This window comes from Melaminivora sp. (assembly GCF_032059615.1).
GTDB lineage: Bacteria > Pseudomonadota > Gammaproteobacteria > Burkholderiales > Burkholderiaceae_C > Melaminivora.
This window is the reverse complement of record NZ_DAMCAM010000011.1, coordinates 1-55,539: the sequence shown is the minus strand read 5'-3', so window position 1 is coordinate 55,539 and position 55,539 is coordinate 1. Positions and strand designations below refer to the sequence as shown.

Genomic DNA, 55,539 nt, shown 5'->3' with positions numbered 1-55,539 from the left:
GCCCGCGCCGCCGCGGCCGCGCGCGGCGCCGGCCAGGCTGGGCAGGCGGGCGACCCGCTGGGCGACCTGGCGCGTGCGCGCGCCCATGCCAGCCCGGCCACGCCCGCGGCCACCCCTGCCGCACCCGCTGCCGCGGGTGGTTCGTTCGACTACTTCGTGCAGGCCGGCGCCTTTCGCACCCAGCAGGACGCCGACGCCCAGCGCGCCAAGCTCGCCATGCTGGGCTGGGAGGCGCGTGTGAGCGAGCGCGAGCAGGGCGGGCGCACGGTGTTTCGCGTGCGCGTGGGCCCGTTCGGCAAGCGCGACGATGCCGATTCGCTCAAGGAGAAGCTCGACGGCGCCGGCGTGGACTCGGCCCTGGTGCGCGTGCCGCGCTGAATGCAGGGCAGAACTTTCGCGCCGCAAGGCGCTCTATCGGCAGACTTTTTAGCCACGGGAGTGACCATTTCATGAATCGACGCGAGTTCTCCGCGACCACCGCCTCGGTGCTTGCCCTCTCCGCCCTGGGCCTGCCCCTGGCCACGCCGGCGCTGGCGCAGTCGCCGCGCCAGTTCAAGGAGGGCAAGGACTACGTGCGCCTGTCCAAGCCCGCGCCCACCGACGCTCCCACCGGCCAGGTCGAGGTGATCGAGTTCTTCTGGTACAGCTGCCCGCACTGCCACACGTTCGAGCCCACGTTCGACGCCTGGATGAAGGCCGCGCCCAAGAACCTGTCCATCCGCCGCGTGCCCGTGGCCTTCAACTCCAGCTTTGTGCCGCAGCAAAAGCTCTACTACGCGCTGGAAGGCATGGGCAAGCTGCCCGAGCTGCACGGCCGGGTGTTTCGCGCCGTGCACACCGAGCGCCTGCCGCTCAACAAGGACGAGCTGATCTTCGACTGGATCGCCAAGCAGGGCGTGGACCTGGCGAAGTTCAAGGAAACCTACAACTCGTTCACGGTCGCCAACCAGATCCGCCGTGCCACCCAGCTGCAGAACGCCTACCAGGTCGAGGGCGTGCCCGCCATGGGCGTGGCCGGGCGCTACTACACCGACGGCACCCTGGCCGGCAACATGGACAACGTGCTGCGCGTGGTCGAGTACCTGGCGGTGCAGGCGCGCGGCGGCTGAGGCTGCCCGCGGTGCTTCCGCAGTGAACCAGGCGCGCCTTGCGGCGCGCTTTTTTTTGCGCGCGCCGCGCGCGGGGGCGTGGCTACAATCGTTGCAAGAATCGTGCCCCATGACCTTCCGACTGCTTTCCCACCCCCTCCTCATCCTGGGCGGCGCGCTGGCGCTGGCGGCGTTGCCCGCGCAGGCCGAGCGTGCCGACCGCGACAAGCCCATGAACATCGAGGCCGATGCCCTGCGCCACGATGAACTGCAGCAGACCAGCGTCTTCACCGGCCGCGTCGTGGTCACCAAGGGCAGCATCGTGCTGCGTGGCGCGCGCCTGGAAGTGCGCCAGGACGCGGAGGGCCACCAGTCGGGCGTGGTGACGGCCGAGTCGGGCAAGCGCGCCTTCTTCCGGCAAAAGCGCGACACGCCGGCCGGCGCGCCCGCCGAGTTCGTCGAAGGCGAGGCCGAGCGCATCGAGTACGACGGCCGCGCCGACCGGGTGCGGCTGGTCACGCGCGCGCAGCTGCGCCGCTACCACGAGGCGACGCTGAGCGACGAGATCACCGGCGCGCTCATCGTCTATGACAACACCACTGATGTCTTCACCGTCGATGGCGCGCCCCGCCAGGGCCAGGGCGGCGGCTCGCAGGGCCGGGTGCGCGCCGTGCTCGCGCCGCGCCAGCCCGAAGGGGCGGCGCCCGCACCCGCGCCGGGCCCGGCCCCGGCGCTGCGCCCCAGCGGCACCCTTGGCGGCAGTGGCAACGGTGGCCAGCAATGAGCAGCATCCCCCACGGCGGCAGCGGCGCCGCTGAAGGCAGCCGCCTGCAGGCGCGGCACCTGCGCAAGTCCTATGGCGGGCGGCAGGTGGTCAAGGACGTTTCGCTGTCGGTGCAGAAGGGCGAGGTCGTGGGCCTGCTGGGCCCCAACGGCGCGGGCAAGACGACGTCGTTCTACATGATCGTGGGCCTGGTGCGCTGCGACGGCGGCTCGATCTCCATCGACGGCCAGGACGTCACACGCATGCCCATCCACCGGCGCTCGCGCCTGGGCCTGTCCTACCTGCCGCAGGAGGCGTCGATCTTTCGCAAGCTCAGCGTGGAGAACAACGTGCGCGCGGTGCTGGAGCTGCAAAAGGACGAGCAGGGCCGCGCGCTGGCCCGCGCGGAGATCGAGCGGCGCCTGACCCTGCTCCTGCAGGAGCTGCGCGTGGAGCACCTGCGCGAGGCGCCGGCGCCGGCGCTGTCCGGCGGCGAGCGCCGGCGCGTGGAGATCGCCCGGGCGCTGGCCACGCAGCCGCGCTTCATCCTGCTGGACGAGCCGTTTGCCGGCATCGACCCGATCGCCGTGATCGAGATCCAGCGCATCATCGGCTTCCTGAAGGAGCGGGGCATCGGCGTCCTGATCACCGACCACAACGTGCGCGAGACGCTGGGCATCTGCGACCACGCCTTCATCATCAGCGACGGCCAGGTGCTGGCCGAGGGCACGCCGTCCGAGATCGTGGACAACGCGGAAGTGCGCCGGGTGTACCTCGGCGAGCACTTCCGCATGTGACGTGATGCGCCCGGCCGGCGCCCGATGCCGCGCGCCATGAGGCCCGCATGAGCCGGCCCACGCTGGCGCTGCGGGTTTCGCAGCACCTGACCCTCACGCCGCAGCTGCAGCAGTCCATCCGGCTGCTGCAGCTGTCCACGCTGGAGCTGGCGCAGGAGGTGGGCCAGATGCTGGCCGACAACCCGTTCCTGGAGCAGGAGGAGGGCGCCGAGGAGGCTATCGAAAAGATAGCTGAAGGCCAAGAGATGGCGCGGGTTTCAGGGCCAAGTGACCCCCAGGAAGCTGCCGCCGACGTTGCGGCGGCCGAGGCCCGCGAGCCGGCCGACGAGCCGGGGCTGCCGGATGCGCCCGAGCAGTTCGAGTGGCAGGGCGAGGACTCGGCGCCGGGCGATGGCGAGAGCGACAGCGAACCCGGGGGCGGACTGTCCGCGTCCGGCCCGGCCGGCAGCGGCGACGGCGAGGCCGATGCCATCGATCTGGCCGGCCACCACGAAACCCTGGCCGAACACCTGGCGCGCCAGGCCCTGGCGCTGCGCCTGGCGCCCGAGGAGCGCGCGGCGCTGGACTTCCTGATCGGCTCGCTCGACGACGACGGCTACCTGGACGACTCCCTCGAAGCGCTGGCGGCCGGCCTGCTGGGCGAGGGCGAGCCCGACCCCGAGTTGGCCGAGGCGCTCGGCCACCGCCTGGCCCTGGCGCTGGCGCTGCTGCAAAGCCTGGAGCCCGCCGGTGTCGGCGCGCGCGGCCTGGCCGAGTGCCTGGCGCTGCAGTTGCGCGCCCTGGCGCAGGCGGGCACCCACGACGCCGCGCTCTTGCAGGCGGCGCAGGCCCTGTGCGCCCAGCCGCTGGAGCTGCTGGCGCGCCGCGACGTGCGCCGCCTGTCGCAGGCCTGCGGCGTGAGCGAGGAGGGCGCGCGCGCCGCCCTGGCATTCATCGCGCGCCTGGAGCCGCGCCCGGGCCGGCGCTTTGCCGATGTGCAGCGCCAGATCATCGTGCCCGACGTCGTCGTGCGCCGCACGGGCCCGGGCGGGCAGGCCGGCTTTGCCGTGCAGCTCAACCCCGACGTGCTGCCGCGCCTGCGCGTGCACGAGCAGTACGCCGGCGCGCTGCGCGCGCACCGCGGCAGCGAGGGGCATGCGGCGCTGCAGCAGCGGCTGCAGGAGGCGCGCTGGTTCATCAAGAACGTGCAGCAGCGCTTTGACACCATCCTGCGCGTGTCCGAGGCCATCGTGCAGCGGCAAAAGAGCTTCTTCGTGCACGGCGAGCTGGCCATGCGCCCGCTAGTGCTGCGCGACATCGCCGATGAGCTGGGCCTGCACGAATCGACCATCTCGCGCGTGACCACGGCCAAGTACATGGCCACGCCCCAGGGCACGTTCGAGCTGAAGTATTTCTTCGGCTCCGGCCTGGGCACCGAGACCGGGGGCAACGCGTCGAGCACCGCGGTGCGCGCCCTCATCCGGCAGTTCATCGCCGCCGAGAGCCCGGCCCGGCCGCTGTCGGACAGCAGGATTGCCGAGCTGCTCAAGGAGCAGGGCATTGAGTGCGCGCGCCGCACGGTGGCCAAATACCGCGAGGCGCTGAAAATCGCGCCGGCCAGCCTGCGCAAGACGCTGTAGGGGCAGGCACCATGACGCCGCTGTTTCACCTTCTTTTCCACGGCCGTCCACGGCCTCTTTCCTGCCAAGCCCATCCATGAACGAACTGGTGCTTTTTCTTCCCTGCGCCGCCGGCGTGGAGGAATTTCTCGCGCATGAGGCGCACACGCTCACCGGCTTGGCCGGGCACGACCTGCTCGTCGGCCGCGGCGGCGTGCTGCTGCCGCGCGCGCCCTGGCGCGACGCGCTGCGCCTGAACCTGCACAGCCGCCTGACGCAGCGCGTGCTGGTGCGCCTGGGCCAGGGCGGCTATCGCGGCGAGGACGACCTGTATGCGCTGGCCGCCGGCATCGCCTGGGAGATCTGGTTCACCCCGCGCCAGAGCTTCAAAATCGAGGTCACGGCCCAGCACAGTCCCCTGAAGAGCCTGAACTTTGCCGCGCTGCGCGTCAAGGACGCGGTGGCCGACCGTTTTCGCGCCAAGGCCGGCGTGCGCCCGGACGTCCAGACGCGCTGGCCCGACGTGCGCATCCACCTGCACCTGACGACCGATGAAGCGCAGCTCTACATCGACACCTCGGGCGAGCCGCTGTTCAAGCGCGGCTGGCGCGACGTGGCGGACGGCGGCGCCAAGGGCGACGCCCCGCTCAAGGAGACGCTGGCCGCCGCCATGATCGCCGCCAGCGGCTGGGACCCGCACGGCGGCGAGCCGCTGCCTCTGTACGACCCCTGCTGCGGCAGCGGCACGGTGGCCATCGAGGCGGCGCAGATCGCCTGCCGCATCGCGCCGGGCCTGCGCCGGCGCTTTGCCTTCGAGAAGCTGCTGCCGTTTCAGGCGCACGTCTGGTCTGCTATCAAAGAAGAAGCACAAAGCCAAGTGGTGGCGCCGGCTGCAGCCGTTTTTGGCAGCGACATCTCGCACCGCATGGTGGACTTTGCCCAGCGCAACGCCGAGCGCGCCGGCGTGGCCCATGCGCTGCAGCTGCGCGGCGGCGACGCCCTGCAGCGCATGCCGCCGAGCACGCAGCCGGGCCTGCTGCTGCTCAACCCGCCCTACGGAGAGCGCATCGCCGCAGCCGGCAGCGCCGGTCGCAACGCCGAGCAGCGCGCGCAGGAACGCCTGGAGGGCGCGGTCCCGCGCGCCGGGCGCGAGAGCGCGCAGGTCGAGGACGGGGGCGATTTCTTCGCGCAGCTGGCCGCGCACTGGAAGAAGCATTACGCCGGCTGGCAGGCCTGGATGCTCACGCCTGACCTGAAGCTGCCCGGCCGTATGCGCCTCAAGGAGTCGCGCCGCGTGCCGCTGTGGAACGGGCCCATCGAGTGCCGGCTGTTCCGCTTCGACCTGGTGGCCGGCAGCGCCCGGGCGCGCCCGGCCGGCGGGGCGGGCGATGCGCCCTGAGCTGCGCCTGCCAGCCGAGGGCGCCATGGCCGAGGCGCCGCGGACGCTGGTGCTGGACACCAACATCGTCCTGGACCTGCTGCTGTTTGCCGAGCCGGACGCGGGCGCCGTGCGCCTGCTGCTGGCCGCGCAGCGCCTGCACTGGATCGCCACGCAGGCCATGCGCGACGAGCTGGCCTGCGTGCTGCGCTATGCCCACTTGCAGCCGCGCATGGCCTTCCACGGCCGCACGGCCGAGGACGTGCTGGCGGCGTTTGACGCCGGCGCGCGCCTGGTGGCCGAGGCGCCGCGTGCGCCCTGCGTCTGCAAGGACGCGGACGACCAGAAGTTCATCGACCTGGCAGCCGCGCACGGCGCGGTGCTGGTGTCCAAGGACAAGGCGGTGCTGCGTCTGCGTCGGCGACTGGAAGCCGCTGGCGCGCTGGTGGTGGCGGCAGTGGCCCTGGACTGAGCCGCCCGGCCCCGGAAAAACCCGCCGCGCCGGGCCGGCGGCGGGTTGGCGCTACAGTGCCGGCCTGCCTTTTCCTGCTTTTCCTGCCCTGTCTGCTTCCCCTCCCATGTCCAATCTCATCGTGCACGGCGGCACGCCGCTTCGCGGGCGCATCACCCCTTCTGCCAACAAGAACGCGGTCCTGCCCGTGCTGTGCGCGACGCTGCTCACGCGCGAGCCGCTGCGCCTGGTGGGGGTGCCGGACATCACCGACGTGCGCAAGATCCTGGACATCTTCCGCACCCTGGGTAGCGACGTGCAGCTGGACGCCGCCAGCGGCGTGTTGACGCTGCACCACCGCGACACGCATTTCGACGCCGCCTGCCACCGGCTGCCCGAGGAGATGCGCTCGTCCATCATGCTGGTGCCGCCGCTGCTGGCGCGCTTTTCCGTGGCGCGGCTGGAGGACAACGTGAAGGGCTGCACGCTGGGCGTGCGCGAGATCGACCCGCACGTCGAGGTCTTTCGCCACTTCGGCGCCGAGGTCGAGCGCACGGCCGGCTCGCTGCTGGTGCGCCGGTGCGAGCCGCTCCGGCCCGTGGAGCACTGGCTGGACTACGCCTCGGTCACCACCACCGAGAACTTCGTGCTTTGCGCGGCCGCGGCCGAGGGCACGTCCACGCTGACCAACGCCGCGTCCGAGCCGCACGTGCAGGAGTTCTGCCACTTCATGCAGATGCTGGGCGTGCGCATCGAGGGCATCGGCACGTCCCGCCTGGTGGTGCACGGCGGCGCGCAGCTCGGCGGCGGCGAGTTCCGCTTCGACGAGGACTTCCACGAGATCACCACCTTCCTGGCGCTGGGCGCCATCACCGGCGGCGACGTGCGCGTGAAGAACAGCGCCCCGGAGAACTTCCCGCTGATCGACCGCACCTTCGCCAAGTTCGGCGTGCGCGTGGAGCACGACAACGGCTGGTCCTGCGCCCGCGTGGACGGCCCGCTGGCGGTGCAGACGCCGTTCACCGCCAACGTGCTGACCAAGGTGGAGGCCGCGCCCTGGCCCTACTTCCCGGTGGATCTGCTGCCCATCTTCATCGCCCTGGGCGTGCGCTCGCACGGCAACGCGCTGTTCTGGAACAAGGTCTATGACGGCGCCCTGGGCTGGACGGGCGAGCTGACCAAGTTCGGCGCCCACGTCTTTTCCTCCGACCCGCACCGCATCGTCACCTTTGGCGGCGGCACGCTCACGCCGGCGGTGGTCGAGAGCCCCTACATCATCCGCGTGGCGATCGCCCTGTTCATGGTGGCGGCCAGCATTCCCGGGCGCTCGGAGATCCGCAACGCCCTGCCGATCCGCCGCGCGCACCCGCGTTTCGTGGAGAACCTGCGCAGCCTGGGCGCGCAGGTGGAGTGGACGAGCGACGTCTGACAGCCCATATTTTTTAAAGAAAACGGCTCCAGCCCGCGTCCCGCCTGGACTTGGCGCTACGATTTTTTCAGTCCCGCACCAGTTCCCACGCCGCGCGCAGGCGCTGGGCATCGCGGCCCCAGCGGCGGTCCTCGGGCAGGTGGCGCAGCCAGTGCAGGCGGCGCGCGGCGCGCCGCAGCTCGTCCTGGAATCTGCCCGCGTACCGCGGCGCGGCCAGCCAGGCGCGCCAGTGCGCGCGCGCCTCATCCAGGGCGCCCGCCTGTTGCAGGGGCAGCGCCGTGGAATGGGCATAGCACAGGGCGTCGCGCAGCTGGCACAGCGCCAGCGGCAGCACGGCAGCGGGGTCGTCCTCGAAGTCGATGCAGGCCACCGCCCCGTCGGGGCAGCGCACCAGGTTGCGCGCGAAGGCCTGGCTCAGGCAGGCGCCGCGGGCATGCACCTCGGCCAGCGCCTCCAGGCCCTGGCGCCACGGCGCCAGCACGGCCACGGCGCCCGCGGGCACGGCGGCTTGCAGCTCTTCGGCCAGGGACGGCGTGGGCGCGCTGCCCGCGCCCAGGTCGGCCATCAGAAAACCCCCGGCCTGCGCGGCCAGCACCTGCGGCACGCGCACGCCGCGCCCGGCCAGCTCGCGCAGCCGGCGCACCTCGATAGCGATGGCGGCCTGGCCGCCCCGGTTGGGCACGGGCGTGAGCACGCGCAGGCCGAGCAACCGGGCGGCCGCACCCAGCGCGCGGTAGCCGGCCATGCCGTGGCGGGCGCCGGCGCGCTTGAGCCACGCCCGCCGCCCGTCGGGCAGCACATGGCGCGCCAGGGCGGCGTGCTGCAGCGGCAGGTGGCGCGCCAGGAACGCGGCGGCCAGGGCATCGTCCGCCGGTTCAGGCGCGGGCGGCGGTGGGTGGGAGCGGGGCATCGTCTCGGGCATGGGGCAGGCGCTACACTGAAACGCCGATTGTCGGCGCGCACCGGCAAAGCCCCACGCCCCGCGCCGCCGGCCTTCCTGTTGCCCGCCCTCTCTTTCCGCCGCCACCGCCATGACTGCCTCCACCTCTGCCCCCGCCTTCGGCCCCGATGAACTGGACGAACTCGACGACCTGCTCGACGACCTGCGCACGCGCGACGACAGCGCGCCGCACTGGGAGTTCTGCGACGGGGTGCTGACGGCCCTGGCCTGCACGCGCCGCTCCGTGCCCGACGCCGAGTGGCTGGGCGTGCTGATCGCCGACAGCGACACCCCTCTGCCACCCGAGGGGCCGCTGCCCCTGGTTTCGCCCTTCCGGGACCTGGCGCAGCAGGAGCGTTTCCTGCAGCTGTGGCACCTGCGCAGCGCGCAGGTGCGCGCCCAGCTGGCCGAAGAGCCCCAGTCGCTGGACGCCGAGGACGCCTTCCATCCCGAGATCATCGACATGCGCGGCGCCATCGCCTGCATGCCCGAGGAGGACCGCGCCGAGATGGAAGGCGAGGACGTGCCTTCGCTGGCGCAGATGTGGGCGGCGGGTTTCCTGTTCGCCGTGGAGGCCTGGTCCGACGACTGGGAGCCGCCGCGCGACAAGGAGACGGCCGAGTGGATCGAGGATTCGCTGGAGGCCGTCGCCGCCCTGGCCGAGGAGGACAAGGGCGAGCCGGTGCTGTGCATGTTCGACGAGGAGGGCCCGCCCAGCACCAGCGAGGAGCGCGTGCAGGCCCTGGGCGAGGCGATCTGGGCGATCTATGACCTGCACCGCATCTGGCGCAGCCTGGGCCCGCGCGTCGAGCAGGTGGTGCGCGGCGACCAGCCCGGCCGCAACGACCCGTGCGCGTGCGGCAGCGGCAAGAAGTTCAAGAAATGCTGCGGGGCGTGAGGGCGGGCGGCTGGCTTTGATGCTCCTTCCCCCTCTGGGGGAAGGTGGGGATGGGGGCCGGCGTGTGCCAGGCGCAGCGGTTGAGGCCGGTCGCGGCTGGCCCCCACCCTCGCCCTCCCCCAGAGGGGGAGGGAGCATGACCTCTCAGACCGGCTGTGCGTCCGCCTCGGCGTGCGCCGAGCCCATGCCCAGGTAGGTGTCGATGATGCGCCGGTCGTGCAGCAGCTCGCGCGCGGCGCCGGTCAGCACCACCTCGCCCATCTCCAGCACGTAGGCGCGGTCGGCCACCTGCAGGGCGGCGCGGGCGTTCTGCTCGACCAGCAGCACCGACACGCCGAGCTTGCGCAGGTTCCAGACCACCTGCAGCACCTCGCGCACGATGCGCGGGGCCAGACCCAGCGAGGGCTCGTCGAGCATCAGCAGGCGCGGGCGCGCCATCAGGGCGCGGCCGATGGCCAGCATCTGGCGCTCGCCGCCCGAGAGCGTCGAGGCCAGCTGCGCGCGCCGCTCCTGCAGGCGCGGAAAGATCTCGAACACCTCCTGCATGCGCTGGCGCTGGTCGCGCTGGCCACGGCGCCAGCGCGAGAAGCCGCCCAGCAGCAGGTTGTCCTCGATGGACATCTCGCCGAACAGCTCGCGCTTCTCCGGCACCAGGGCGACGCCGTGCGCCACCATGTCCTCCACGCGCGGGCGCAGCATGTGCCGGCCCGCCAGGTGCAGCTGGCCGCTGGAGGCGAGCATGCCCATGCTGGCGTTGAGCAGCGTGCTCTTGCCTGCGCCGTTGGGGCCGATGACGGTGACGATCTCGCCCGGCTCCACGGTCAGGTTGATCCGGTGCACGGCCTCCACCGGCCCGTAGGAGACGGAGAAATCGCTCAGTTGCAGCAGGGGGGCTTGGGGGTTGCTGGTCATGCTGCGGCCTCCGCGGCGGCAAAGTCGAAGTCGTCGGCGCCGCCCAGGTAGGCGTCGAGCACGCGCTGGTTGCTCTGGATCTGCGCCGGGCTGCCCTTGGCGATCACGGTGCCGAACTCCAGCACCGTGATGCGGTCGGCCAGGTTCATCACGAACTCCATGTCGTGCTCGACGATCAGGATGCCCAGGCCTTCGCTGCGCAGTTGCGCGAGCAGCTGCGCCAGGGCCTGCTTCTCCAGGTGGCGCAGGCCGGCGGCGGGCTCGTCGAGCAGCAGCACGGCCGGCTGGCCGGCCAGGGCCCGCGCGATCTCCACGATGCGCTGCTGCCCGAGCGCCAGGGAGCCCGCGGCCACGTCGGCGAAGGGCCCCAGGCCGCAGCGCTCGATCTGGCGGCGCGCCTCGGCCAGCACGGCTGCTTCCTCGGCGCGGTCCAGGCGCAGCATGGAGGCCATCCAGCCCTTGTGCGCGCGCAGGTGCGCGCCTAGGGCCACGTTCTCCAGCACCGTGCGCTGGCCCAGGATGCGCACGTGCTGGAAGGTGCGGCCCAGGCCGAGCCGGGCGAAGTCGCGCGAGGGTTTGCCGGCCATGGGCTGCTCCATCAGCGCGATGCTGCCCTCGGTCGGGTCGTCCACGCCCGAGATCATGTTGAAGAAGGTGCTCTTGCCGGCGCCGTTGGGGCCGATGAGGGCATGCACCTCGCCGGCGGCCACGCTCAGGTCCACGTTGTTGTTGGCCACCAGGCCGCCAAAGCGCTTGGTCACGGCGCGCGCGTCGATGAGCGTCGTGCCCGGGGCGGGCAGGCGGCGCTGGTCGAGCTCACCCGCCTGCACCGCGGCGCGTGCCCGCTCGGGCTTGAACAGCGGGGCCGACAGGCGCTGCAGCGTCGGCCACATGCCTTCGGCGAAACGCTGCAGCACCAGCACCATCAGCAGACCGAAGACGATGACCTCGAAGTTGCCCGAGGTGCCCAGGAGCGCCGGCAGCAGGTCCTGCAGCTTTTGCTTGAGCAGCGTGATGAGCGTCGCGCCCAGCACCGCGCCCCACAGGTGGCCCGAGCCGCCAACCACGGCCATGAACAGGAACTCGATGCCGATGTTCAGGTTGAAGGGCGTGGGGTTGACGAAGCGCTGCATGTGCGCGTACAGCCAGCCCGAGATGGCCGCCAGCAGCGCCGCCAGCACGAACAGCTTGACGCGGTAGCGGGCGGTGTCGATGCCCATGGACTCGGCCATGACCTGGCCGGTCTTGAGCGAACGCACGGCGCGGCCCTCGCGCGAATCGAGCAGGTTGTGCAGCAGCCAGATGGCCACCAGCAGCACGGCCCAGATCAGCACGCCCAGCGCGCGCGGCGAGGCGAGGTCCAGCCCGGGCAGCTGCAGCGCCGGGATGCCGCTGATGCCGGTCTGCCCGCCCAGGAACTGCATGTTGCCGAACAGGTAATACAGGCTCAGGCCCCAGGCGATGGTGGCCAGGGGCAGGTAGTGGCCGGACAGGCGCAGCGTCACCGCGCCCAGGCCCCAGGCGATGGCGAAAGTGACGGCCAGCCCCAGCACCAGCCCCACCCAGGGCAGCAGCGCGGCGGGCACCACCGCACCCAGCCAGGCGGCGGCCGCGGGCGAGGTGCAGGCCCAGGCGGTGGCGTAGGCGCCCACGCCGACGAAGGCCGCCTGGCCGAAGGACGTCATGCCGCCCACGCCGGTGAGCAGCACCAGCCCCACGGCGACCAGCGAATACAGCGCGATGTAGCTGGCGACCACGACGGTGAAGTCGGGCATGAGGGGCCAGGCCGCGGCCAGCAACAGCACGAAGGCGGCGGTGGCCTGGGTGCGGGTGAGCCAGCCGCGCGCCGGGGCGGCGGCCTGGGCGGAGGCGGCGGAGGCAGCAGGTTGGGGGGCGGGCGCCATCGCGCTCGCCTGCAGGGGTTTGCCGGACGCGTTCATTCTTCGTCTTCCACGTGGCGGCTGTTGCGCGAGCGCCACCACAGCACAGGAATGATCAGGGTGAAGACCAGCACTTCCTTGTATGCGCTGGCCCAGAAGGAGGAGAAGGACTCGAGCTGGCCCACCAGCACCGCGCCCGCCAGGGCGATCGGGTAGCTGGCCAGGCCGCTGACGATGGCGGCGACGAAGCCCTTGAGGCCGATCAGAAAGCCGGTGTCGTAATAGACCGTGGTGATGGGCCCGATGAGCAGGCCCGAGACGCCGCCGATCAGCGCCGCCAGGGCGAAGCTCACGTCGCCCGACAGGTCGGTGGGCACGCCCATCAGGCGCGCGCCGACCCGGTTGATGGCGACCGCGCGCAGCGCCTTGCCGACCATGGAACGCTCGAAGAAGATGAACAGCACCAGCACCAGCAGCGCGGTCACGCCCAGCACCACCAGGAACTGGCCGGAGATGGTCATGTCGCCGATCTGGAACTGCGCGTCCGAGAACGCCGGCGTGCGCGAGCCCTCGGCGCCAAAGAACAGCAGGCCCGCGCCCACCAGCACCAGGTGCAGTGCCACCGAGACGATGAGCAGCATCAGCGTGGTCGCGCCCGCCAGGGGCCGGTAGACCAGGCGGTACAAGAGCGGCCCCAGCGGCGTGATGAGCAGCAGCGCCGCCAGGCTCTGGGCCCACAGGGACTGGGGCTTCCACAGCAGCACCACGGCCGCGACCAGGCCGGGCAGCGCCACGCACCAGCCGAGGGTGGCGAACCAGTTGACGGCCACGCCGCGCGCCGTGCGCAGCCCCTCGACCACGAGAACCGCCGCCGCCAGGCCGCACAGCAGCCACAGCGTGCCGGGCACGCGGCCCGTCTGCATCATGGCCAGCGACAGCGCGCCGAAGGCCACGAACTCCCCCTGAGGGATGAAAATCACGCGGGTCACGGAGAACACCAGCACCAGTGCCAGTGCCATGAGGCCGTAGATGGCCCCATTGACCAACCCGTCCTGCCCCAGCAGCAGGGCAATCTGCAAATCCATGGTTGTCTTTCTCTTGTGAGCAGGGGGCTGGTCCGACGCCCTCTCCCGCCTGCCGGAGAGGGCGGGGGGAGGGGGTCAAAGCGCGGCCAGTCCGCAGGGCTGGTGGCTCAGGGCTGGTACTTCCAGGTGCCGTTCTCGATTTTGACCATCACGCGCGCGCGCTGGTCCAGGCCCAGGTGGTCGTTGGGCGACATGGTGAAGATGCCGTGTGCGCCGGGCACTTCCTTGAGCTGCTCGAGCGCATCGCGCAGCGCCGAGCGGAACTCGGCCGTGCCGGGCTTGGCCTTCTTGAGCGCCACCGGGACGGCGGCGGCCATCAGCACGCCGGCGTCCCAGCCGTGCGCACCGAACGTGGAGACGCTGCCCTTGCCGTGCGCGTCCTCGTAGGCCTTGACGTAGGCCATGGCTGAGGCCTTGACCGGGTGGCTGGCCGGCAGCTGGTCGGCCACCAGCACGGGACCCGCGGGCAACAGCGTGCCTTCCACGTCCTTGCCGCCCACGCGCAGGAAGTCGGCATTGGCCACGCCGTGCGTCTGGTAGTACTTGCCGGCGTAGCCGCGCTCCTTGAGCGTCTTCTGCGGCAGGGCGGCCGGCGTGCCCGAGCCGGCGACCAGCACCGCGTCGGGCTTGGCGGCCATGATCTTGAGGGTCTGACCGGTCACCGAGGTGTCGGTGCGGTTGTAGCGCTCGTTGGCGACGATCTTGAGCTTCTTCAGCTCGGCCGCCTTGGTGAATTCCTGGTACCAGCCCTCGCCGTAGGCGTCGGAGAAACCGATGAAGCCCACGGTCTTGACGCCGGCCGCGGCCATGTGCTCGACGATGGCCAGCGACATCATGATGTCGTTCTGGGGCGTTTTGAAGACCCACTTGCGCTTGTCGTCCATGGGCTCGACGATGCGTGCCGAGGCAGCCATCGAGATCATGGGCGTCTTGGCCTCGGAGACCACGTCGATCATGGCCAGCGACACGGGCGTGGTGCTCGAACCCAGGATGATGTCGACCTTGTTCTCGCTGATCAGCTTGCGCGTGTTGGACACGCCGTTGGTGGTGTCGGACGCATCGTCGAGCACGATGTAGTTGATCTTCTCGCCACCGATGGTGCGCGGCATCAGGCCGATGGTGTTCTTCTCCGGGATGCCGAGCGATGCCGCGGGGCCCGTGGCCGAGACGGTAACGCCGACGTTGACGTCCGCCAGGGCGGCGCCGCTGGCGGCGAGAAGGCTTGCGGCCACCAGGGCAATGGGGGTCCAGCGTTTTTTCATGGTTTTGTCTCCTTGAAGGATGGGGCGTTGAGAAATCGGGAATGCGTCAGGAATACACCGGGAGCGGGGGCAAATGATGAAGCATCGACCCGCTGCCGCGCACCGGGCAAAGCCCTGACCCGGCGGTAAAAAATACAGAAAAAAGGGCGCTCACCGGTCGTGCTCCGGGGCGGCGGGCAGACGCATGGCGGGCACCCCGCCGAAGAACAGGTCGGCCACCATGGGCGCCAAGTCCTCGTAGGTCAGGCTGCCCTCGGGGCGGAACCAGGTGAACATCCAGTTGATCATGCCGAACAGCAGCATGGCCGTGGGCGTGCCCAGGCCGGCGGCGGCGATGTGCGGCCACTGCTGGCCCACCGCCAGCGAGAAATGCGCCACCACCTGGCGCTCGCTGCCCAGGATGCGCAGGCGGTCGTCCTCCTTGAGGAACTTCACGTCCTCGGTCAGCACGCGGTGAGCGTACTTGGCGCGGGCGTACTCCAGCACGAAGCGCTGGATCAGCGCGCGCAGGCGCTCCTCGGGCGTGAGGCCGAGCGCCTGCACCTCGCCCACCAGCACCTGCAGGCGGCTGACGTGGCCTTCGGCGATGTGCACCAGCAGGTCGTACTTGTCGCGAAAGTAGTGGTAGAGCGCGGGCTTGGACAGGCCGCAGGCCTCGGCCACCTCGTTCATGGAGGCGGCGGTGTAGCCACGCTGCGCAAACAGCTGCGCCGCGTGCTCCAGGATCAGTTCGCGCTGGTCTTCATAGCCGGCCGAGCGTCCACGTGCCATCGGGTGGGGTCCTTTCCTTGTCCTTGTTGCGTTGCCGGGCAGCGCGCCTCAGCGCTCGTCAAACGACAGCAGCACCTGCGGGGTCAGCGGGCGGCACTGGCAGGTCAGCACGAAGCCGGCCTCGACCTCGGCCTTGTCCAGGGCGAAGTTGCGCTCCATGCGCACCTCGCCCTGGACGCACTTGGCGCGGCAGGTGCCGCACACGCCCGAGGTGCAGGAGAACGGCACCTCCAGCCCGGCGGCGCTGGCCGCGTCCAGGATGCTTGGCTGTCCGCGCGTGAAGGTGAAGTCGCGCGACAGGCCGTCGCGCACGATGGTGATGCGCGCCTGCTCGGCGTCGCCCGGCTGCGCCGCCTGGTGTTCGACGGCGCCGGCCTGGCCGGCCGGCGACAGCGCGATGCCGAAGCGCTCGATGTGGATGCGCTCCTCGGGCACGCCCGCGGCCAGCAGCGCCGCCTCGGCCTCGTCGTTCATCTGGAAGGGGCCGCAGATGAAGGCCTCGTCGATGCCCTGGGCCGGCACCAGCGTGGCGAGGAATTCGCCCACCTTGGCCCGGTCCATCAGGCCCATGTTGAGCGGCGCGTCGGTCTGCTCGGCCGAAAACACGTGGTGCAGCGCCAGGCGGTGCAGGTAGCGGTTCTTCAGGTCCTCCAGCTCCTCCTTGAACATGGTGGACTGCAGACTGCGGTTGGCGTACAGCAGAGTGGCGCGGCTGCCCGGCTCGCGGGCGAGCACGGTCTTCAGGATGGACAGGATGGGCGTGATGCCGCTGCCCCCGGCAATGGCCAGGTAGTGGCGGCGCGCGGCCGCATCGAGCGGCACGTGGAAGCGCCCCTGGGGCACCATGACGTCGATCTGCCCGCCCACCTGCAGGGAGCTGTGGATCCAGTTGGAGAACACGCCGCCGGGCACGCGGCGCACGCCCACGCGCAGCTCGCCGTCATCGACACCGGCGCAGATGGAGTAGGAGCGGCGCAGATCCTCGCCGCCCACGCGCGTGCGCAGGGTGAGGTACTGGCCCTGGGTGAAGCCGAAGTCCGGGCGCAGCTCGGCCGGGACGTCGAAGGTGACGATGACGGCTTCGGGCGTGTCGGGCTCGATGGAGCGCACGCGCAGGGAGTGGAAGGTGACGCTCATGGCGGGGGGGAACTGTGGTTGTAAAGCTCCCTCCCCCTCTGGGGGAGGGCGGGGGTGGGGGCCAGCGACGGGGGCAATCCCGGGCACCGTGCCCCGAGCCAGCCGGCCCCCATCCCCACCTTCCCCCGGGGGGGAAGGAGTGCGGAAGGGGCAGGGCGTGCGGGGGCATCAGATCGGCTTGAAATGCTCGAACGGCTCATGGCACGCCAGGCAGCGCCACAGCGCCTTGCAGGGCGTCGAGCCGAAGGCCGCCAGGCGCTCGGTGCGGGTGCTGGCGCAGCGCGGGCAGGCCAGGCCGGGTTCGGGCTTGCGCCGGGGCAGGAAGACCAGGGGCCGGGCAGCATCGGCGGCCACCGGGCCGGGCGGGGCGATGCCGTAGGCGCGCAGCTTCTCGCGGCCGGCGGCGCTGATCCAGTCGGTGGTCCAGGCCGGGGCGCGCTGCAGCGTGACACGCGCCGGGCCCAGGCCGGCGGCCTGCAGGGCGGCAAGCACATCGGCCTCGATGACCTCGGTGGCAGGGCAGCCGGAGTAGGTCGGCGTGAGCACGATCTCCAGGCCGCCCCCGGCGTCCTCGCGCACGTCGCGCACGATGCCTAAGTCGCACAGCGAGATGGCCGGCACCTCGGGGTCGGGCACGCCGTGCAGCACGCTCCAGGCCTGCTGCACGCGCGCGTCGGGGCTGGGCACGAGCGCCAGGCTCACCACACCCCTCCGGGGTAGGAGCGCTGCAGGTACTGCATTTCGGCCAGGATGCGGCCCATGTGTTCGCTGTGCACGCCGCGCCGGCCGGTGCTCAGGAAGGCGCCCTGCGCCGGCACCTGCAGGTCGGCCGCGGCCAGCAGGGCCTGCATCTCGGCCAGCCACTCGTCCCTGAGGTCGGCCCAGCGCGGACCCAGGCCGCTGGCGCGTGCGTGCTCGTCCACGGCATCCGTGTCGAACAGCTCGGCCGTGTAGGGCCACAGCTGGGCCAGCGCCGCCTGCATGCGTGCGCGCGACTCGGCCGTGCCGTCGCCCAGGCGCACCACCCAGTCGCCGGCGTGCTCCTGGTGGTAGCGCGCCTCCTTGACGGCCTTGCCGGCGATGGCCGCCAGCTCGGCGTCGCTGGACTCCTGCAGGCGCTGCCACAGGAGCTTGAGCAGCGTGGCCAGCACGGCGTTGCGCAGGCAGGTGAAGGCGAAGTCGCCGCGCGGCAGCTCGGCCAGGGTGGCGTTCAGGTAGTCGCCCTCGCCGCGCAGGAAGGCCAGCTGGTCCTCGTCATGCCCGCGCCCGTCGACGGCCCCGGCACGCGTGAGCAGCGCGCGCGCCTGGCCGACCAGGTCGAGCGCCATGTTGGACAGGGCGATGTCTTCTTCGAGGATGGGCGCGTGGCCGCACCACTCGCACAGGCGCTGGGCCAGGATCAGGCAGGTGTCTGAGAGGCGCAGCAGGTACTGGAAATGCGGGTCCTGGCCAATGCGGATGCTTTGCACGCGTGGGGCCCTCTCACATGTGGTCCACGGCCTGGGGCAGGACGTAGAAGGTGGGGTGGCGGTAGATCTTGTCCTCGGACGGGCCGAAGTACATGTCCTTGTCGGCCGGGTCGCTGGCGACGATCTGTTCGGAGCGCACGACCCAGATGCTGGTGCCCTCCTGGCGCCGGGTATAGACGTCGCGCGCCATCTGGATGGCCATCTTCGCGTCGGCGGCGTGCAGGCTGCCGCAGTGCTTGTGGTCCAGCCCGGCCTTGCTGCGCACGAAGACTTCCCACAGGGGCCATTCGTTGGCGGTGGGGACGGTGTCGGGGGTGGTGCTCATGGTGTCTTCAGGAATTCAGGATTAACGAATTTGATAGCTACATATCGTTGTGGGACGCCAATATCAGGCCACCGCACGCTCTGGCTGGGCGCTCTTGGCGGCGTGCGCCAGGGCCGCCTCGCGCACCCAGGCGCCGTCGTCCCAGGCCTTGACACGCGCGGCCAGGCGTTCGCGGTTGCACGGGCCCTCGCCGCCGACCACGCGCCAGAACTCGCTCCAGTCGATGGGACCGAAGTCGTGGTGGCCGCGCTCGGCATTCCACTTCAGGTCCGGGTCGGGCAGCTGCACGCCCAGCACCCGGGCCTGCGGCACGGTGGCGTCGATGAATTTCTGGCGCAGGTCGTCGTTGGAGATGCGCTTGATGCCCCAGCGCATGGACTGCTCGGTGTTGGGCGACTGGTCGTCGGGCGGGCCGAACATCATCAGGGACGGCCACCACCAGCGGTTGACCGCGTCCTGCACCATGGCGCGCTGGGCGTCGGTGCCGCCTTGCATCATGGTCAGCAGGGCGTCGTAGCCCTGGCGCTGGTGGAAGCTCTCCTCGCGGCAGATGCGCACCATGGCGCGCGCGTACGGCCCATAGGAGCAGCGGCAGATCGGCACCTGGTTCATGATGGCCGCGCCATCGACCAGCCAGCCGATCACGCCCACGTCGGCCCAGGAAAGCGTCGGATAGTTGAAGATGGAGCTGTATTTCGCGCGGCCCGTGTGCAGGGCGTGCAGCATCTGGTCGCGCGAGGTGCCCAGCGTCTCGGCGGCCGAGTACAGGTACAGGCCGTGGCCGCCCTCGTCCTGGATCTTGGCCAGCAGGATGGCTTTTCTCTTGAGCGTGGGCGCGCGCGTGACCCAGTTGCCTTCGGGCAGCATGCCGACGATCTCGGAATGCGCGTGCTGGCTGATCTGGCGCACCAGGGTGCGGCGGTAGTTCTCGGGCATCCAGTCCTTGGCCTCGATGAACTCGCCCGCGTCGATGCGCTCGTCGAAGCGCTCCTGCAGGCGTGCCTGCTCGGCGCTGCGCACGGCCTGTGGCGCGCCGGCCTCCGGGGCCATCGTGTCCATTGCCTGGGTGTACATGGGGGTGTTCCTCGTTGCTGCGGCTGTCTGTCGCTCGCCCGGCCTTCAGGCCTGGGCGAAGAAGCCTTCGGTGTGGATCTGCCCGGCCGGCGCGCCCAGGGCGCGAGCGGCGGCCACGCAGTCGTCGACGAAGCCGGTGGTGCCGGCGATGAAGACGCTGTGCTGGCTCAGGTCGGGAAAGTGCTGGCCCAGGATCTGCGGAATGCGGCCCTGGGCCACGCCTTCCTGCTGCGCCCGGGTGAGCGTGGGCAGGTAGCGGAAATTGGGGTAGCGCGCCTGCCAGTAATGCATCAGCCCCTGATCGTACAGATCGGCCGCCTCGCGGGCGGAGAACATCAGGGTGACGGGCCGGGCATAGCCGCGGCGCAGCGCGGCCTCGGCCAGCGACAGGATGGGCGCCAGGCCCGAGCCGGCGGCCAGGCACAGCACGGGCGTGTCCACGGCCGGGTCGCCGATGAAGGTGCCGTGCGGGCCGGAAAAGCGCAGCTGCTGGCCCAGCTGCACCTCGTCGTGCAGCCAGCGGCTGGTGCGCCCGGCGGGGGTGTCGGCCTCGCCCGCGTCAACGCGCGTGACCTGCAGGCGCAGCTCGCCGTCGGGGCGCGGCGCGTTGGCCAGCGAATACGAGCGCACGGGCACGCCGCGGCTCTGGTCGCCCAGCAGCACGTACTGCCCGGGCCAGAAGCGCATGGGCTCGCCCAGCGGGCGCAGCACGAACTCGGTGATGCGCGGGGTGCGCGCGATGCGGTCCACCAGCACGGCGTACTGCGACTCGCGCGGCGGGAACAGCTTGGGTTTGGCGTCCGCCGTGCCCCACTCGATCTCGAGCTCGGGCGACAGCGGCTTGGCCATGCACATCAGGCCATACCCCTGGGCCCGCTCGTCCTGCGACAGGGCCATGTCCAGCACGAAGCCCTGGTCGAATTCGCCCGAGCGCACCCGCACCTTGCACTCGCCGCACGCGCCGGCGCGGCAGTTGTTGGGCAGGGCGTAGCCCGAGCGTTCCAGGGCTTCGAGCACGGTCTGGCCGCTGTCGCACGCGACGGTCTGGCCCGAGGGGTAGAGCTTGATGTTTGCAGTCATCGCAGAATCAGAACACGGGGATGATGTCGTCCAGGTCCACGTCGGACACTTCCTCGCCGGTGATGCCGACTTCGGGAATGGCCGGGAACGGGATGCCGTACTTGTCCAGCGCACCCTTGAGGTTCAAGATGGCCGAGCGCCAGTTGTTCTTCTTGGCCTCGTACTCGGGGATGGCAAAGCCGGCCGCGCGCGCCACGGCCTCGCCCGCGCGCTGGTTGTCGATGAAGTCCTCGGGCAGGTCCCAGAAATCCATCGGCGGCTCGAACAGCACGGCCGACAGGAACAGGTAGCCGGCGCGGATCTGCTTGGTGATGATGCTGCGGTCCTCGATGGCGAGCTTGGGGTAGTCGCGCTCCATCAGCGCCAGGCAGATGCCCATGTGGCGGCCCTCGTCCTTGCCGATGTTGCGGAAGGCCTCCTTGAACACCGGCTCGGTGCAGCCTGCGGCCATCTGGTGGAAGATGGTCGCGGCGGCAATCTCGCCCATCAGGAAGGACGAGAACAGCACCGCCAGGCTGTACTTGGGCACCGCCGTCTTGTAGCCGTTCCAGTAGCGCCCGCCGTTGTAGTACAGCCACTGAGCGTTCTTCTGCAGACGCTTGCCCAGCTCGGTCTTGGGCTGGTAGGTCAGCGGATCGGGGTGCTCGAGGAACTTGGTGATGGCCATGCCGCACATCTGCTCATGGTTCTGCTCGTCCTGCGTGACGCTGAAGAAGCAGCGGCGCACGGCGTCTTCCTCGTGTGCCTCGTAGGTCTTGATCATGGCCGCGGCGAACACCGGAGGCGCCGAGGCGTCGAACACCGACAAGAGCGTCCACCAGTAGGCGATCGCCTCGCGCTGCTCCCAGGTGTACTTGCCCACGTTGAAGGTGTCCCAGGGAAGCTTCTTCGGATCCCAGACCTCGCGGCGCGAGGCGTCCCAGATCTCTTCGAGCTTCTTGGTGTGCTGGTGCCAGGACAGCGGATAGACGTTGGGCTGCTCGATCGGTGGCGGGAACTCCATGGACTGGGCCAATTTTTCCTTGTTCATGACGCTTGTCTCCTCTCTCTCTTTGGGTTGCGGTTGAAGGAATTCTTAGTCCGACTGGTCGGTCGAAAAATGGGGATGGAAAACTGCGCAGGCACGGGCCATGCGCAGTTGCGGGTCAGCGTGGGCGGTGGTCGATCACGCGGCGGGCCTTGCCCACCAGCGTGCGCTCGATGGAGTCGGTGGGCAGCACCAGCACGCGGGTGCTGATGCCCACCAGCGTCTTGATGCGGTGCTGCACCCAGCCGGTGATCTCCTGCACCTCGGGGCTGCCCGGCTCGCAGGCGCCGGGCTGCAGTTCGCAGCGCACCTCCACCTTGTCGAGGTTGCCGTCGCGCGAGACCACGATCTGGTACTGGCCCGACAGCTTCTCGTGCGCCAGCACGATCTCCTCGATCTGCGTGGGGAACATGTTGACCCCGCGGATGATGAGCATGTCGTCCGAGCGTCCGACGATCTTGCCCATGCGCCGGAACGACCGCGCCGTGGGCGCCAGCAGGCGCGTCAGGTCGCGCGTGCGGTAGCGGATCACCGGCAGGCCTTCCTTGGTGAGCGTGGTGAAGACCAGCTCGCCCTCGGCGTCATCGGGTAGCACCTCGCCGGTGATCGGGTCGATGATCTCGGGGTAGAAGTGGTCTTCCCAGATGGTCGGGCCGTCCTGGGTCTCCACGCACTCGCTGGCCACGCCTGGGCCCATGACTTCGGACAGGCCGTAGATGTCCACCGCCTTGATGCCGGCGCTGTGCTCGATCTCGCGGCGCATGGCCTCCGTCCAGGGCTCGGCGCCAAAGATGCCCACCTTGAGCGAGCTGTCGCGCGCATCCATGCCCTGGCGCGCGAACTCCTCGACGATGACCTGCATGTACGACGGCGTCACCATGATGATGTCGGGCTTGAAATCGTGGATCAGCTGCACCTGCTTTTCCGTCTGCCCACCCGACATGGGCACGACGGTGCATCCGGCGCGCTCGGCACCGTAGTGCGCACCCAGGCCGCCGGTGAACAGGCCGTAGCCGTAGGCGATGTGCACCATGTCGCCCGGGCGCCCGCCAGCGGCGCGGATTGAGCGCGCCGCCAGATTGGCCCAGGTGTCGATGTCGCGCGCGGTGTAGCCAACCACCGTGGGCTTGCCCGTGGTGCCCGAGGACGCGTGGATGCGCAGGATCTGGTTGCGCGGCACGGCGAACATGCCGAAGGGGTAGTTCTCGCGCAGATCGCCCTTGGTGGTGAACGGAAACTTCGCCAGGTCGGCCAGGGTCTTCAGGTCGTCCGGGTGCACGCCGCGCTCATCGAAGCTGCGCCGGTAGTGCGGCACGTTCTCGTAGGCGTGCTTGAGCGACCAGCGTAGGCGCTGCAGCTGCAGGGCCTGGATTTCGTCGCGGCTGGCGGTCTCTATGGGTTCGAGCTCGCCGGGGGCAGGGCGCGTGGGGGACATGCGGGAAGGTCTCCTGGGGTCTTGGTCTTGTGGTTCAGGCGCTGGCGGCCTGGGGCACGGCCGGCTTGCCCTTCATGCGGTACGAGCGCCCGCGGAACACGGCAATCAGCTCGCCGTGCTGGTTGTGCACGCTCGCGTCATAGACGCCGGTGCGCCCGGCGTGCGAGACCTCGTGGGCGCTGGCCGTGAGCGTGTCGCCCTCGCGCGCCGGGGCCACGAAGTCGATGGCCAGGCCCGAGGCCACGGTCAGCTCGTTGCCCGAGTTGCAGGCGAAGGCAAAGGCCGAATCGGCCAGCGCCGTGATGAAGCCGCCGTGGCAGGTGGCGTGGCCGTTGAGCATGTCGGCGCGCACGGTCATGGTGAGCGTCGCGGTGCCCGGGCCCATGGCGGTGATGCGCATGCCCAGGCTCTGCGTGGCGCGGTCGCGGGCCAGCATGCCGGCGCGCACGTGGTCGGCGGTCTGCTGGGCGGTCAGGATTTGTTCGGACATGGGGGGCTGAAAATATTTTGATAGCTAAAAGCGCTTGTGTGGCCTGGGTTTCAGCGGTCCTGGAATTGCGGGGCGCGCTTCTCGGCGAAGGCCTGCACGCCCTCGCGGTAGTCGGGGGCACTGCCCAGCCTGCGCTGCTGGGCGGCCTCGTTGGCCAGGGCGTCCTCCCAGTCCATCAGCAGGGCCTCGTCCAGGGCGGCGCGGATGCCCACCAGCGCCTTGACCGGCATGCCGGCCAGGCGCGTGGCCAGGGCCCGCACCGCCGGCTGCAGCTGCTCGTCGTCCACGCATTGCCAGATCAGGCCCATGCGCTGCGCCTCTTCGGCGCCCAGCTTGTCGCCCAGCAGCGCCAGGCCCAGGGCGCGCGCGCGGCCCACCAGGCGCGGCAGCAGCCAGGTGCCGCCGCTGTCGGGCAGCAGGCCGATCTTGGCAAACGCCTGGATGAAGCTGGCCGAGCGCGCCGCCACCACCATGTCGCAGCCCAGCGCGATGCTGGCGCCCGCACCGGCGGCCACGCCGTTGACAGCGGCCACCACCGGCACCGGCATGCTGCGCAGGCGCAGGCACAGGGGTGCGTACCAGCGCTCGATGACGTCGCCCAGGTCCTTGGGCGCGGCGCCGGCTTGCGGGGCGACGGCAGGGTCGGCCAGGTCCTGCCCGGCGCAGAAGGCCCGGCCCGCGCCGGTCAGCACCACGCAGCGCACGGCGGGGTCGGCGGCCGCGGCGTCCAGCGCCGCCAGCAGCTCGGCGTGCAGCGCCGTGGTGAAGCTGTTGAGGGCGGCCGGGCGGTTGAGCGTGAGCGTCAGCACGCCGGCGTGGGCGCTGCTCAGCACGAGCGGCTCGGCGGCCTGGGCGGGCGCGGTAGGTGCGGACGGAAGCTCGGACATGGGCGGGTCGTGAAGAGGTTCTCGTTGGCGGGGCACTGCTTTGCCAACATTGTTTTGTGCTGGGTCAACACATCATTGACCGATCGGTCGGTCGATAATATGCTGCAGTTGCTTTCTGATGCAAGTCAAACCAACACCCGGATAAACCCTAGACAGGAGACTTTTCCATGAGCTTGTTCGACACCCACCGCGCGCTGCTGCAGGGCGCCCTGGACGCCCTGGCCACGCGCGGCTACTGGTCGCCCTTCCCGGAGATGGCCTCGCCCAAGGTCTATGGCGAGACCGCCCAGGCCGACGGCCAGGCGGCCGTGCAGGCGCTGCTGGGCAAGGACTATCCGCTGGAGCAGCCCGGCGAGGTGGGCCGCGTCGCCACCGAGCAGTCGCCCTATGGCGTGGATATCGGCGTGCGCTACCCCGAGTGCGAGCCCGAGGCGCTGATCGCCTCGGCCCGGGCCGCCGAGCGCCCCTGGGCGCAGCTGGGCCGCAAGGGCCGCTTCGGCGTGCTGCTGGAGGCGCTCACGCGCATCCACAAGCGCAGCCACGAGATCGCCCACGCGGTCATGCTGACCACCGGCCAGGGCCCCATGATGGCCTTCCAGGCCGGCGGCCCGCACGCCCAGGACCGCGCGCTGGAAGCCATCGCCTACGCCTGGAAGGCGCTGGCCGACGTGCCTGAGCAGGCGCTGTGGGAAAAGCCCCAGGGCAAGAACCCGCCGCTGGCCATGCAAAAGCACTTCGAGACCGTGGGCCGGGGCGTGGCGCTGGTGATCGGCTGCGCCACCTTCCCGACCTGGAACACCTACCCGGGCCTGTTCGCGGCGCTGGCCACGGGCAACCCGGTCATCGTCAAGCCCCATCCCAACGCGGTGCTGCCGGCGGCGATCTCGGTGTCCATCCTGCGCGAGGTGCTCACCGAGCAGGGCCTGGACGCCAACCTGGTGCAGCTGGCCCTGAGCGAGGACCCCGCGCACACCCAGCAGCTGGCGCGCGACCCGGCCGTGGCCAGCATCGACTTCACCGGCAGCAACGAGTTCGGCCGCTGGCTCGGCGACAACGCGCGCCAGGCGCGGCTGTACGCCGAGATGGCCGGCGTCAACACGGTCATCGTCGAGTCCACCGACCAGTACGCCGCCATGCTGCGCAACCTGGCGTTCACGCTGTCGCTCTACAGCGGCCAGATGTGCACCACCACGCAGAACATCCTGGTGCCCAAGGACGGCATCCAGACCGACGAGGGCCACAAGAGCTTCGAGCAGGTCGGGCAGGACCTGGCTGCGGCGGTGGACAAGCTGCTGTCCGACCCGCGCGTGGTCACCGCCGTGCTGGGCGCCATCAGCGCGCCGCAGACGGTCGAGCGCATCCGGGAGGCGTCCGGCAAGGGCCGCGTGCTGCTGGCCTCGCGCGCCGTGGACCACCCCGACTACCCCGGCGCGCGCATGCACACGCCGGTCCTCGTCGCGCTCACGCAGCAGGACGCCGCCATCTACGGCAGGGAGTGCTTCGGGCCCGTGTCCTTCGTGGTCGCCACCGACTCGGCCGACGCCGCGCTGGAGGTGGCTGCCAGCACGCTGCGCGAGCAGGGCGCGCTGACCCTGGGCGTGTACTCCACCGATCGCGCCTGGCTCGACCGCGCCGTGCAGCTGGCGCGCAACGCCCGCGTGGCGCTGTCCATCAACCTGACGCAGGGCGTGTACGTGAACCAGTCAGCGGCGTTCTCGGATTACCACGCCACGGGCGGCAACCCGGCGGCCAACGCCAGCTACACCACGCTCGCCTTCGTGGCCGACCGCTTCGTGGTCGTGCAGCGGCGCGAGCACGTGGCCGCGCCCCCAGCGGCCTGAGCCCGGCCGGGCCCGGCGCCCGCCTCTCCTCCAGGAAGGCGGGCAACTCCGGGCCCGGCCAGATCTTTTCAGCCCAGCAGCTGCGCCAGCCGCGCCAGCGCGTGCGCCACGGTGGCCGCGCGCACGGCGGCGCGGTCGCCGGCAAAGTGCCGGCATTCGCTGTGGGTGCGCCCGGCCAGGCACCAGGCCAGCCAGACCGTGCCCACGGGCTTGTCCGCGCTGCCGCCCGAGGGGCCGGCCACCCCGGTGACGGCAAGCGCCACCTGCGCGCGCGAGTGCGCCAGCGCCCCTTGCGCCATGGCGCGCGCCACCGGCTCGCTTACCGCGCCGTGGGCGGCGATCAGCGCGGGCGGTACGGCCAGCAGCTCGCTTTTTGCCTCGTTGGAATAGCTGACCAGGCCGCGCTCGAACCACTGGCTGGAGCCGGCCCGGTCGGTGCAGGCCGCGGCGATCAGGCCACCGGTGCAGCTCTCGGCCGTGGCCAGCATCCAACGGCGCTGCAGCAGCACGCTGGAGATATGGGTCAAATCGGCCTCGAGCCCTTGTGTATCAACGAGGTTGTGCTCTTTTTTGGGTAGCAGACTCATGCGTCCTCCGCTCCGCCTCAGCCGAGAAAGTGCCGCCACAGCGCAATGACCAGCAGCGTGCAGCCGGCGGCCACCAGGTCGTCGAGCATGATGCCCAGGCCGCCGCGCCAGCCAAAGCCCTTGAACGTGCGGTCGGCCCAGGCCACGGGGCCGGGCTTGGCGGCATCGAAATAGCGAAACAGCCCGAAGGCGACCAGCTGGCCGAGCAGGCCCATGGGCATGGCCAGCCACAGCACCAGCCAGATGGCGACGATCTCGTCCCACACCACGGGGCCCGGGTCGGCCACGCCCAGGTGCCGCGCCGTCACCGTGCAGGCCCACCAGCCCAGCGGCAGCGCCAGGGCGATCACGAGGCCCATGCCCGCAGGCGTCAGCCACAGCTGCAGCACCAGAAAGGCCAGCCAGCCCCACAGCGTGCCCACCGTGCCCGGAGCCACGCGCGCCAAGCCGCTGCCGCAGCCCATGGCGAAGAAATGGGCCGGATGGGCCAGGAGAAAGCGGGTCGTCGGGCGCGATGCGGGCATGTCCAGCAGGAAGGAAAGCGTCAGGAGCGCGATTGTCGGGCACGCGCCGCGGGTGGGGCGGGAGGGAGGCGGGGCGTTACTGGTAGCGGGCCCATTTCAGGCGGACTTGCCCCGGTCCGGCGACTGCGTTGGGCGGGGGAGGAAGTTTCTGCTGGTCTTCTGACAGGCCGGTGGTGTCCAGTTGGAAGCCCCCCTGCTGCACCACGGTGTTGCTTCGCTGGTTGACGCCCACGGTGATGGTTCCCTCCACCCGAATGGTGGCCCCTCCGGTCTGAAAGCCCTCGCCGATGATCACGTGGCCCTTGAGGCCATTGACGCCGTCCCATGAATTGCCGATAAAACTGGCGTTGGTGGCGGTGGCCAGGTTGGCCAGAGGCAATCCCTGCATTTTCTGGGTTATGCCCTGGGAGTCCGTCCCGAAATAAGTGACAAGCTTGTCTTCCCCACTGCACAGGTTGGCCGGGTAAAACGGACCGCCGCAGACGCTGGTGACGGGTCTGGCGAAATTGGGCGCCACCAGGGGGCCATGGCCGCTGCCCGTGAGGGTGATGCTGCCCGTGGCAAGCAGGGTGTTGTAGAGCACCCCCTGGCTGGAAGCGACTCCGTCGATGATGACCGGACCGATGAACAAGGCAATGCCCGGCGGAAACTTGGTGATGCCGCGCAGATGCCAGCCGGTGGTCGGCGTGGCCGAGCGCAGGCAGGCCAGGGCATCCACCGACGGGTTGGCGGGGGACTGGTTGTTGCAGCCGAGAAAATCCTCGCCGAACATGCGGCGCAGGGTCATGTTGGCCAGGGGCGTGCCAACCGGGTCCACCTTGAGCAGATCGATATCCGCTTTGTCCACGCTGATATCGCCGTTGCTCTGGCCCTTGCGACGCAGCTTGACGTGCTGAATGGTCAGCCGCGGCTGGCCCTTGAGATCGAACTCAAAAATATAGTTGGCCTGTGAGCGGTAGGCGGCTGCGTCAAAGGCTGAAACACGGGTGTCGCAAAAGGGGACTCCCGGCAGTCCTGGTGAGGTATTGGTTTTCTGTTGCTCGATTCCCGGGAAGTTGCCGGTCAGCACGGCTTTGCCGCTGCCGTAGTAGATTTTTCCGGCAATCGGGCTTTTGTTTCGGACGGTTGGAACATTCCAGCAGTTTCCCGGTGAACTGCACCCGCCCGCGGTGGCCCACAGGTCGCCCCCGCCCCGGAGTTGTTCCATGACGGCTGTGACCACTTCAAGGTTGCCTGCCGGCCATACCTGCTCATACTCGCCGCCGTAGCCTTTCATGGCGATGTGATAGCCCCAGGTTTGTGCAACCTTCAGGCTGTACAGGTCGATGCCGCCCCCGTTGATGGCAGTGGACTGCAGGAGGAAGCTGTCGGGAAATTCCGTCTTTTCCGTGGTGGTGCGGCCGCTCAATTGCACGACCGCTGCACGGGCGTCGGTGACGGCGCCCGTCTTCCCGTTGATCTGAACGCGGCGCATGTCCAGCAGATGCTTGCTGCCGTCGGTGAGTGTCACCACCAAATGCCCGGCTGGCCAGGGGAGCACGGTGCCCGTCGCCCAGGGCACACCTGGGCCGGCGGTGCCAGGCAGCAGGGTTCCCCCCGCTGCAGTCGTACCGACGACGACAGGTCCGACCAGAAGGTTGGTCTGGTAAGCCCCTGCCTTGAGCGCGCGATAGGAGCCGCTGCCACTGTTGCCCACATGGATGGAGCGTCCCCACAGACTGGCATTTTTCGGGGGACTCATGCCTGCTATCGTGATGCTCCCGTTCTGGGAACTCAGTTCGGCATTCTCATCAATGCCGCCGCCGCTGAGATTGATATCCCCTTTGGCACAGCCCGATATCTTGGCCTGCGAGGCGCTGCCGATATTCAGGCGTCCATCGACGGCGATCTTTTCATAGCTTTTGACGGGCGTCTTGTCGTGGTTGAAGCTGGTGGTGCCGCCACTGATGTTCACGTCGCCGCGAAAAACTGCCGAGGCAAGAGGCTGGGCAGGTGCGGCTGTTCGTGCCTGCTCAATGTCATAGACCACCTGCAGCACCGAGCGCGCCTCGGCGCGCGTGCCCGGCGCGCCCACGCCGGTGACCTGCACATGCACGCTGCCGTCGGCAGCAAATTTCGTGATTTCGGCGCCCAGCACCCCGGCGTCCACGCCACCTGCAAACGTCAAAACAGCCGCGCCCTGGGCCTTCAAATTTTCGAACTGGCCTTGCTGCTGCAGGCGTTCCAGGTACTGGCGCACCAGATCAGCCCCCAGCCACGCCTTGACCTGCGCCTGCGTCTGCGCATGCGTGGCGACGTCCTGCTCCTGCAGGCTGCGCACGTGCGCCACCGTGCCCAGCACGCCGGCGGTGAGCGTCAGGCCCACCAGCAGCACGATGAGCACCGTGGCGATGCCGCGCTGGCGGCGCCGGGGCGCGGTCATGGCGCGCGTCCTGCAGCGCCTGGGGCCGCTGCAAAGTTGACCAGGCAGTGCGTGCTCGTGAGCTCGACGCCGGTGTGGCTGCGGGAGGCAAGCACGACGCGCGGGGCCTGGAATGGGCCCAGGGACATGCCGTAGGGGCTGCACGCGGCGGACGGCTCCAGTGCAATGGCCACCCGGGGCTGGGGCGGCTGGTCCGCAGCTGCGGCAAGAAGGGGGAGCAGGCCGGCCTGCCAGTTCCAGCCGACCAGGTCCGTGCAGGCCTGCGCGGGCAGTCGCAACAGCCCGCCCCTGTCGGGGGCGAACAGGCCGGTGCATTGCGGCCCGCTCTGTGTGCCGGTGTTCTGCATCCACAGCAGGGCGACGCCTGCCTGCGCGGCCACCCTGAGCAGCTGGGCTTGAGGATCGGGTGCTTCCAGGCCAAACCCCGCATCCTGCAGCGCCATGCCGGCCGACAGCAGGGACGCGCTGCGCAGGGTGTCCTGACGCGTGTCCTGCTGCGCCGTGCCCGTCGCGCGCACCAGGCTCTGGTACAGCCCCAGGGTCGCCAGCACCACGACCATGGAGATCATCAGCCCCACCATCAGGCCGGTCAGCGTCGCGCCGCGCTGGCGCATGGGAGGGCGGAGGGCGGGGCGCGGGCGCACGGTCACTGCCCCAGGGTCAGGCTGCCCGGGCCGAGCAGCTCCTCGTCGTCGGACGATAGCACGACCCGTGTCGCCACGCCGTCCAGAGTGACTTCCGAGCCGGCGACGCCCTGCGCCGAGACCGTGACGCTGCCGGTCGTGCAGGCGACCTGCAGGGCCACCGTCCGCGCGGGCTTGCCCGAGGCCCCGGCGGGCAGGACGGGCAGCGACCCAAGCGCCGGGGTCGGGCTGGCGCACAGGGCCTGCACGCCCTGGGTCTGCAACACCTCGCGCATCTGCGCCAGCACCATGTGCTGCACGCTGGCGTAGCGCCGGGCGTGGATGATGCGGCCGGCCGCATAGCTCAGCCCCAGCCCCAGCACGCCCAGCAGCAGGATGCCGATCAGTGCCTCCAGCAGCGAATCGCCGCGCTGGCGCCTGGGCCGCCCCGGTTCAGCCCCATGCGGCGCCCGGCAGGAGCGGCGCAGGGCGCCCCTAGGGGAACGTGCCGTGCTCGTCATTGCGTCGGTCTCCCTGGCTCAGGACGAAGCGGGCCGGGCTCGCCGGCTGGCCACGGCTGTCGAGGTCCAGTTGCTGCGCTTCGCCAGCGACCAGCGGCCGGTCGTTCCAGCTCAGCGCCACGCCCGCGGGCAGCTGGGCCGACCATTGGGGGTCGGCGTGGTCTTCCAGAAAAGCGCAGGAGCCGGACCCGTCTCCCGTCTGCACGCTCACTTCGACCGTCTGCGCACCGGAAGAACGCAGGGCCAACCGGGCGGCCACGGGCGTGCCGCACGGGTTGCGCAGCGCCAGGGCGCGCGCCTGGGCATGGCCCTGCTCCAGCACGGCGCGTGCCTGCCGGGTGTGCGCGCCGTGCACCCAGTCGGAGGCCAGCGGCGCCGCCATGAGCATCAGCAGCGCGGCGATGGCCAGCGCCACGGCCAGCTCGACCAGGGTGAAACCGCCCGGGCGGCGCAGCAGCAAGGACGGGGCGGGGGCCGGATTCACCATGGCGATGGCAGTTTGCAGCCGTCGGTGGCGCCGCGCTGGTTGTTCTGCTTCAGGGTCAGCGTGCACGAGGTACCCCCCGTGGCCGCGGCCGTCAGCACATAGCTGCCGGTGTCTGACCGCAGGCTGTAGCTGAAATGGCGTGCCTGCGTGGGGCTCCAGCCGTCGAGTTCACTCTTGAGCGGCTCGCTGCGCTCCCCGGGCAGCGGCGCGATGGTCGTGGGGCTGGCGTGTACCGGGTACTCCAGCCTTTTCTGAAAGAAGTTCTCCATCACCAGCGCCAGCGCCACCAGGTCGGCCGTCGCGCCGCGCTCCTGGCTTTTTTGCACGTAGTCGCGGTACGAGGGCAGGGCCACGGCGGCCAGGATGGCAACGACGGCCATGGCCACCATCAGTTCGATGAGCGTGAACCCGCCCCAGCGCCGCGGGGGCGGGCGCCGGACCGAGGGGAGGCGGGGCACGGAGGACAGGCGTTGCATGGCAGAGGGCGGCAACCCGGCGGGTTGGCTTTCTGACAGGAAAATTACGCCACAGTTCCTGTTCTCCCAGGGGACAACGGGCCATTGCACCGGGGAGATGCGGACCGGCCACGGGTGGGCCCATGCCTGGCGCCCCTGTAGGCGCGCAGGCCCTCACGCGAAGTGGTCGAACGACGGAAACTGCCCCTGCAGCGCCTGGCCCTGGGCATCGACCAGCCGCAGGCCGCGCCCGGCCTCGATGCGGCCGATGCGCGTGACGGGCGTGTTGCTCGCCTGCGCCGCCTCCTGCACAGCCGCGCGCTGCGCCGCCGGGGCGGTGAACAGCAGCTCGTAGTCGTCGCCCCCGGCCAGCGCGCAGCGCCGCAGAAGGTTTCGGTCAAAAGTGGCTTCAGCCGTTGCCACGTCTGGATGTGCAGCTATCAAATCCGTGAGCACATCGGCCTCGACGAGCGCGCCCACGCCCGAGGCCGTCAGCACATGGCTCAGGTCGCCCAGCAGGCCATCGCTCACGTCGATGGCGCTCGTGGCCAGGCCGCGCAACCGCTGGCCCAGGGCCACGCGCGCCGTGGGCTGCTCCAGGTGCACGCGCCAGGCCGCCAGCAGCTCGCCGGGCAGGGCCAGCTGGCCGCGCAGTGCGTCCAGGGCCAAGCGCGCCAGCCCGGGCGTGCCGCTGACCCACAGGTCGTTGCCCGCGCGCGCGCCGCTGCGCAGCAGGGCGCCGCCGGCCGGCACCTCGCCGAAGATGGTGATGCACAGATTGAGCGGCCCCTGCGTGGTGTCGCCGCCGATCAGTTCGCAGTCGTGCTCGTCGGCCAGCGCCAGCAGGCCGCGCGCAAAGCTCTCCAGCCAGACCTCGTCCACCTGGGGCAGCGCCAGCGCCAGCGTGAAGGCCAGCGGCCGCGCGCCGCAGGCGGCCAGGTCCGACAGGTTCACGGCCAGCGCCTTGTGGCCCAGGTGGGCGGGGTAGGCGTCGGCAAAGAAGTGCCGGCCCTCGACCAGCATGTCGCTGGAGACGGCCAGCTGCATGCCCGGCGCCAGCGCCAGCAGCGCGCAGTCGTCGCCCGCGCCCAGCGCGGCGCGGCGCGCCGGGCGCCGGAAGTAGCGGGCGATGAGATCGAACTCCCCCATGGGAGCGGCTCCTGTCACAGCGGCTCGCCGCGAAAGCGCAGCGACGCCTGGCGGCTGACCTCGGCCAGCAGCTGCTCGTCGCGCATGCGCTCGCGCAGCCAGCGCGCGTCGTTGCGCCCGGCCGATGCCTCGCCGCGCAGCATCTGCAGCGCGCCCGAGGCGCCATGCGCCCCGGCGTGGCGCGCGATGTGGTCTATGGTCTGCACGATGTGCTCGCGCAGCAGCATGTGGCTGCCCGTGGCCGGATCGACGTAGACCGCGTCCATGCCGAAGCGGCAGGCCTGGAAGCGGTTGTAGGTATAGACCAGGTAGTCGTCCTCGCTCGGGGTGAAGGGCTCCTCGGCCAGGAACCACGCCGCCAGCGACTGCACGAAGCCGGCCAGCGCCGCGGCGCGCTCGATGGTCAAGGGCGTGTCGAAGACGCGGATCTCGATGGTGCCGAACTCGGGCTTGGGGCGGATGTCCCAGTAGAAGTCCTTCATGCTCTTGACCACGCCGGTGCGCGTCATCTTGTCGAAGTACTGCTCGAACTGGTCCCAGGTCAGCACGCAGGGCGCGCGCCCCGACAGCGGGAAGGCAAAGACCGAGTTCAGCCGCGCCGAGTCGAACGCCGTGTCGTGCCCCTGCACGTAGGGGCTGGAGGCCGACAGCGCGATGAAGTGCGGGATGTAGCGGCTCATGCGGTGCAGCATGACCAGGGCCTCGTCGGCGCTGGGGCAGCCCACGTGCACGTGCTGGCCGAAGATGGTGAACTGCTTGGACAGATAGCCGTAGAGCTGCGACAGCTCCTGAAAGCGCGGCTTGTCGTAGATGCGCCGCTCGTGCCACTGCTGAAAAGGGTGCGTGCCGCCACCGACCACGGCGATGTTGAGCTTGTCGGCGCTTCTCACCAGCGCATCGCGGATCTGCGACAGCTGCCCCAGCACCTCGCTGCTGGAGTGGCACACGCCGGTGGAGACCTCGATCATGCTGTTGGTCATCTCCGGCACCACGCTGCCGGGCAGCGGGTTCTTGAGCATCAGGCGCAGCATGTCCTCGGCATAGGGCGCCAGGTCATAGTCGTGGGTGTTGACCAGCTGCAGCTCCAGCTCCACCCCGAGGGTGAGGGGCTGCGACCGGTTGAAGGCTTCCAGGCTCACGAAGGTTCCCTTTCAGTGGGCGCCCGGCGCCCGGCACTGGCCATGGCCCAGGGCTTGGAGCTCTCGCCCGCGCGGTAGATGGCCAGCGTGGCGATGACCGCGCCCAGCACCTCCATCAGCAGGATGGCGGGCAGGGCGATGCGCGTGATCAGCGCGCCCGTCTGCGCGTCGGCCGCGGCGAACTGCGAGGCCACCAGCAGGGCGATGGCCGACATGGGCGTCATGGCACAGCTCACCCACACGGCCTGGCGCCAGCTCGCGCCGCTGCCCACGTTGCCCACGCCCACCCCCACGGCTTTGGCCACCAGGCGCACGGCGATCAGGGCCAGCACCACGCCGGCCACCGGCGCGCTCCAGTCGGCCTGCGCCGCCACGGTGGACACCAGCACGAACATCAGCATGGTCAGGATCGAAGCGGCCGTGCCCATCTGGCGCGGCCAGGCCCAGGGGCGGGGGTTGAACTGTTTCAGCAGCATGCCGCCCAGCAGCGCCGCCAGCGGCGCCGAGCCGCCCATGTGCGCGGCCACCGTGGTGCCGGCGGCGATCAGGGCCAGCAGCAGGATGGAGGTGTTCTCGCTGCCCGGGCTCATCACCCGCAGCGCCAGGCGCAGCACCAGTGACAGCAGTGCCCCGACGATCACCGACACACCCAGCACCACCAGCACCGGGTAGACGGCCTCCTGCCAGAGCAGGGCCGGGCGGTTCATCAGGCCGGTCTGCGCGCCGCTCAGGGCCAGGGCGTAGAGCGAGGACAGCGTGGCCAGCACGATGGCGCGGTCGGTCACCGGACCGGCAGCGCGGGTGTCGGCCACCACGCGGGTCAGCACCGTGGGCGAGGCGGCAATGGAGACCAGCGCCAGCGGCGCGGCCGCGTGCTCGGGCACGGCCAGCCACAGCAGCGCCCAGTACACCGCGCCATAGGTCAGGGCCGACTCGGCGATGCTCTGCACCAGCACCATGGGGTTGTGGCGAAACCAGCGCAGCGGAATGCGCCCGCCGGCCTCGAACAGCACCAGCGCCACGGCCAGCTCCAGCAGGAACAGGCCGATGCCCTGCAGCGGCCAGACCGCACCGCCAAAGCCCGCCAGGCCCGCCACCGTGCCCACCAGGGTGTAGCCCACCACCTTGGGCAGGCCGCTGTAGCGCTGCACCAGGTAGCCCGCGGCCGTGGCCGCGGCCAGCAGCAGCGACCACTGCACCGTCGGCAGACCGGCCGAGGGGCGCAGCCACTGGGCCCAGAAACTCATCAGTTCATTCATGAATGCTTGTCCTGTGCTGCACCCCGCGGCCGGCGCCGCGTGCAAGAGGGGAGCGTGGGAGGGGGAATGTATCCGCGCCTCGCGCCCGGCCTCTGTAGGACGCCGGGCAGCGCACCTTATCAGACGCCGCGGCGCGGCAGCAGGAAACTCAGGGGCGCCTGCAGCGCCCGGCGGCGCAGCGCGCGGTAGATGCGCTCGCGGTCCACCCGGCCGACGTTGTGCGCCCGCAGGGCCAGGCGGAAAGCCAGGTAAAAACTGACCAGTACGTTCAGCGCGCCGTTGAAGGGCAGCATGGCCAGCGCCCACCAGAAGGCGCTCTCGTGCAGCGCCTGCCAGCCCAGCGTGGCGGCGGCCGCGCCGATCTGGCCGGTGGACAGCGTGATGTGGCGCACCTCCAGCCCAAGGCCCAGGAAGCTGGCGAAAGCCGGCGTCAGCCCGAGCATGAAGCCCAGCGAGACGTTGGCCGCCACGCCCGAGAGGTTCTCGCGCAGCCAGCGCGCCCAGCGCGCCGCGCGCGCCGTGCCCAGCACGCGCACGATGCGCGGGTGGTACTGGATGGCGCCGTCCATGCGGCGCAGCACGAACCAGTTCTCCATCCAGCCGGCGAAGATGCTGGAGGCGAACAGCAGCACCCCCGTGAACGCGGCGAAGAACACCGACGGCCCGAGCAGGCTGAGCGAACCGAGGACATGCCGCGCCTCGGCTGCGTCCAGCAGCGGCGCACCCCTGAACTCGGCCAGGGCCAGCGCCAGCGCCAGCACCACTGGAAAGACCAGCAGCACGTTGCCCAGCACCGCCGCCACCTGCGAGCGCACCAGGTGGGTCACCTTGTCCACGAAGGCCTCCACGCTCTCGGGGCTCGCGTCCAGGTCGCCCAGCTTGGCGGCCATGGCCGGCGCCGTCATGGCCGGCTGCTTGGTGGCCACGGTGAAGTGCAGCATCTGGATGACGACGAAGCTGGCCGCGTAGTTCATCCCGGCCAGAAAGCCGCCCCAGAACACCGGCAGCGCCAGCGCGTGCAGGCCCAGCTTGAGCAGCGTGGTGAAGGCCATGACGACGCCGCCGCCGGCGGCCATGCGCATCATGGCCAGGTATTCCGCGCTGGTGCGGGTGATGTAGTGCTCGCCGGTCTCGGCGCTGCGCTCGGCCACCTTGGCCGCCAGCATGGAGGAGTTGGAGGCGATCAGCGCGCGCACGCTGCGCCGCTCGCGCCCCACCATGATCAGGCGCGACAGCAGGCGCACGCTGGCCGCCAGCGGACGTGGCGACAGCAGGCACTCCAGCAGCTCGCGCTCGCGCAGAATGCGCTCACGCAGCTGGCGCAGGCGAAACACCAGGCCCACGGAGATGCCGTTGTCCTCGAGGTGGGTGTAGACCGTGCCGGCCGCGGCCCGGCAGGCATCGAGCCGCTCGCGCAGGCGCTGCACCGCCTCCTCGCGCCGGTCACCGGTGCGCAGGGGGTGCAGCACCTCCACGCGCAGGCTCTCCACGTCGCGGATCAGCGCGTGAAACGGCTGGGCCTCGCGCGCCGCCTCGCTCATGCGCAGGCGCAGCTCGGGCGCAAAGCCGGTGGACAGGATCTGGCCCGCGCAGTAGGTCATGGCATCCAGCAGCGCCCGCTGCCACGGCGTGACGCTTTCCCCTACCGGAACGTCGGGCACGATCAGCTCACGCAGCCGCGCCAGCAGCGCCTCGTCCAGGCTGGCCAGCCAGCGCGCATCAAATTCGCCCGGCAGCGCCAGCATGAACAGCTCGGAGGCGTCCAGGGTGTCCGGGCTGATGGGCAGCAGCTTGTAGCGCAGCCGCTCGGTCAGCTCGCTGCCCATGGAGGTGCGTTGCGCGAAGCCAAAATCGGCCAGCAGCGTGGTAATGTCCAGCGCGCCCACCAGCGCCCGCCACCAGGCGTTCAGGCGCTCGCGCACCGCGGGCGAGCGCTCGGCGGTCTCCACCAGCAGCGTCAGGCGGGCCGTGGCGGCCTCGATCGAGCGTGCGTCCCCGCGCAGCCAGTCCAGCAGCGCCATGAGCTGCACGTGCCGCTGCGCCGCTCCCGCCTGCGGGTCCAGCTGAGACAGCAGCGCGGACAGGGGCTGTGCGGCGGGCCTCAATGCAGCACCCGGGGCGCTGGTGCGTCGGGCGGCGGCATGTCGGCGGCGCCCGCCTGCAGCACGAATTCGGGCACCGGGCAGTCGAAGCGCTCGCCGTCCTCGGCGACGCAAAAATAGCTGCCGCGCATGGTCCCGCGCGCCGTGCGCAGCCGGCAGCCGCTGGTGTACTGGAACGACTGGCCCGGGCGCAGCAGCGGCTGGTGCCCCACCACGCCCAGGCCCCTGACCTCCTCGGTGTGGCCGTTCTCGTCCACGATGGTCCAGTGGCGCGCGATCAGCTGCGCGGCCACGGTGCCCGTGTTGGTGACGGTGATGGTGTAGGCGAAGCTGTACGCGCCGCTGGCCGCATCCGAAGGCTCGGGCACATGGCGGGTCTGCACATCGACCTGGAACTGGTACTTGAGCGACATGGCGCGATGGTAAGGGGCAATGGCCCCGCGGCCCGCAGCCGGCAGGCCTGCTGCGACAATCGCGCGCCATGAGCCGCACCTTTCGCATCGCCCCTTCCATCCTCTCGGCCGACTTCGCCCGCCTGGGCGAGGAAGTGCGCAGCGTCATCGCCGCTGGCGCCGACTGGATCCACTTCGACGTGATGGACAACCATTACGTGCCCAACCTGACGCTCGGGCCCATGGTCTGCCAGGCGCTCAAGCCCCACGCGGTGACGCCAGACGGCGTGGCCGTGCCGATCGACGTGCACCTGATGGTACAGCCGGTGGACGAGCTGGCCACGGCATTTGCCAAGGCCGGCGCCGACTACATCAGCTTCCACCCCGACGCGTCCACGCACGTGCACCGCAGCATCCAGAACATCAAGGCGCACGGCGCCCGGGCCGGGCTCACGTTCAACCCGGCCATGCCGCTGGATGTGCTGGACTGGGTGATCGAGGACATCGACCTGATCCTGCTCATGAGCGTGAACCCGGGCTTTGGCGGCCAGAGCTTCATCGACAGCACGCTGCGCAAGATCGAGGCGGCGCGCCGACGCATCGAGGCGAGCGGGCGCGACATCCGGCTGGAGGTCGATGGCGGCATCAAGGCAGAAAACATCCGCCGCGTGGCGGATGCCGGCGCCGACACCTTCGTGGCCGGCAGCGCCATCTTTAGCCAGCCCGACTACCAGGCCGTCATCGAGGCCATGCGCACTGCGCTGGCCTGATTCTTCAGCGCTGCGCCGGCAGGGTGACCGTGGTGGTCGCCTCGCGCAGCACGCCCCCCTCCTCGACCGAGCCCGACACCGGCTTGTTGCGCATGCGCTCCTCGCACAGGCGCTTGTCTTCCTGGGTCTTGAAGACCTCGCAGCGGGCCGTGGCGTTGCGCTCGAAGCTGCTGTCGCCCGGGCTGGTGAGCTGGCCGTTGCGTGCCGCCTGGGCCGCAGCCCCGGCCTCGCGAATGCAGGCCGAGCGGCTGGCCGCAGGCACATGGGCGCAGGCGGCGCGGTCTTGCTGGTACTGGCTGCGCTGGTTGTTGCCGGAATGGCTGTTGCCAGCGGCCTGGGCGGCAACGCCGCACAGCATCAGGGCAGCGGAGCAGGCAAGGGTGGTGAAGCGGGGCAGGGCCATGGTGTCATCTCCTGAACGGTGAAGAAAAGGGTCTGCACAAGACTAAGCGCGCCGGCCCGAGGCGCACTGTCCGCAGGCTGCGCCGCCGCCTGTCGGACGCAGCGCACACCGCCCCTCCCGGTCCTCCCATCCCCTCGTACAGGAACCTTCCCATGCATACGACGACCCCCGACCCCTCCCGCGCCCCCGGCCTGGCGGCCGTACTGGCGCCCCTGCAGGCCGCCCTGGTGGACCTGGACGGTACCCTGGTGGACACGCTGGGCGACTTCGAACAGGCCGTCAACCGCATGCTGGCCGACCTGGTGCTGCCGCCGGTCACCGCGCAGCAGATCGGCCGCAGGGTGGGTAAGGGCTCGGAGCACCTGCTGCACTCGGTGCTGAAACACGTACTAACCCTTGCTAGGCAAGGAAATGATGCTATGCAAATAGAAGCGTCGGTACAGGCGCTGTATCCGCGCGCCTGGGAACGCTACCAGCACCATTACCTGGCCATCAATGGCCGGTACGCGCGGGTCTATCCGGGGGTGGTCGAAGGCCTCGAAGCGCTGCGCGGCGCGGGGCTGCGCCTGGCCTGCCTGACCAACAAGCCCACGGCGTTCGCCGTGCCGCTGTTGCGCTCCACGGGGCTGGAGGGTTTTTTCGAACACGTCTTCGGCGGCGACGCCTTCGAGCGCAAGAAGCCCGACCCGCTGCCGCTGCGCAAGGCCTGCGAAGCCTTGGGCACGGCGCCCGCGCGCACCCTGATGCTGGGCGACTCCAGCAACGACGCGCAGGCCGCGCGCGCCGCCGGCTGCCCGGTGGTGCTGGTCACTTACGGCTACAACCATGGCCAGCCGGCGCGCGCGGTGGAGGCCGACGGCCACATCGACTCCCTGGCCGAGCTGGCGCGCGGCTGAGCCGGCCAGCGCCCAAGCTCAAAGCTTGAGCGTGTCGCCGTGCGCGGCCTGCATCTGCTGCAGCGGGCTGGGCAGGTGGGCCTTCAGCACCGAGAGATAGGCGTTGCGCGCAGTCTGCACCAGGGCCATGTCGCGCTGCAGTTCGCGCAGGCGGTTTTCCGCCGCCACCAGCATGTCCAGCTGCTGGCGCGCCTCGGGGCTGAAGGTCTCGGTGTCGAATTCGCGGTCGTCGATCTTGATGATGGGCATGAGAGGGGGCTCCGCAGGAAAGGAAAGTCCCATTCTCGCCCCGGCGCCGACCGTCAGAAGCTCTCCCAGTCGCTTTCGCCTCCGGAAGCGGCGGGGGCGGGGGCCGCCGGAGGCGGTGGCGCGAGCGCTGCCACGCGCCGGGTGGCGGGGGCGGGCCTGCCTGCAGCGGGCGCCGCTGGCGCTGGCGCAGTGCGCCCAAGGGAGGGGGCCGGGCGGGAAGCGACGGGTCGGGCGGCAGGGACGGCAGTGGCGCCCGCTGCAGTCGGCGCGGCCTTCGGCACGGGGGGCGGATGGTAGGCCGATGCCTGGCGCCCGCCCGCGCCCTGTGCCAGGCGGAACACCGCCACCGCCTGCACCAGCTGCGCTGCCTGGGTCTGCAGGCTGCTGGCCGCCGCCGCGCTCTGCTCGACCAGGGCAGCGTTCTGCTGTGTGGCCCGGTCCATCTGGGTAATGGCCTCGCCCACCTGCGACACGCCCGAACTCTGCTCGCGGCTGGCGGCGCTGATCTCGCCCATGATGTCGGTGACGCGGCGGATGCTGGTGACCACCTCGTCCATGGTGCTGCCGGCGCGGTCCACCAGCTGCGTGCCCTGCTCGACGCGCTCGACGCTGGTGGTGATGAGCTGCTTGATCTCCTTGGCTGCGTCGGCGCTGCGCTGCGCCAGGCTGCGCACCTCGCTGGCCACCACGGCAAAGCCCCGGCCCTGCTCGCCGGCGCGCGCGGCCTCCACCGCGGCATTCAGCGCCAGGATGTTGGTCTGGAAGGCGATGGAGTCGATCACGCCGATGATGTCGGCGATCTGCCGGCTCGAGTCGTTGATGCCGCGCATGGTCTCCACGACCTGCGCCACCACCTCGCCGCCCTGCACCGCCACGGTGCTGGCGCTTTGCGCGAGCTGGTTGGCCTGGGCGGCGTTGTCGGCATTCTGGCGCACGGTGGCGCCCAGCTCTTCCATCGAGGCGGCCGTCTGCTCCAGGGCGCTGGCCTGTGACTCGGTGCGGGACGAGAGGTCCTGGTTGCCCTGGGCGATCTCGGCGCTGGCGGTGGCCACGCCCTCAGCGCCCGAGCGCACCCCGCCGACCACGCTGGCCAGATTGGCCTGCATGCCCCGCAGCGCCTCCAGCAGCTGCGCCGCCTCGTCGCGGCCCTGCACCTCGATGGGCTGGGTCAGGTCGCCCTGTGCGATCTGGCCGGCGCGCTGCGCCGCCAGCGCCAGCGGGCCGGTGATGGAGCGGGTGAGCGCCAGCGCCGCGGCGATGCCGGCCAGCAGCGCCGCCAGCATGCCGCCCAGCAAAATCATGCGGCTGCGCTGCGCGGTGGCGCTGACCTGCTCGCGGCTGTCGTTGAACAGCGCGCGCTGGCGCTGCTCCAGCGTGGCGATGGCTTGCAGGTAGGTGTTGGCCACGGGGGTGAGCCGGCCTTCCAGGGCCACCGTCACGTCCTCGCCGGCGGCCCGGCGGTTGAGCAGCTCGTCGCGCAGCGCGCGGAAGGCCTCGCGGCCCTTCTCGATGTCCTGCAGCATGCGCTGGCCTTCGCCCGAATGCACCAGCTCGGCCACGTTCTTGCGCGCCTCGTTGGTGGACTGGGTGGTCTGGTCCATCTCCTCGCGCCAGCGCGCCATGCGCTCGGTGCTGCTGTCGAGCAGCGCGGCGCGCGTGCGCAGCCAGTTCAGCTCGACCGCCTGGTGCCACTGGCTCGCGCTGCGCAGTCGTGCGTTGTCCACGTGGGTGAGCTGGTCGGTCGCATCCGCCAGCGTCTGCAGCCGCCACATGCCAATGCCGCCGACCAGCAGCGAAAAGAGCAGCACCAGGCCGAATGCCAGACCCAGACGCGGGCCGACCTTGATATGCGAGAGCAGCATGCAGCCTCCTGGAAGGAAAAGGAATGCCAAAACTGTAGCGTCCGGCGCTGGCCAGCATATATGCGGACCAACCCGTGCACGGTCAGCCATCGCCGGGCGGTGGGCGGCAGGCCCGCTTTGCTAAACTCCGCCGCCATGTTCATTCACCGCATGTTCATTGCAGGTCGCAGCGACCGGGGAGCCTGGCCCTGGCGCAAGCCTGCATTTCCGAACCCGTGACTCAAGGCACCTGGGCAGCACCTCCCAGCGTGCGCCCGTAGCGCCGGGCCCTCCTTGCGGAGCGGCCGGCAGCCAACCGAATGAACCCGCGGCGCCCCTTCTGCCACCCCTTGCGTGGCCCGCGCCGCCCCTGCTGGGAACCCTCTTTCCGTGATCACCGAACTGGAATTCAAAAGTCTGGCCCTGGAGGGCTACAACCGCATCCCGCTGATCGCCGAGGCGTTCGCGGACCTGGAAACCCCGCTGTCGCTGTACCTGAAACTCGCCCACGCCCGGGGCGACGGCAGCTACAGCTTCCTGCTCGAATCGGTCGTCGGCGGTGAGCGCTTCGGCCGCTACAGCTTCATCGGCCTGCCCGCGCGCACGCTGCTGCGCGCCAGCGGTTTCGGCACCGAGGCGAAGACCGAGGTCGTGACCGATGGCCAGGTGGTGGAGGCGCACGCCGGCAACCCGCTGGACTTCATCAGTGAGTACCAAAAGCGCTTCAAGGTCGCGCTGCGCCCGGGCCTGCCGCGCTTTTGCGGCGGCCTGGCCGGCTACTTCGGCTATGACGCCGTGCGCTACATCGAGAAGAAGCTGGAGCGCTCCTGCCCGCCCGACACCCTGGGCTGCCCGGACATCCTGCTGCTGCAGTGCGAGGAGCTGGCCGTCATCGACAACCTGTCGGGCAAGCTGTACCTCATCGTCTATGCCAACCCGGCCGAGGCCGAGGCCTTCCCGCGCGCCAAGAAGCGCCTGCGCGAGCTGAAGGACCAGCTGAAATATTCGGTCAGCGCCCCCGTGCTGCGCCCGGGCGAGGCGCATCCCGTGCAGCGCAGCTTCGCCAGGGAGGACTACCTGGCGGCCGTGGGCCGGGCCAAGGAGCTGATCGCCGCGGGCGACTTCATGCAGGTGCAGGTCGGCCAGCGCATGCACAAGCGCTACACCGAGAGCCCGCTGTCGCTGTACCGCGCGCTGCGCTCGCTCAACCCCTCGCCCTACATGTACTACTACCACTTCGGCGACTTCCACGTGGTCGGGGCCAGCCCCGAGATCCTGGTGCGCCAAGAATGCACGCCCGAGGGGCAGAAGGTCACCATCCGCCCGCTGGCCGGCACGCGCGCACGCGGCGCTACGCCCGCACTGGACCAGGCCATCGAGCAGGAGCTGATCGAAGACCCCAAGGAGCGCGCCGAGCACGTCATGCTGATCGACCTGGCGAGGAACGACATCGGCCGCATCGCCAAAACAGGCACCGTGAAGGTCACCGAGGCCTTTGCCGTGGAGCGCTACAGCCATGTCATGCACATTGTGAGCAACGTCGAGGGCATCCTCAAGGACGGCATGAGCAGCATGGACGTGCTGCGCGCCACCTTCCCGGCCGGCACGCTGACCGGAGCGCCCAAGGTGCACGCCATGGAGCTGATCGACCAGCTCGAACCCGTCAAGCGCGGCATCTATGGCGGCGCCTGCGGGTATCTCAGCTTTGCCGGCGACATGGACGTCGCGATCGCGATCCGCACGGCCATCGTCCGGGACGGGCAGCTCTACGTGCAGGCCGCGGCCGGCGTGGTGGCCGACTCGGTGCCCGAGCTGGAGTGGAAGGAAACCGAACACAAGGCCCGGGCGCTGCTGCGCGCGGCCGAGCTGGTCGAGGAGGGGCTGCAATGACGCGCGTGCTGATGGTGGACAACTACGACAGCTTCACCTGGAACATCGTCCAGTACTTTGCCGAGCTGGGCGCCCAGGTGCAGGTGTTTCGCAACGACGAGATCGATCTGGCCGGCATCGAGGCCCAGGCACCCGATCGCCTGGTCATCTCGCCCGGCCCCTGCTCGCCGGCCGAGGCGGGCATTTCGGTCGCGGCCATCCGGCATTTCGCCGTCCGCCTGCCCATCCTGGGCGTGTGCCTGGGGCACCAGAGCATCGGCGCGGCCTTTGGCGGGCGCATCGTGCGCGCCCAGGAGCTGATGCACGGCAAGACCAGCACCATCACGACCACGCAGCAGGGCGTGTTCGCCGGCCTGCCGCGCGAGTTCACGGTGAACCGCTACCACTCGCTGGCCATCGAGCGTGCCAGTTGCCCCGAGGTGCTGGAGGTGACGGCCTGGACCGAGGACGGCGAAATCATGGGCGTGCGCCACCGGCAGCTGGCCATCGAGGGCGTGCAGTTCCACCCCGAGAGCATCCTGACCGAGCATGGGCACGCCATGCTGAAGAACTTCCTGGAGCAGCGTGGCTGACGTTCTTGCCCCCTCTCCCGCGCGCGGGAGAGGGTTGGGGTGAAGGGTGCCGGATGCGGGTGTGGTGCCTGAACTGCCCCTCACCCCAGCCCTCTCCCAGAGGGAGAGGGGGCAAAAAACCGTGCCGGAACTGCGCGAATAACTATCAAGATTGGAGCACCCGATGACCCCCATCACCCCCCAGGAAGCGCTGCAGCGCACCATCGAGCACCGCGAGATCTTCCACGACGAGATGCTGCACCTGATGCGCATGATCATGGGCGGCGAGCTCTCGCCCGTGATGACGGCGGCCATCCTCACGGGCCTGCGCGTGAAGAAGGAGACGATTGGCGAGATCACCGCCGCCGCCCAGGTCATGCGCGAATTCGCGCGCAAGGTGCACGTGCAGGATGCCACACACCTGGTGGACATCGTGGGCACCGGCGGCGACGGCGCGGGCACCTTCAACATCTCCACCTGCGCCACCTTCGTGATCGCCGCCGCGGGCGGGCGCTGCGCCAAGCATGGCGGGCGCAGCGTCAGCAGCACCTCGGGCAGCGCCGACGCCATGGAGGCGCTGGGCGTGAACATCCTGCTCGCGCCCGAGCAGGTGGCCGCCTGCATCCAGGACGTGGGCATCGGCTTCATGTTCGCGCCCAACCACCACCCGGCCATGAAGAACGTCGCGCCGGTGCGGCGCGAGCTGGGTGTGCGCACGCTGTTCAACATCCTGGGGCCGCTCACCAACCCGGCGGGCGCGCCCAACGTCCTGATGGGCGTGTTCCACGAGGACTTGGTGGGCATCCAGGTGCGCGCGCTGCAGCGCCTGGGCGCCGAGCACGCACTGGTGGTCTATGGCCGCGACGGCCTGGACGAGATCAGCCTGGGCGCCGCCACCCTGGTCGGTGAATTGAAGGACGGCGTAGTGCGCGAGTACGAGATCCACCCCGAGGACTTCGGCCTGAGGATGGCCGGCACGCGCGCGCTGCGCGTGGACAACCCCGGGCAGTCGCGCGACCTGCTGCTGCAGGTGCTGCAGGGCGCCACCGGGCCGGCGCGCGACATCGTCTGCCTGAACGCCGGCGCCGCGCTGTATGCCGCGGGCGTGGCAGCCGACATTGCCGCGGGCCTGGCGCGCGCGCAGGCCGCCATCGACAGCGGCGCGGCGCTGGCCAAGCTGCGCGAGCTGGCCGCCTATACGCAGGCGCTGGCCGAGCCGGCTGCCGCCGCCTGACGCCGCGCCGCCGCTTTAAAAGGAGACCCCCCATGAGCCTGCTCGACGCCCCCATCTGGCGCGACCCCGGCACCTGGATCGTGCTGGGCGTGTCGCTGTTGTCCATCGTGGTCGCCATCGCCATGCACCAGGTCATCCGGCGCGTGCTGCGCGCGCCACCACCCGAGGCGCCGCCTGCCGAGGCATCTCCGCCGCAGGACAAGGGCTGAGCCTCCCGCCCGGCCAAGACCGACGAGACAAAACCCGACAGAGAAGGAGCCACCCGTGTCCGACATCCTGCAAAAGATCTGCGCCACCAAGCGCGAAGAGGTGGACGCCGCCCAGCGCCGCCTGCCCCTGGCCGAGGTGCGCCGCGACGCCGAAAGCCGCGTGCTCACGCGCGACTTCGAGGGTGCGCTGCGTGCAAAAATGGCCGCTGGCCAGGCCGCGGTCATCGCCGAGATCAAGCGCGCCAGCCCCAGCAAGGGGGTGATCCGCGCGGACTTCGAGCCCGCCGACATCGCGCAAAGCTACGCCGCGGGCGACGCGGGGGTGAGCGCGGCCTGCCTGTCGGTGCTGACCGACCGGCAGTACTTCCAGGGCAGCAACGACTACCTCAAGCAGGCGCGCGCCAGCTGCGCCCTGCCGGTGCTGCGCAAGGATTTCATGATCGACCCCTGGCAGATCTACGAGTCGCGCGCCCTGGGTGCCGACTGCGTGCTGCTGATCGCCGCCTGCCTGGAGGACGGTCTGATGGCGGAGATGGAGGCCATTGCCCACAGCCTGGGCATGGCGGTACTGGTCGAGGTGCACGATGGCGCCGAGCTCGAGCGCGCCCTGCGCCTGAAGACACCGCTCATCGGCATCAACAACCGCGACCTGCGCAGCTTCGAAGTCAGCCTGGAGACTACGCTGGCGCTGCGCGACGCGGTGCCGCCCGGGCGCCTGCTGGTGACCGAGTCGGGCATTGCCACGCCTGCCGACGTGCAGCGGCTGCGCGCCGCCGGCGTACACGCCTTTCTGGTGGGCGAGGCCTTCATGCGCGAGGACGAACCCGGCCTGGCGCTGGCGCGGCTGTTCGGCTGAGAGTAGGGCCAGGGACGGGCAAAGCCGTGCATGCCCGTGCGGTGCGCGGCGGAATCGGAGTTTTTTTACACTAGGAAACAATTGATCCAGGGCAAGATGCCCTGGCCGCACCCGCACTCTTTCCAGACCCTTGTCCGACCCGTCTCCCCCACCTGGCGCACAGGCCCGCAGGCAATGGGCGCTGTTCGCGGTCCTGTGGCTGGTCATCGGCGCCCTGCTGGCGCTGGCGCTGTGGGCCGAGCACCAACAGGGGGAGGCGCGCGAGCGTGAACGGCTGCGCCAGAGCGCGGCCATCGTCCACGACAACATCGCGCGCCAGCTCCGCTCCATCCACGCGGTGCTTGCGCGGCTGGCCGAGGCGCCCCTGCCGCCCGCGCGTGCGGGCATCGAGCGCGAGCGCGCCAGCGATCGTCTGCACGCCTTTGGCGAGGCCATGACGGGCGTGCGCACGCTCAACCTGCTCGATGCCATGGGCACCATCGTGGCCTCCAACCGCGAGGAGCTGGTTGGCCAGAACTTCGCCTACCGCGACTACTTCCTCACGGCGCATTCGGCGGCGCCGGATGCGCTGCTGGTAAGCGCGCCTTTTCGGGCCGTCCTGGGCGGCTGGTACATCACGCTGGCGCGGCGCGTGACGCTGGAGGGCGGCGGCTTTGGCGGCGTGGTCATGGCCACGCTCGACCCGGAGCAGTTCCTGACTCTGCTGCAGTCGGTGCGCTACGCGCCGGACATGGTCGCCGGCCTGGTGCATGGCGACGGGCTGCGCTTTCTCATGGCCTTCGAGGGGCAGAGCCAGCCCGTGGAGGCCGATGTGGCGCGCGCGGACACGCCGTTTGCCCTGCACATGCACAGCGGGGCGCCTGCCAGCGTGCTGCAGGGCCGCATGGCGCCCGACGGGCCGCTGCTGCAGGCGGCCGTGCGCACCATCTCGCCGCCCGAGTTGCACATGGACAAGCCCCTGGTCGTGGGGGTGGCGCGCAGGCAGGAGGCGGTATTCGACGAGTGGCGCGCCGCCGCCTGGGTCGTGGCCGTGGCGTACGCGCTGCTAGGCATGGGGGCAGGCACGGCGCTGCTCGTCCTGCAGTGGCGCCGGCGCGACCTGCAGGAGCACGCCCTGGCCCTGGCCGAGCGGGAGGCGGTGCTGGAGGCGCGCTGGCGCGCCGTGCTGGAGGCCACCAGCCTGGGCGTATGGGAATGGCGTGGCGAGGGCGGCCCGGTGTATTTCTCCCCCGCGTGGAAGGCCATGCTGGGCTACGAGGACGGGGACGTGGCAGACGGCGACCACGACTGGACGGCCCGCCTGCACCCCGACGAGCGCCGCCAGGTGCTGGCCCAGCTCGACGGCCACCTGCAGGGGCACACGCCGTTCTACGAGCTGACCCACCGCATCCGGCGCAAGGACGGCAGCTGGCGCTGGGTGCAGGCGCGCGGGCGTGTGCTCGAACGCGATGCCGAGGGCCGGCCGCTGCACTTCGTCGGCACCTATGGCGACGTGGGCGAGCAGGGCCAGCGCCAGGTGCAGCTGGACTTGCTGGCCGAGAGCGTGCCGGGCATGCTCTACCAGTACCAGCGCGACCCGGACGGGCACAGCCATTTTCCCTACGTCAGTGCCGGTGCGCTGGACATCTACGGCCTGACGCCACGGGAGTTGCGCGCAGACGCCCGGCCCGCCGTCGAGCGCATCCACCCGGAAGACGCGCTCCGGGTGCAGGAAGGGGTGGACAGGTCGGGCGAGAGTCTGGAGGTGTGGCGCGATGAATACCGCCTGCTGCTGCCCGGACGCGGCGAGCGCTGGCTCAGCGCCCTGGCCCGGCCGCAGCGCCTGGAGGGCGGCGCCCTGCTGTGGCACGGCTACATCCAGGACGTGACCGAAGCCAAGCGGCAGGCCCTGCAGCTGCAGGAGACCGAGCGCCTGCTGCAGCACCTGATGCACGAGATGCCCATCGGCCTAGCGCTGGTCGATGGCGCCGGGCACATGTACTTTCGCAACCGGCGCTTTCTCGAATACTTCGGCTACGACGACAGCGAGCTGTCGACGCTGGAGCAGTGGTGGTCGCTGGTCTATCCCGACCCCGGCTACCGGGCCGAGGTCGTGGCGCGCTGGAGCGCGGCGCTCGCACAGGCCACGCACCAGGGCGGCGACATCACGCCCGAGGAATACCGCACGACCTCGCGCGACGGCACCGAGCGCGTCATGGCCGTCGGCGGCCTAGTCTTCGGCGGGCACTTTCTCGCCACCTTCCAGGACCGCACCGAGGAGCTGGCGCAGAGCGACCTGCTGCGCCGCCTGGCCTACATGGACAGCCTCACGGGCGTGGCCAACCGGCGCCACTTCGACCAGACGCTGGAGGCCGAGTGGCGCCGCTGCCGGCGCAGCGGACAGCCGCTGTCGCTCATCCTGCTGGACATCGACCACTTCAAGGAATTCAACGACCTCTACGGCCACCAGGCGGGCGACGCCTGCCTGAAGGCCGTGGCCGCCACGCTGCGCGCGGGGCTGGCGCGCTCGCACGACCTGGTGGCGCGCTACGGGGGCGAAGAGTTCGCCTGCCTGCTGCCCGAATGCGACCTGGCGGGCGCCACGGCCAAGGCCGAGGCGCTGCGCGAGGCGGTGCAGGCCCGGGCGCTGGAGCACGATGGCTCGGGCACGGCGCGCGTGGTCACCGTCAGCGCCGGCGTGGCCTGCCTTGTGCCCGACGGCGCGCACGGGCCGCAGGAGCTGGTGGCGCAGGCCGACGCGCAGCTGTACCGTGCCAAGGCCGCAGGGCGCAACCGCGTGCACAATGGCAGCGGCATGCTATCTTGATGCTAGCTGGTTGCCCTTGCCACACAAGGGCTGGAGGCCGATTCCATGAACATGCACGCAACGCCCGACGCAGCCGGCCCGGCCGACCTGGCCACCACGCAGCTGCGCAGCGCCGACCCCGCCGACTGGCCCGTGGCCCCCGGCTGGCAGCCGCTGGTCGGCGCCTTCTTCGCCAGCCCGCGCGGCCAGGAGCTGCTGGCCTTTCTGCGCGCGCGGCTGGCCGAGGGCGCCGTGGTCTTTCCCCCGCAGCCGCTGCGCGCCCTGGAGCTGACCGCCCCCGAGGCGGTGCGCGTGGTCATCCTGGGCCAGGACCCCTACCACGGCCGTGGCCAGGCCGAGGGGCTGGCATTCTCGGTGCGCCCGGGCGTGCGCGTGCCGCCGTCGCTGCGCAACATCTTCAAGGAGATGGAGCGCGACCTGGGCGTGCCGCCGCCGCCCTTTCCCCAGCCCGGCGGCAGCTTGGTGAAGTGGGCCGAAAACGGCGTGCTGCTGCTCAACACCACGCTCACCGTGGAGGAGGGCCAGGCCGCCAGCCACGCCGGCCGCGGCTGGGAGGTGCTGACCGACGCCGTCATCCGCCATGTGGCCGAGGGAACGCGGCCGGTGGTCTTCATGCTCTGGGGCAGCCACGCCCAGGCCAAGCGCGCGCTCATTCCCCGGGACCGGGGCCATCTGGTGCTGCTGGCCAACCACCCCTCGCCCCTGTCGGCGCTGCGCCCGCCGCTGCCCTTCATCGGCTGCGGGCACTTCGGCCAGGCGCGAGCGTTTCGCGAGCGTCAGGAAGGCCGTTGACGGACCAGGCCCAGGCCCAGGCCCTCAGCTTCGCCTGCGCTGCAGCAGCATGGCGTCGCCATAGCTGAAGAACCGGTAGCGCCGGGCCACCGCGTGCCGGTACAGCTGCATGACGTGCTCGTAGCCGGCAAAGGCACTGACCAGCATCATCAGCGTGCTTTTGGGCAGGTGGAAGTTGGTGACCAGCAGATCCACCACCTGGAAGGCGAAGCCCGGCGTGATGAAGATGCTGGTGTCGCCCGTCGCCTGCCCGCTGTGCGCCCACGACTCCAGCGTGCGCACGGTGGTCGTGCCCACGGCCACCACGCGCCCGCCGCGCTGGCGGCAGCGCTCCAGCGCCGCCAGCGTCGCGGGCGGGACGTCATACCACTCGCTGTGCATGCGGTGCTCGGCCAGGTTCTCGGTCTTGACCGGCTGGAAGGTGCCCGCGCCCACGTGCAGGGTGACGCTGGCCTGCTCGACTCCGCGCGCGGCCAGCTGCGCCAGCACGCCGGCGTCGAAATGCAGCGCCGCCGTGGGCGCGGCCACGGCGCCGGGGTTGCGCGCGAACACCGTCTGGTAGCGCTCGGCGTCCTCGCCGGCGTGCGGGTCGGCGCCGCCCTGCTGCTCGCGCGCGATGTAGGGCGGCAGGGGCAGGTGGCCGTGCTGCTGCATTAGCTCCCAGGGCGTGCGGCCGACGGGGTCGGACAGGCGGAAGCGAAACAGCGGCCCGTCGGCGTCCGGCCAGCGCGCCAGCAGCGTCGCGTCGAAGCCGCCGCGCGCCGCGCCGCCGGCCATCAGCACGGTCTCGCCCGGGCGCGGTTTCTTGCTGACCTTGAGGTGGGCCACGACCTCGCCGCCCTCCAGCACGCGCTCGATCAGCAGCTCCAGCCGCCCGCCGCTGGCCTTCTCGCCAAAGAGGCGCGCGCGCACCACGCGCGTGTCGTTGAAGACCAGCAGGTCGCCGGGCGCCAGCAGCGCCGGCAGCTCGCGAAAGATGCGGTCCACCGGGGCCGGGCCGCGCCCGTCGAGCAGACGCGAGGCGCTGCGCTCGGGCGCCGGGTGCTGGGCGATCAGCGCCTCGGGCAGCTCAAAATCAAAGTCGCTCAGGGTGTGGGGACGGGCGGGGCTGGACATGCGGGCGTGGCGGGCAGACGGTGAGCGGCAGGCGCGAAGGGCGCGATTGTCGCAAAGCCCCGCGCCGGGGCGGGGCCGCGCAGCGCCCTCAGGCGGCTTCTTCCAGCGCCATGCCGGCCCACAGGTCCGACAGGTCGGAAAAACCCCAGTCCTGCGGGTCCTCGCGCCCGGTGATCTGGTCGCGGCAGCCCGGCGCTGCCAGGTCGATCAGCTCGGGCGGGATGCGCAGCGACGAGCGCAGCGAGAAAAATACCCGCACCCGGGGTGCCACCAGCGTGCCGGGGTTCTGCTCGACCACCACGCCCAGGCGGCCCGATGCCAGCCGCACCAGCGAGCCCGTGGGGTAGATGCCCAGGCATTTGACGAAGGCCTGGAACAGGCGCGCGTCCAGGTGGCTGCCCGTCCACGAGGCCATGCGGCGGATGGACTGCGCCGGGTCCCAACCGCGCTTGTAGGGCCGGTCGGAGGTGATGGCGTCATAGACGTCGCACAGGGCGGTCATGCGCGCCAGGGTGCTGATCTGCTCGCCCCGCAGGCCGTCTGGGTAGCCCGTGCCGTCCAGGCGCTCGTGGTGGTGGCGGCAGGCGTCAAGCACGTCGGCGTCCTGCACGCCGCCGGCCTGCAGCAGCTGCCAGCCCACCACCGGGTGCTGCTTGATCAGCGCGAACTCCTCGTCACTCAGGCTGCCCGGCTTGTTGAGCACCTCCAGCGGCGTGCGCGCCTTGCCCAGGTCGTGCAGCAGGCCGGCCATGCCCGCCGTGTGGGTCTGCTGCTCGTCCATGCCGAGCTGGCGCGTCAGCGCCACCATCAGCGCGCACACGGCCACCGAATGCAGGTAGGTGTAGTCGTCGGCGGATTTGAGGCGCGCCAGGCTGATGAGGGCGCCGGGGTTGCGCTGCACGGACTCCTGGATCTCCTGCACCAGGCCCCGGGCCGACGCCGGGTGGATGGCGCGGCCCATGCGCGCCTGCTGGAACATGTGCACCACCGCGTCCTTGCTCCGGCGCACGATGCGCGCGGCGCGGCGCATTTCCTGCTCGGCGGACGCCGACCGCGTGGCGTGCGCTGCGGCCGGCAGCGGCGCGGTGGCAGGGGCCGGCGCGGCGGCGGGCGGCGCCGCGGGCCGGGGGCGCGCCACGTCGCGCCCCCGGCCGGTGTCGATCCAGACCTCGCGCACCGGCGTGGCGCGGATGCGCGCCAAGTCCTCGGGCTGGGCGATGGCGAAGCGGCTGCGCCAGAACGGATGGTCCAGCCAGGAGCCGCAGAATTCGTGCACGTACATGCCCAGGGTCAGGTCTTCGACACGGATGCGCTTGAGCATGGAAGGCAGGCGATGCAGCGGAGAAAGCGGGAATGTTACTAAATGTCGAAAAGTGTTGCAAGCTGGAGGCCTTCGCGGCCGGGCACGACGCCCCGGCCGCGGTGCCGGCGCCCGGGGCAAACCTGGGACCGGCGGCGGGCCTGCCCGTACACTCCTTTTCCGTACTACGCATCTGCGATGCACCCAAGCGCGATGGAAGCCTCTTTTGTCTGGGACGACAACTTCGTCACCCACCTGCCCGCCGTCGATGAGCAGCATCAGGCCCTGGTAGAGCTGTTCAACGAACTCAGCCGCGCCCTGTTCAACCCGCCCGAGGACAGCGATGCGCTGCTGGCCGACATCTATGGGCGCCTGCTGGCCTATACCGAATACCACTTCCGCGACGAGGAAGAAATGATGGCCGAGGTGGGCCTGGACGAGCGCCACGTGGAGCTGCACCGCCACCTGCACCACCAGTTCGTCGACCAGATCCGCGTGCTGTGGACGCAGCGGCACAACATGAGCGATCCGAGCACCACGCTGGCGGGCTTTCTCACCTCGTGGCTGGGGCTGCACATCCTGGGCATCGACCAGTCCATGGCGCGCCAGGTCGCCTCGGTGCGCGAGGGCATGACGGCGCAGGAGGCGTTCGAGCGCGAGCGCGAGACGCGCGACAACGGCACGCAGGCGCTGCTCAAGATGATCGGCAAGCTGTATTCGGTGCTGACCTCGCAGAACGCCCAGCTGGCCCTGGTCAACCAGGAGCTGGAGGAGCGCGTGGCGCAGCGCACGCGCGAGCTGCAGGAGGCCAACGCCCGGCTGCGCGCTTTCTCGCGCACCGACGCGCTGCTGGGCATCGCCAACCGCGCCTACTTCGAAGAGCGCCTGGAGCAGGCCTGCGCGCTGGCGCGGCGCGGCCAGCGCCCGCTGGCGCTGATCATGATCGACGTGGACTATTTCAAGCGCTACAACGACCATTACGGCCACGTGCAGGGCGACGCGTGCCTGCAGGCGGTGGCGCGCGCCGTGGCCGGCTGCGTGCGCCGCGGCACCGACTTGGTGGCGCGCTACGGCGGCGAGGAGCTGGTGGCCATCCTGCACGACACCGACGAAGGCGGCGCCCTGCAGGTGGCGCGCCGCATGGTGCAGGCCGTGCGCGACCTGGCGCTGCCGCATGCGGGCACGCTGGTGCCCGGCGGGCAGGTGAGCGTCAGCGCGGGGGTCTGCGCCGGCGTGCCCCAGGCCGAGGAAGGCCGGCCGGGCGGCGCCGGCGCGGCGGCGCTGGTGGCCTGCGCCGACACGGCGCTGTACCGCGCCAAAGAGCAGGGACGCGATCGATGCCTGGCGTACGGGCAGCCGGCCTGAGCGAGGCGCCCCGCCTGCGCACCGCGGCGCAGCCCGGCCGCAGTGCGCCGGCGCCGGCGCCGGCCGCGGCGCGCCCCAGCCCGGCGCGCCAGGCGCTCAACAAGCTGGGCCTCACGCGCGACATCGACCTGGCGCTGCACCTGCCGCTGCGCTACGAGGACGAGACGCGCATCACGCCGATCGCCAGCGCGCGCGAGGGCAGCACGGTGCAGATCGAGGGCACGGTCACGTCCTGCGAGGTGCAGTTCCAACCGCGCCGCCAGCTGGTGGTGACGCTGCAGGATGCCAGCGGCAGCTGCGAGCTGCGTTTCTTCAGCTTCTACCCCTCGCACCAGAAGGCCATGGCGGTGGGCGTGCGCCTGCGCGCGCGCGGCGAGGTGCGCGGGGGCTTCTGGGGCCGGCAGATGCTGCACCCGGCGTTCCGGCGCGCCGACGGCGCACTGCCGGCCGCGCTCACGCCCATCTATCCGACGGTGGCGCAGCTGCCCCAGGCCTATCTGCGCCGCGCCATCGCCACGGCCCTGGCGCGCGTGGAACTGCCCGAGACGCTGCCACCCGGACTGGCGCCGCCCCTGCAGCCCCATGGGGGTGAAAAAGGCCCACAGCCCTTGTGGAGCCTGGGCGACGCGCTCTCTTTCTTGCACAACCCCACGCCGGATGTGGCCCTGGCGGCCCTGGAGGACCACAGCCACCCGGCTTGGCAGCGACTCAAGGCCGAGGAGCTGCTGGCGCAGCAGCTGTCGCAGCTGGCGGCCCGGCGCGAGCGCGCCCGCCTGGCCGCGCCCGTGCTGCGCGCGGCGGGCGCCGCACCGCTGCACGAGCAGCTGCTGGCCGCGCTGCCCTTCGTCCTGACGGCGGCGCAGCAGCGCGTGAGCACCGAGATCGCCCGCGACCTGGCCACGCGCCGCCCCATGCACCGGCTGCTGCAGGGCGACGTGGGCTCGGGCAAGACGGCGGTGGCGGCCCTGGCCGCGGCGCTGTGCATGGACGCGGGCTGGCAGTGCGCGCTGATGGCGCCCACCGAGATCCTGGCCGAGCAGCACTTCGCCAAGCTGATCGGCTGGCTCGAGCCGCTGCTGGCCGCGCGCGGCCAGCACGTGGCCTGGCTGGTGGGCGGGCAGAAGAAGAAAGAGCGCGCGGCCATGCTGGCGGCCATTGCCGACGGCACGGCGGCGCTGGTGGTGGGCACGCACGCGGTGATCCAGGAGCAGGTGCAATTCGCCCGCCTGGGGCTGGCGGTGATCGACGAGCAGCACCGCTTCGGCGTGGCCCAGCGGCTGGCGCTGCGCAAGAAGCTCGCCGGGCACGAAGGCGAGGGCGGCGCGGCCATGGAGCCGCATCTGCTGATGATGAGCGCCACGCCGATCCCGCGCACCCTGGCCATGAGCTACTACGCCGACTTGGATGTGTCCACCATCGACGAGCTGCCGCCCGGGCGCACGCCGGTGCTCACGCGCGTGCTCAGCGACAGCCGCCGCCCCCAGGTGGTCGAGCGCATCGCCGCGCAGGTGGCCGCCGGGCGCCAGGTCTACTGGGTCTGCCCGCTGATCGAGGAGAGCGAGGCGCTGGACCTGTCCAACGCCA

General features: G+C 70.7%; 54 protein-coding genes. 21 read left to right on the top strand and 33 right to left on the bottom strand.

The window, feature by feature from the left end:
- From RT051_RS04095 to RT051_RS04060, 8 genes are all read left to right on the top strand, one after another.
- Positions 1 to 378: SPOR domain-containing protein (locus tag RT051_RS04095; protein ID WP_313072236.1), on the top strand; the 378-nt coding region annotated here is incomplete at its 5' end.
- Positions 379 to 449: 71 nt separating this feature from the next.
- On the top strand, positions 450 to 1,109 hold the full coding sequence (locus RT051_RS04090; protein WP_313072232.1) for a thiol:disulfide interchange protein DsbA/DsbL: 660 nt from the start codon (positions 450 to 452) through the stop codon (positions 1,107 to 1,109).
- A 109-nt stretch (positions 1,110 to 1,218) separates the two neighbouring features.
- Entirely contained in the window at positions 1,219 to 1,872 is a 654-nt protein-coding gene (lptA, locus tag RT051_RS04085) for a lipopolysaccharide transport periplasmic protein LptA (RefSeq protein WP_313072228.1), read from the top strand.
- A complete protein-coding gene (gene lptB / locus RT051_RS04080; protein WP_313072224.1) occupies positions 1,869 to 2,648 on the top strand; it encodes an LPS export ABC transporter ATP-binding protein in 780 nt (259 codons plus the stop codon). Before lptA ends, lptB begins: the two co-directional genes overlap by 4 nt.
- A gap of 47 nt (positions 2,649 to 2,695) precedes the next feature.
- A complete protein-coding gene (gene rpoN / locus RT051_RS04075; RefSeq protein ID WP_313072219.1) occupies positions 2,696 to 4,267 on the top strand; it encodes an RNA polymerase factor sigma-54 in 1,572 nt (523 codons plus the stop codon).
- Between the two features lie 76 nt (positions 4,268 to 4,343).
- Positions 4,344 to 5,645, top strand: coding sequence for a THUMP domain-containing protein (locus RT051_RS04070; protein ID WP_313072215.1), 1,302 nt, complete (start codon positions 4,344 to 4,346; stop codon positions 5,643 to 5,645).
- Positions 5,635 to 6,096, top strand: coding sequence for a putative toxin-antitoxin system toxin component, PIN family (locus RT051_RS04065; RefSeq protein WP_313072211.1), 462 nt, complete (start codon positions 5,635 to 5,637; stop codon positions 6,094 to 6,096). The genes RT051_RS04070 and RT051_RS04065 overlap by 11 nt, the downstream gene beginning before the upstream one ends.
- Positions 6,097 to 6,202: 106 nt before the next feature.
- A complete protein-coding gene (locus RT051_RS04060; RefSeq protein ID WP_313072207.1) occupies positions 6,203 to 7,504 on the top strand; it encodes a UDP-N-acetylglucosamine 1-carboxyvinyltransferase in 1,302 nt (433 codons plus the stop codon).
- A 67-nt stretch (positions 7,505 to 7,571) separates the two neighbouring features.
- Here RT051_RS04060 and RT051_RS04055 read toward each other — a convergent pair whose 3' ends face one another.
- On the bottom strand, positions 7,572 to 8,414 hold the full coding sequence (locus RT051_RS04055; protein ID WP_313072203.1) for a hypothetical protein: 843 nt from the start codon (positions 8,412 to 8,414) through the stop codon (positions 7,572 to 7,574).
- Between the two features lie 121 nt (positions 8,415 to 8,535).
- On the opposite strand from RT051_RS04055, the gene RT051_RS04050 reads away from it, so the two are divergent.
- Positions 8,536 to 9,342: a YecA family protein gene (locus tag RT051_RS04050; RefSeq protein WP_313072200.1), complete on the top strand. Its 807-nt coding sequence runs from the start codon at positions 8,536 to 8,538 to the stop codon at positions 9,340 to 9,342.
- A 144-nt stretch (positions 9,343 to 9,486) separates the two neighbouring features.
- Here RT051_RS04050 and RT051_RS04045 read toward each other — a convergent pair whose 3' ends face one another.
- From RT051_RS04045 to RT051_RS03975, 15 genes are all read right to left on the bottom strand, one after another.
- Positions 9,487 to 10,254, bottom strand: coding sequence for an ABC transporter ATP-binding protein (locus RT051_RS04045; RefSeq protein WP_313072196.1), 768 nt, complete (start codon positions 10,252 to 10,254; stop codon positions 9,487 to 9,489).
- Entirely contained in the window at positions 10,251 to 12,158 is a 1,908-nt protein-coding gene (locus tag RT051_RS04040) for a branched-chain amino acid ABC transporter ATP-binding protein/permease (RefSeq protein ID WP_313072191.1), read from the bottom strand. The genes RT051_RS04045 and RT051_RS04040 overlap by 4 nt, the downstream gene beginning before the upstream one ends.
- 32 nt (positions 12,159 to 12,190) lie before the next feature.
- The gene (locus tag RT051_RS04035; protein ID WP_313072186.1) at positions 12,191 to 13,219 is read right to left on the bottom strand and encodes a branched-chain amino acid ABC transporter permease; all 1,029 of its coding nucleotides are present in this window, start codon (positions 13,217 to 13,219) and stop codon (positions 12,191 to 12,193) included.
- A gap of 107 nt (positions 13,220 to 13,326) precedes the next feature.
- Entirely contained in the window at positions 13,327 to 14,481 is a 1,155-nt protein-coding gene (locus RT051_RS04030; protein ID WP_313072182.1) for an ABC transporter substrate-binding protein, read from the bottom strand.
- Positions 14,482 to 14,631: 150 nt separating this feature from the next.
- The gene (locus tag RT051_RS04025) at positions 14,632 to 15,252 is read right to left on the bottom strand and encodes a TetR/AcrR family transcriptional regulator (RefSeq protein ID WP_313072179.1); all 621 of its coding nucleotides are present in this window, start codon (positions 15,250 to 15,252) and stop codon (positions 14,632 to 14,634) included.
- Between the two features lie 48 nt (positions 15,253 to 15,300).
- On the bottom strand, positions 15,301 to 16,389 hold the full coding sequence (gene paaE / locus RT051_RS04020; protein ID WP_313072174.1) for a 1,2-phenylacetyl-CoA epoxidase subunit PaaE: 1,089 nt from the start codon (positions 16,387 to 16,389) through the stop codon (positions 15,301 to 15,303).
- Positions 16,390 to 16,557: 168 nt separating this feature from the next.
- Positions 16,558 to 17,091 (bottom strand): 1,2-phenylacetyl-CoA epoxidase subunit PaaD, encoded by a 534-nt coding sequence (gene paaD / locus RT051_RS04015; protein ID WP_313072170.1) that lies wholly within the window; start codon positions 17,089 to 17,091, stop codon positions 16,558 to 16,560.
- Complete coding sequence (gene paaC / locus RT051_RS04010) at positions 17,088 to 17,858, bottom strand: 1,2-phenylacetyl-CoA epoxidase subunit PaaC (protein ID WP_313072165.1); 771 nt, start codon at positions 17,856 to 17,858, stop codon at positions 17,088 to 17,090. Before paaC ends, paaD begins: the two co-directional genes overlap by 4 nt.
- Before the next feature lie 13 nt (positions 17,859 to 17,871).
- Entirely contained in the window at positions 17,872 to 18,183 is a 312-nt protein-coding gene (paaB, locus tag RT051_RS04005; protein WP_313072161.1) for a 1,2-phenylacetyl-CoA epoxidase subunit PaaB, read from the bottom strand.
- Positions 18,184 to 18,246: 63 nt separating this feature from the next.
- Entirely contained in the window at positions 18,247 to 19,257 is a 1,011-nt protein-coding gene (gene paaA, locus RT051_RS04000; RefSeq protein WP_313072158.1) for a 1,2-phenylacetyl-CoA epoxidase subunit PaaA, read from the bottom strand.
- Positions 19,258 to 19,302: 45 nt separating this feature from the next.
- Entirely contained in the window at positions 19,303 to 20,337 is a 1,035-nt protein-coding gene (locus RT051_RS03995; protein ID WP_313072154.1) for a 2Fe-2S iron-sulfur cluster-binding protein, read from the bottom strand.
- Positions 20,338 to 20,344: 7 nt separating this feature from the next.
- Positions 20,345 to 21,367, bottom strand: a complete 1,023-nt coding sequence (locus RT051_RS03990) for a hypothetical protein (RefSeq protein WP_313072150.1) — start codon at positions 21,365 to 21,367, stop codon at positions 20,345 to 20,347.
- A gap of 115 nt (positions 21,368 to 21,482) precedes the next feature.
- On the bottom strand, positions 21,483 to 22,799 hold the full coding sequence (gene paaK / locus RT051_RS03985) for a phenylacetate--CoA ligase PaaK (RefSeq protein WP_313072147.1): 1,317 nt from the start codon (positions 22,797 to 22,799) through the stop codon (positions 21,483 to 21,485).
- A 34-nt stretch (positions 22,800 to 22,833) separates the two neighbouring features.
- Positions 22,834 to 23,289, bottom strand: a complete 456-nt coding sequence (gene paaI / locus RT051_RS03980; RefSeq protein ID WP_313072144.1) for a hydroxyphenylacetyl-CoA thioesterase PaaI — start codon at positions 23,287 to 23,289, stop codon at positions 22,834 to 22,836.
- 50 nt (positions 23,290 to 23,339) lie between these two features.
- Complete coding sequence (locus tag RT051_RS03975; protein WP_313072140.1) at positions 23,340 to 24,176, bottom strand: enoyl-CoA hydratase-related protein; 837 nt, start codon at positions 24,174 to 24,176, stop codon at positions 23,340 to 23,342.
- Positions 24,177 to 24,343: 167 nt separating this feature from the next.
- Here RT051_RS03975 and paaN point away from each other — a divergent pair, with 167 nt between their 5' ends.
- Positions 24,344 to 26,017 (top strand): phenylacetic acid degradation protein PaaN, encoded by a 1,674-nt coding sequence (gene paaN, locus RT051_RS03970; protein WP_313072136.1) that lies wholly within the window; start codon positions 24,344 to 24,346, stop codon positions 26,015 to 26,017.
- A gap of 68 nt (positions 26,018 to 26,085) precedes the next feature.
- Here paaN and RT051_RS03965 read toward each other — a convergent pair whose 3' ends face one another.
- The 12 genes from RT051_RS03965 to apaG all read right to left on the bottom strand — a co-directional run bounded on the left by RT051_RS03965 (position 26,086) and on the right by apaG (position 37,698).
- Positions 26,086 to 26,505, bottom strand: a complete 420-nt coding sequence (locus RT051_RS03965; RefSeq protein ID WP_313072238.1) for a CinA family protein — start codon at positions 26,503 to 26,505, stop codon at positions 26,086 to 26,088.
- A gap of 116 nt (positions 26,506 to 26,621) precedes the next feature.
- A complete protein-coding gene (locus tag RT051_RS03960; RefSeq protein WP_313072132.1) occupies positions 26,622 to 27,128 on the bottom strand; it encodes a phosphatidylglycerophosphatase A in 507 nt (168 codons plus the stop codon).
- 76 nt (positions 27,129 to 27,204) lie between these two features.
- Positions 27,205 to 29,550 (bottom strand): hypothetical protein, encoded by a 2,346-nt coding sequence (locus RT051_RS03955; RefSeq protein WP_313072128.1) that lies wholly within the window; start codon positions 29,548 to 29,550, stop codon positions 27,205 to 27,207.
- Positions 29,547 to 30,164: a hypothetical protein gene (locus tag RT051_RS03950; protein ID WP_313072125.1), complete on the bottom strand. Its 618-nt coding sequence runs from the start codon at positions 30,162 to 30,164 to the stop codon at positions 29,547 to 29,549. The genes RT051_RS03955 and RT051_RS03950 overlap by 4 nt, the downstream gene beginning before the upstream one ends.
- A gap of 32 nt (positions 30,165 to 30,196) precedes the next feature.
- Positions 30,197 to 30,694 carry a hypothetical protein gene (locus tag RT051_RS03945; protein ID WP_313072121.1) on the bottom strand — a complete coding sequence of 166 codons (498 nt, stop codon included), beginning with the start codon at positions 30,692 to 30,694 and terminating at the stop codon, positions 30,197 to 30,199.
- Positions 30,669 to 31,181 carry a prepilin-type N-terminal cleavage/methylation domain-containing protein gene (locus RT051_RS03940; protein WP_313072118.1) on the bottom strand — a complete coding sequence of 171 codons (513 nt, stop codon included), beginning with the start codon at positions 31,179 to 31,181 and terminating at the stop codon, positions 30,669 to 30,671. The genes RT051_RS03945 and RT051_RS03940 overlap by 26 nt, the downstream gene beginning before the upstream one ends.
- Positions 31,175 to 31,657, bottom strand: a complete 483-nt coding sequence (locus RT051_RS03935) for a type IV pilin protein (protein ID WP_313072114.1) — start codon at positions 31,655 to 31,657, stop codon at positions 31,175 to 31,177. The genes RT051_RS03940 and RT051_RS03935 overlap by 7 nt, the downstream gene beginning before the upstream one ends.
- Before the next feature lie 153 nt (positions 31,658 to 31,810).
- Entirely contained in the window at positions 31,811 to 32,785 is a 975-nt protein-coding gene (thiL, locus tag RT051_RS03930; RefSeq protein ID WP_313072110.1) for a thiamine-phosphate kinase, read from the bottom strand.
- 14 nt (positions 32,786 to 32,799) lie between these two features.
- Positions 32,800 to 33,924 (bottom strand): YbdK family carboxylate-amine ligase, encoded by a 1,125-nt coding sequence (locus RT051_RS03925; RefSeq protein WP_313072106.1) that lies wholly within the window; start codon positions 33,922 to 33,924, stop codon positions 32,800 to 32,802.
- Entirely contained in the window at positions 33,921 to 35,183 is a 1,263-nt protein-coding gene (locus RT051_RS03920; RefSeq protein WP_313072102.1) for a cation:proton antiporter, read from the bottom strand. Before RT051_RS03920 ends, RT051_RS03925 begins: the two co-directional genes overlap by 4 nt.
- A gap of 119 nt (positions 35,184 to 35,302) precedes the next feature.
- A complete protein-coding gene (locus RT051_RS03915; RefSeq protein ID WP_313072097.1) occupies positions 35,303 to 37,288 on the bottom strand; it encodes a site-specific recombinase in 1,986 nt (661 codons plus the stop codon).
- Positions 37,285 to 37,698: a Co2+/Mg2+ efflux protein ApaG gene (gene apaG, locus RT051_RS03910; RefSeq protein WP_313072092.1), complete on the bottom strand. Its 414-nt coding sequence runs from the start codon at positions 37,696 to 37,698 to the stop codon at positions 37,285 to 37,287. Before apaG ends, RT051_RS03915 begins: the two co-directional genes overlap by 4 nt.
- A 68-nt stretch (positions 37,699 to 37,766) precedes the next feature.
- Here apaG and rpe point away from each other — a divergent pair, with 68 nt between their 5' ends.
- Positions 37,767 to 38,447, top strand: a complete 681-nt coding sequence (gene rpe, locus RT051_RS03905; protein ID WP_313072089.1) for a ribulose-phosphate 3-epimerase — start codon at positions 37,767 to 37,769, stop codon at positions 38,445 to 38,447.
- Positions 38,448 to 38,451: 4 nt separating this feature from the next.
- Here rpe and RT051_RS03900 read toward each other — a convergent pair whose 3' ends face one another.
- Complete coding sequence (locus RT051_RS03900; protein WP_313072085.1) at positions 38,452 to 38,850, bottom strand: hypothetical protein; 399 nt, start codon at positions 38,848 to 38,850, stop codon at positions 38,452 to 38,454.
- A gap of 152 nt (positions 38,851 to 39,002) precedes the next feature.
- Here RT051_RS03900 and gph point away from each other — a divergent pair, with 152 nt between their 5' ends.
- Positions 39,003 to 39,746, top strand: coding sequence for a phosphoglycolate phosphatase (gph, locus tag RT051_RS03895; RefSeq protein WP_313072081.1), 744 nt, complete (start codon positions 39,003 to 39,005; stop codon positions 39,744 to 39,746).
- 18 nt (positions 39,747 to 39,764) lie between these two features.
- Here the strand turns inward: gph and RT051_RS03890 are convergent, their stop codons facing one another.
- Complete coding sequence (locus tag RT051_RS03890) at positions 39,765 to 39,995, bottom strand: DUF6447 family protein (protein WP_313072077.1); 231 nt, start codon at positions 39,993 to 39,995, stop codon at positions 39,765 to 39,767.
- 53 nt (positions 39,996 to 40,048) lie between these two features.
- Positions 40,049 to 41,857, bottom strand: a complete 1,809-nt coding sequence (locus tag RT051_RS03885; RefSeq protein ID WP_313072075.1) for a methyl-accepting chemotaxis protein — start codon at positions 41,855 to 41,857, stop codon at positions 40,049 to 40,051.
- Positions 41,858 to 42,226: 369 nt separating this feature from the next.
- Between RT051_RS03885 and trpE the strand changes: the two genes are divergently transcribed.
- From trpE to RT051_RS03850, 7 genes are all read left to right on the top strand, one after another.
- On the top strand, positions 42,227 to 43,726 hold the full coding sequence (gene trpE, locus RT051_RS03880; RefSeq protein ID WP_313072073.1) for an anthranilate synthase component I: 1,500 nt from the start codon (positions 42,227 to 42,229) through the stop codon (positions 43,724 to 43,726).
- On the top strand, positions 43,723 to 44,298 hold the full coding sequence (locus tag RT051_RS03875) for an aminodeoxychorismate/anthranilate synthase component II (protein ID WP_313072069.1): 576 nt from the start codon (positions 43,723 to 43,725) through the stop codon (positions 44,296 to 44,298). Before trpE ends, RT051_RS03875 begins: the two co-directional genes overlap by 4 nt.
- 163 nt (positions 44,299 to 44,461) lie before the next feature.
- The gene (gene trpD / locus RT051_RS03870) at positions 44,462 to 45,511 is read left to right on the top strand and encodes an anthranilate phosphoribosyltransferase (protein ID WP_313072066.1); all 1,050 of its coding nucleotides are present in this window, start codon (positions 44,462 to 44,464) and stop codon (positions 45,509 to 45,511) included.
- A 32-nt stretch (positions 45,512 to 45,543) separates the two neighbouring features.
- Positions 45,544 to 45,720, top strand: a complete 177-nt coding sequence (locus tag RT051_RS03865) for a hypothetical protein (protein WP_313072063.1) — start codon at positions 45,544 to 45,546, stop codon at positions 45,718 to 45,720.
- A gap of 55 nt (positions 45,721 to 45,775) precedes the next feature.
- Positions 45,776 to 46,576, top strand: coding sequence for an indole-3-glycerol phosphate synthase TrpC (trpC, locus tag RT051_RS03860; protein WP_313072060.1), 801 nt, complete (start codon positions 45,776 to 45,778; stop codon positions 46,574 to 46,576).
- A gap of 130 nt (positions 46,577 to 46,706) precedes the next feature.
- Entirely contained in the window at positions 46,707 to 49,382 is a 2,676-nt protein-coding gene (locus tag RT051_RS03855) for a diguanylate cyclase (protein WP_313072056.1), read from the top strand.
- A 45-nt stretch (positions 49,383 to 49,427) separates the two neighbouring features.
- A complete protein-coding gene (locus tag RT051_RS03850) occupies positions 49,428 to 50,174 on the top strand; it encodes a uracil-DNA glycosylase (RefSeq protein ID WP_313072053.1) in 747 nt (248 codons plus the stop codon).
- A 24-nt stretch (positions 50,175 to 50,198) separates the two neighbouring features.
- Here the strand turns inward: RT051_RS03850 and queA are convergent, their stop codons facing one another.
- Together queA and RT051_RS03840 are read right to left on the bottom strand one after the other, a co-directional pair.
- Entirely contained in the window at positions 50,199 to 51,290 is a 1,092-nt protein-coding gene (gene queA / locus RT051_RS03845; RefSeq protein WP_313072050.1) for a tRNA preQ1(34) S-adenosylmethionine ribosyltransferase-isomerase QueA, read from the bottom strand.
- Between the two features lie 88 nt (positions 51,291 to 51,378).
- The gene (locus RT051_RS03840; RefSeq protein ID WP_313072046.1) at positions 51,379 to 52,611 is read right to left on the bottom strand and encodes an HD-GYP domain-containing protein; all 1,233 of its coding nucleotides are present in this window, start codon (positions 52,609 to 52,611) and stop codon (positions 51,379 to 51,381) included.
- Positions 52,612 to 52,803: 192 nt separating this feature from the next.
- Between RT051_RS03840 and RT051_RS03835 the strand changes: the two genes are divergently transcribed.
- A complete protein-coding gene (locus tag RT051_RS03835) occupies positions 52,804 to 53,955 on the top strand; it encodes a sensor domain-containing diguanylate cyclase (RefSeq protein WP_313072041.1) in 1,152 nt (383 codons plus the stop codon).
- The coding region (locus RT051_RS03830; RefSeq protein ID WP_313072037.1) for an ATP-dependent DNA helicase RecG at positions 53,928 to 55,539 on the top strand (1,612 nt) is incomplete at its 3' end. The genes RT051_RS03835 and RT051_RS03830, both read left to right, overlap by 28 nt.

Bases quoted from the DNA above. Each gene is read 5' to 3' on its own strand.
- RT051_RS04090 (WP_313072232.1), top strand. From the start codon at position 450: ATGAATCGACGCGAGTTCTCCGCGACCACCGCCTCGGTGCTTGCCCTC.
- lptA (WP_313072228.1), top strand. From the start codon at position 1,219: ATGACCTTCCGACTGCTTTCCCACCCCCTCCTCATCCTGGGCGGCGCG.
- lptB (WP_313072224.1), top strand. From the start codon at position 1,869: ATGAGCAGCATCCCCCACGGCGGCAGCGGCGCCGCTGAAGGCAGCCGC.
- rpoN (WP_313072219.1), top strand. From the start codon at position 2,696: ATGAGCCGGCCCACGCTGGCGCTGCGGGTTTCGCAGCACCTGACCCTC.
- RT051_RS04070 (WP_313072215.1), top strand. From the start codon at position 4,344: ATGAACGAACTGGTGCTTTTTCTTCCCTGCGCCGCCGGCGTGGAGGAA.
- RT051_RS04065 (WP_313072211.1), top strand. From the start codon at position 5,635: ATGCGCCCTGAGCTGCGCCTGCCAGCCGAGGGCGCCATGGCCGAGGCG.
- RT051_RS04060 (WP_313072207.1), top strand. From the start codon at position 6,203: ATGTCCAATCTCATCGTGCACGGCGGCACGCCGCTTCGCGGGCGCATC.
- RT051_RS04055 (WP_313072203.1), bottom strand. From the start codon at position 8,414: ATGCCCCGCTCCCACCCACCGCCGCCCGCGCCTGAACCGGCGGACGAT.
- RT051_RS04050 (WP_313072200.1), top strand. From the start codon at position 8,536: ATGACTGCCTCCACCTCTGCCCCCGCCTTCGGCCCCGATGAACTGGAC.
- RT051_RS04045 (WP_313072196.1), bottom strand. From the start codon at position 10,254: ATGACCAGCAACCCCCAAGCCCCCCTGCTGCAACTGAGCGATTTCTCC.
- RT051_RS04040 (WP_313072191.1), bottom strand. From the start codon at position 12,158: ATGGCGCCCGCCCCCCAACCTGCTGCCTCCGCCGCCTCCGCCCAGGCC.
- RT051_RS04035 (WP_313072186.1), bottom strand. From the start codon at position 13,219: ATGGATTTGCAGATTGCCCTGCTGCTGGGGCAGGACGGGTTGGTCAAT.
- RT051_RS04030 (WP_313072182.1), bottom strand. From the start codon at position 14,481: ATGAAAAAACGCTGGACCCCCATTGCCCTGGTGGCCGCAAGCCTTCTC.
- RT051_RS04025 (WP_313072179.1), bottom strand. From the start codon at position 15,252: ATGGCACGTGGACGCTCGGCCGGCTATGAAGACCAGCGCGAACTGATC.
- paaE (WP_313072174.1), bottom strand. From the start codon at position 16,389: ATGAGCGTCACCTTCCACTCCCTGCGCGTGCGCTCCATCGAGCCCGAC.
- paaB (WP_313072161.1), bottom strand. From the start codon at position 18,183: ATGAGCACCACCCCCGACACCGTCCCCACCGCCAACGAATGGCCCCTG.
- paaA (WP_313072158.1), bottom strand. From the start codon at position 19,257: ATGTACACCCAGGCAATGGACACGATGGCCCCGGAGGCCGGCGCGCCA.
- RT051_RS03995 (WP_313072154.1), bottom strand. From the start codon at position 20,337: ATGACTGCAAACATCAAGCTCTACCCCTCGGGCCAGACCGTCGCGTGC.
- RT051_RS03990 (WP_313072150.1), bottom strand. From the start codon at position 21,367: ATGAACAAGGAAAAATTGGCCCAGTCCATGGAGTTCCCGCCACCGATC.
- paaK (WP_313072147.1), bottom strand. From the start codon at position 22,799: ATGTCCCCCACGCGCCCTGCCCCCGGCGAGCTCGAACCCATAGAGACC.
- paaI (WP_313072144.1), bottom strand. From the start codon at position 23,289: ATGTCCGAACAAATCCTGACCGCCCAGCAGACCGCCGACCACGTGCGC.
- RT051_RS03975 (WP_313072140.1), bottom strand. From the start codon at position 24,176: ATGTCCGAGCTTCCGTCCGCACCTACCGCGCCCGCCCAGGCCGCCGAG.
- paaN (WP_313072136.1), top strand. From the start codon at position 24,344: ATGAGCTTGTTCGACACCCACCGCGCGCTGCTGCAGGGCGCCCTGGAC.
- RT051_RS03965 (WP_313072238.1), bottom strand. From the start codon at position 26,505: ATGCTGGCCACGGCCGAGAGCTGCACCGGTGGCCTGATCGCCGCGGCC.
- RT051_RS03960 (WP_313072132.1), bottom strand. From the start codon at position 27,128: ATGCCCGCATCGCGCCCGACGACCCGCTTTCTCCTGGCCCATCCGGCC.
- RT051_RS03955 (WP_313072128.1), bottom strand. From the start codon at position 29,550: ATGACCGCGCCCCGGCGCCGCCAGCGCGGCATCGCCACGGTGCTCATC.
- RT051_RS03950 (WP_313072125.1), bottom strand. From the start codon at position 30,164: ATGCGCCAGCGCGGCGCGACGCTGACCGGCCTGATGGTGGGGCTGATG.
- RT051_RS03945 (WP_313072121.1), bottom strand. From the start codon at position 30,694: ATGACGAGCACGGCACGTTCCCCTAGGGGCGCCCTGCGCCGCTCCTGC.
- RT051_RS03940 (WP_313072118.1), bottom strand. From the start codon at position 31,181: ATGGTGAATCCGGCCCCCGCCCCGTCCTTGCTGCTGCGCCGCCCGGGC.
- RT051_RS03935 (WP_313072114.1), bottom strand. From the start codon at position 31,657: ATGCAACGCCTGTCCTCCGTGCCCCGCCTCCCCTCGGTCCGGCGCCCG.
- thiL (WP_313072110.1), bottom strand. From the start codon at position 32,785: ATGGGGGAGTTCGATCTCATCGCCCGCTACTTCCGGCGCCCGGCGCGC.
- RT051_RS03920 (WP_313072102.1), bottom strand. From the start codon at position 35,183: ATGAATGAACTGATGAGTTTCTGGGCCCAGTGGCTGCGCCCCTCGGCC.
- apaG (WP_313072092.1), bottom strand. From the start codon at position 37,698: ATGTCGCTCAAGTACCAGTTCCAGGTCGATGTGCAGACCCGCCATGTG.
- rpe (WP_313072089.1), top strand. From the start codon at position 37,767: ATGAGCCGCACCTTTCGCATCGCCCCTTCCATCCTCTCGGCCGACTTC.
- RT051_RS03900 (WP_313072085.1), bottom strand. From the start codon at position 38,850: ATGGCCCTGCCCCGCTTCACCACCCTTGCCTGCTCCGCTGCCCTGATG.
- gph (WP_313072081.1), top strand. From the start codon at position 39,003: ATGCATACGACGACCCCCGACCCCTCCCGCGCCCCCGGCCTGGCGGCC.
- RT051_RS03890 (WP_313072077.1), bottom strand. From the start codon at position 39,995: ATGCCCATCATCAAGATCGACGACCGCGAATTCGACACCGAGACCTTC.
- RT051_RS03885 (WP_313072075.1), bottom strand. From the start codon at position 41,857: ATGCTGCTCTCGCATATCAAGGTCGGCCCGCGTCTGGGTCTGGCATTC.
- RT051_RS03875 (WP_313072069.1), top strand. From the start codon at position 43,723: ATGACGCGCGTGCTGATGGTGGACAACTACGACAGCTTCACCTGGAAC.
- trpD (WP_313072066.1), top strand. From the start codon at position 44,462: ATGACCCCCATCACCCCCCAGGAAGCGCTGCAGCGCACCATCGAGCAC.
- RT051_RS03865 (WP_313072063.1), top strand. From the start codon at position 45,544: ATGAGCCTGCTCGACGCCCCCATCTGGCGCGACCCCGGCACCTGGATC.
- RT051_RS03850 (WP_313072053.1), top strand. From the start codon at position 49,428: ATGAACATGCACGCAACGCCCGACGCAGCCGGCCCGGCCGACCTGGCC.
- queA (WP_313072050.1), bottom strand. From the start codon at position 51,290: ATGTCCAGCCCCGCCCGTCCCCACACCCTGAGCGACTTTGATTTTGAG.
- RT051_RS03840 (WP_313072046.1), bottom strand. From the start codon at position 52,611: ATGCTCAAGCGCATCCGTGTCGAAGACCTGACCCTGGGCATGTACGTG.
- RT051_RS03835 (WP_313072041.1), top strand. From the start codon at position 52,804: ATGGAAGCCTCTTTTGTCTGGGACGACAACTTCGTCACCCACCTGCCC.